46 protein-coding genes and 1 pseudogene (1 of these 47 only partly in view) are annotated in these 57,671 nt (G+C 72.3%); 18 read left to right on the top strand and 29 right to left on the bottom strand.

The genetic code is table 11. From position 1 onward, the window contains the following. A protein-coding gene (gene pyrR / locus CC117_RS08785) for a bifunctional pyr operon transcriptional regulator/uracil phosphoribosyltransferase PyrR (protein WP_071083248.1) crosses the window boundary here: on the bottom strand, positions 1 to 87 show its 5' portion. 618 nt of this gene lie to the left of the window's left edge; only the first 87 of its 705 coding nucleotides appear in the window; it begins with the start codon at positions 85 to 87; the stop codon falls past the left edge of the window. 462 nt (positions 88 to 549) lie between these two features. Here pyrR and bldD point away from each other — a divergent pair, with 462 nt between their 5' ends. Further along, complete coding sequence (bldD, locus tag CC117_RS08780) at positions 550 to 1,047, top strand: transcriptional regulator BldD (protein ID WP_006540108.1); 498 nt, start codon at positions 550 to 552, stop codon at positions 1,045 to 1,047. Positions 1,048 to 1,253: 206 nt separating this feature from the next. Here the strand turns inward: bldD and nusB are convergent, their stop codons facing one another. Both nusB and efp read right to left on the bottom strand, forming a co-directional pair. After that, positions 1,254 to 1,793, bottom strand: coding sequence for a transcription antitermination factor NusB (gene nusB, locus CC117_RS08775; RefSeq protein WP_256385363.1), 540 nt, complete (start codon positions 1,791 to 1,793; stop codon positions 1,254 to 1,256). Continuing rightward, positions 1,790 to 2,353 (bottom strand): elongation factor P, encoded by a 564-nt coding sequence (gene efp / locus CC117_RS08770; RefSeq protein ID WP_071083246.1) that lies wholly within the window; start codon positions 2,351 to 2,353, stop codon positions 1,790 to 1,792. The genes nusB and efp overlap by 4 nt, the downstream gene beginning before the upstream one ends. A gap of 236 nt (positions 2,354 to 2,589) precedes the next feature. Here efp and CC117_RS08765 point away from each other — a divergent pair, with 236 nt between their 5' ends. Continuing rightward, on the top strand, positions 2,590 to 2,877 hold the full coding sequence (locus tag CC117_RS08765; RefSeq protein WP_071083290.1) for a putative quinol monooxygenase: 288 nt from the start codon (positions 2,590 to 2,592) through the stop codon (positions 2,875 to 2,877). Between the two features lie 50 nt (positions 2,878 to 2,927). On the opposite strand, the gene aroB is transcribed toward CC117_RS08765, so the two are convergent. The 12 genes from aroB to CC117_RS39915 all read right to left on the bottom strand — a co-directional run bounded on the left by aroB (position 2,928) and on the right by CC117_RS39915 (position 16,174). Beyond that, the gene (gene aroB / locus CC117_RS08760) at positions 2,928 to 4,043 is read right to left on the bottom strand and encodes a 3-dehydroquinate synthase (protein WP_071083245.1); all 1,116 of its coding nucleotides are present in this window, start codon (positions 4,041 to 4,043) and stop codon (positions 2,928 to 2,930) included. Further along, entirely contained in the window at positions 4,043 to 4,579 is a 537-nt protein-coding gene (locus CC117_RS08755) for a shikimate kinase (protein ID WP_071083289.1), read from the bottom strand. The genes aroB and CC117_RS08755 overlap by 1 nt, the downstream gene beginning before the upstream one ends. Before the next feature lie 92 nt (positions 4,580 to 4,671). Beyond that, positions 4,672 to 5,856 carry a chorismate synthase gene (gene aroC, locus CC117_RS08750; RefSeq protein ID WP_071083244.1) on the bottom strand — a complete coding sequence of 395 codons (1,185 nt, stop codon included), beginning with the start codon at positions 5,854 to 5,856 and terminating at the stop codon, positions 4,672 to 4,674. A gap of 146 nt (positions 5,857 to 6,002) precedes the next feature. After that, on the bottom strand, positions 6,003 to 6,659 hold the full coding sequence (locus CC117_RS08745; protein ID WP_071083243.1) for a prepilin peptidase: 657 nt from the start codon (positions 6,657 to 6,659) through the stop codon (positions 6,003 to 6,005). Between the two features lie 10 nt (positions 6,660 to 6,669). Then, positions 6,670 to 7,632, bottom strand: coding sequence for a shikimate dehydrogenase (locus CC117_RS08740; protein ID WP_071083242.1), 963 nt, complete (start codon positions 7,630 to 7,632; stop codon positions 6,670 to 6,672). Positions 7,633 to 7,635: 3 nt separating this feature from the next. Further along, a complete protein-coding gene (gene mltG / locus CC117_RS08735; protein WP_071083241.1) occupies positions 7,636 to 9,105 on the bottom strand; it encodes an endolytic transglycosylase MltG in 1,470 nt (489 codons plus the stop codon). Next, positions 9,102 to 9,635, bottom strand: coding sequence for a Holliday junction resolvase RuvX (gene ruvX, locus CC117_RS08730; protein WP_071083240.1), 534 nt, complete (start codon positions 9,633 to 9,635; stop codon positions 9,102 to 9,104). The genes mltG and ruvX overlap by 4 nt, the downstream gene beginning before the upstream one ends. Beyond that, the gene (gene alaS / locus CC117_RS08725; RefSeq protein ID WP_071083239.1) at positions 9,632 to 12,274 is read right to left on the bottom strand and encodes an alanine--tRNA ligase; all 2,643 of its coding nucleotides are present in this window, start codon (positions 12,272 to 12,274) and stop codon (positions 9,632 to 9,634) included. Before alaS ends, ruvX begins: the two co-directional genes overlap by 4 nt. 101 nt (positions 12,275 to 12,375) lie before the next feature. Then, on the bottom strand, positions 12,376 to 12,738 hold the full coding sequence (locus CC117_RS08720) for a hypothetical protein (RefSeq protein ID WP_071083238.1): 363 nt from the start codon (positions 12,736 to 12,738) through the stop codon (positions 12,376 to 12,378). After that, positions 12,738 to 13,241: a DUF948 domain-containing protein gene (locus tag CC117_RS08715; RefSeq protein ID WP_071083237.1), complete on the bottom strand. Its 504-nt coding sequence runs from the start codon at positions 13,239 to 13,241 to the stop codon at positions 12,738 to 12,740. The genes CC117_RS08720 and CC117_RS08715 overlap by 1 nt, the downstream gene beginning before the upstream one ends. A 261-nt stretch (positions 13,242 to 13,502) precedes the next feature. Then, positions 13,503 to 14,924, bottom strand: a complete 1,422-nt coding sequence (locus CC117_RS08710; RefSeq protein WP_071083236.1) for a replication-associated recombination protein A — start codon at positions 14,922 to 14,924, stop codon at positions 13,503 to 13,505. A gap of 164 nt (positions 14,925 to 15,088) precedes the next feature. Beyond that, on the bottom strand, positions 15,089 to 16,174 hold the full coding sequence (locus tag CC117_RS39915) for an MHYT domain-containing protein (RefSeq protein ID WP_265338899.1): 1,086 nt from the start codon (positions 16,172 to 16,174) through the stop codon (positions 15,089 to 15,091). 1,182 nt (positions 16,175 to 17,356) lie between these two features. Between CC117_RS39915 and CC117_RS08700 the strand changes: the two genes are divergently transcribed. Further along, the gene (locus tag CC117_RS08700; protein ID WP_241829944.1) at positions 17,357 to 18,307 is read left to right on the top strand and encodes a FadR/GntR family transcriptional regulator; all 951 of its coding nucleotides are present in this window, start codon (positions 17,357 to 17,359) and stop codon (positions 18,305 to 18,307) included. A 761-nt stretch (positions 18,308 to 19,068) separates the two neighbouring features. Then, positions 19,069 to 19,908, top strand: coding sequence for a FadR/GntR family transcriptional regulator (locus CC117_RS08695; protein WP_071083233.1), 840 nt, complete (start codon positions 19,069 to 19,071; stop codon positions 19,906 to 19,908). Positions 19,909 to 20,000: 92 nt separating this feature from the next. On the opposite strand, the gene CC117_RS08690 is transcribed toward CC117_RS08695, so the two are convergent. Continuing rightward, a complete protein-coding gene (locus CC117_RS08690; protein WP_071083232.1) occupies positions 20,001 to 20,912 on the bottom strand; it encodes a PaaX family transcriptional regulator in 912 nt (303 codons plus the stop codon). 205 nt (positions 20,913 to 21,117) lie between these two features. On the opposite strand from CC117_RS08690, the gene gltX reads away from it, so the two are divergent. Both gltX and CC117_RS08680 read left to right on the top strand, forming a co-directional pair. Further along, entirely contained in the window at positions 21,118 to 22,578 is a 1,461-nt protein-coding gene (gene gltX, locus CC117_RS08685; protein ID WP_071083231.1) for a glutamate--tRNA ligase, read from the top strand. A 303-nt stretch (positions 22,579 to 22,881) separates the two neighbouring features. Beyond that, positions 22,882 to 24,141: a LacI family DNA-binding transcriptional regulator gene (locus CC117_RS08680; protein WP_241829943.1), complete on the top strand. Its 1,260-nt coding sequence runs from the start codon at positions 22,882 to 22,884 to the stop codon at positions 24,139 to 24,141. 402 nt (positions 24,142 to 24,543) lie between these two features. Here the strand turns inward: CC117_RS08680 and CC117_RS40075 are convergent. Next, positions 24,544 to 24,858 (bottom strand): annotated as a pseudogene (locus CC117_RS40075) (helix-turn-helix domain-containing protein); the annotation flags it as partial. Between the two features lie 328 nt (positions 24,859 to 25,186). Here CC117_RS40075 and CC117_RS08675 point away from each other — a divergent pair. Next, positions 25,187 to 27,817 carry an MMPL family transporter gene (locus CC117_RS08675; protein ID WP_071083229.1) on the top strand — a complete coding sequence of 877 codons (2,631 nt, stop codon included), beginning with the start codon at positions 25,187 to 25,189 and terminating at the stop codon, positions 27,815 to 27,817. Between the two features lie 21 nt (positions 27,818 to 27,838). On the opposite strand, the gene CC117_RS08670 is transcribed toward CC117_RS08675, so the two are convergent. Further along, positions 27,839 to 30,325 carry a heavy metal translocating P-type ATPase gene (locus tag CC117_RS08670; RefSeq protein ID WP_071083228.1) on the bottom strand — a complete coding sequence of 829 codons (2,487 nt, stop codon included), beginning with the start codon at positions 30,323 to 30,325 and terminating at the stop codon, positions 27,839 to 27,841. A gap of 54 nt (positions 30,326 to 30,379) precedes the next feature. After that, a complete protein-coding gene (locus tag CC117_RS08665; protein ID WP_084131764.1) occupies positions 30,380 to 31,459 on the bottom strand; it encodes a hypothetical protein in 1,080 nt (359 codons plus the stop codon). 561 nt (positions 31,460 to 32,020) lie between these two features. Here CC117_RS08665 and CC117_RS08660 point away from each other — a divergent pair. From CC117_RS08660 to CC117_RS08650, 3 genes are all read left to right on the top strand, one after another. Continuing rightward, on the top strand, positions 32,021 to 32,743 hold the full coding sequence (locus CC117_RS08660; RefSeq protein WP_071083226.1) for a Crp/Fnr family transcriptional regulator: 723 nt from the start codon (positions 32,021 to 32,023) through the stop codon (positions 32,741 to 32,743). Positions 32,744 to 32,906: 163 nt separating this feature from the next. Then, complete coding sequence (locus tag CC117_RS08655; RefSeq protein ID WP_071083225.1) at positions 32,907 to 33,686, top strand: FadR/GntR family transcriptional regulator; 780 nt, start codon at positions 32,907 to 32,909, stop codon at positions 33,684 to 33,686. 66 nt (positions 33,687 to 33,752) lie between these two features. Continuing rightward, complete coding sequence (locus CC117_RS08650) at positions 33,753 to 34,694, top strand: LLM class F420-dependent oxidoreductase (protein ID WP_071083224.1); 942 nt, start codon at positions 33,753 to 33,755, stop codon at positions 34,692 to 34,694. A gap of 94 nt (positions 34,695 to 34,788) precedes the next feature. On the opposite strand, the gene CC117_RS08645 is transcribed toward CC117_RS08650, so the two are convergent. The 3 genes from CC117_RS08645 to CC117_RS08635 form a co-directional block, all read right to left on the bottom strand. Further along, positions 34,789 to 35,763: a UDP-glucuronic acid decarboxylase family protein gene (locus CC117_RS08645; protein WP_071083223.1), complete on the bottom strand. Its 975-nt coding sequence runs from the start codon at positions 35,761 to 35,763 to the stop codon at positions 34,789 to 34,791. A gap of 99 nt (positions 35,764 to 35,862) precedes the next feature. Further along, positions 35,863 to 37,098 (bottom strand): glycosyltransferase family 4 protein, encoded by a 1,236-nt coding sequence (locus CC117_RS08640; protein WP_071083222.1) that lies wholly within the window; start codon positions 37,096 to 37,098, stop codon positions 35,863 to 35,865. A gap of 535 nt (positions 37,099 to 37,633) precedes the next feature. After that, entirely contained in the window at positions 37,634 to 38,320 is a 687-nt protein-coding gene (locus tag CC117_RS08635; RefSeq protein WP_084131760.1) for a class I SAM-dependent methyltransferase, read from the bottom strand. A gap of 138 nt (positions 38,321 to 38,458) precedes the next feature. On the opposite strand from CC117_RS08635, the gene CC117_RS08630 reads away from it, so the two are divergent. Beyond that, positions 38,459 to 39,094, top strand: coding sequence for a helix-turn-helix domain-containing protein (locus tag CC117_RS08630; protein ID WP_071083221.1), 636 nt, complete (start codon positions 38,459 to 38,461; stop codon positions 39,092 to 39,094). On the opposite strand, the gene CC117_RS08625 is transcribed toward CC117_RS08630, so the two are convergent. Both CC117_RS08625 and CC117_RS08620 read right to left on the bottom strand, forming a co-directional pair. Beyond that, the gene (locus CC117_RS08625) at positions 39,058 to 40,944 is read right to left on the bottom strand and encodes an ABC transporter ATP-binding protein (protein WP_241829942.1); all 1,887 of its coding nucleotides are present in this window, start codon (positions 40,942 to 40,944) and stop codon (positions 39,058 to 39,060) included. The two genes, CC117_RS08630 and CC117_RS08625, sit on opposite strands and share 37 nt — an antisense overlap. A 51-nt stretch (positions 40,945 to 40,995) precedes the next feature. After that, complete coding sequence (locus CC117_RS08620; RefSeq protein WP_241829941.1) at positions 40,996 to 43,524, bottom strand: alpha/beta fold hydrolase; 2,529 nt, start codon at positions 43,522 to 43,524, stop codon at positions 40,996 to 40,998. Between the two features lie 295 nt (positions 43,525 to 43,819). On the opposite strand from CC117_RS08620, the gene CC117_RS08615 reads away from it, so the two are divergent. Genes CC117_RS08615 through CC117_RS08605 form a run of 3 tightly spaced genes read left to right on the top strand, consistent with a single transcriptional unit; the run spans position 43,820 to position 46,724 of the window. After that, entirely contained in the window at positions 43,820 to 44,872 is a 1,053-nt protein-coding gene (locus tag CC117_RS08615; RefSeq protein WP_071083219.1) for a 3-dehydroquinate synthase family protein, read from the top strand. Beyond that, a complete protein-coding gene (locus CC117_RS08610) occupies positions 44,869 to 45,708 on the top strand; it encodes a shikimate dehydrogenase family protein (protein WP_084131750.1) in 840 nt (279 codons plus the stop codon). Before CC117_RS08615 ends, CC117_RS08610 begins: the two co-directional genes overlap by 4 nt. After that, entirely contained in the window at positions 45,705 to 46,724 is a 1,020-nt protein-coding gene (locus CC117_RS08605; RefSeq protein WP_071083218.1) for an ROK family protein, read from the top strand. Before CC117_RS08610 ends, CC117_RS08605 begins: the two co-directional genes overlap by 4 nt. A 24-nt stretch (positions 46,725 to 46,748) precedes the next feature. Here CC117_RS08605 and CC117_RS08600 read toward each other — a convergent pair whose 3' ends face one another. The 3 genes from CC117_RS08600 to CC117_RS08590 are packed head-to-tail and all read right to left on the bottom strand — an operon-like array spanning position 46,749 to position 49,797. Beyond that, positions 46,749 to 47,399: an HAD-IA family hydrolase gene (locus CC117_RS08600; RefSeq protein ID WP_071083217.1), complete on the bottom strand. Its 651-nt coding sequence runs from the start codon at positions 47,397 to 47,399 to the stop codon at positions 46,749 to 46,751. Positions 47,400 to 47,443: 44 nt separating this feature from the next. Beyond that, positions 47,444 to 48,586 (bottom strand): Gfo/Idh/MocA family protein, encoded by a 1,143-nt coding sequence (locus CC117_RS08595; RefSeq protein ID WP_071083216.1) that lies wholly within the window; start codon positions 48,584 to 48,586, stop codon positions 47,444 to 47,446. 44 nt (positions 48,587 to 48,630) lie between these two features. After that, positions 48,631 to 49,797 (bottom strand): DegT/DnrJ/EryC1/StrS family aminotransferase, encoded by a 1,167-nt coding sequence (locus CC117_RS08590; protein WP_071083215.1) that lies wholly within the window; start codon positions 49,795 to 49,797, stop codon positions 48,631 to 48,633. A gap of 353 nt (positions 49,798 to 50,150) precedes the next feature. Here CC117_RS08590 and CC117_RS08585 point away from each other — a divergent pair, with 353 nt between their 5' ends. Further along, entirely contained in the window at positions 50,151 to 50,588 is a 438-nt protein-coding gene (locus CC117_RS08585) for a type II 3-dehydroquinate dehydratase (RefSeq protein ID WP_071083214.1), read from the top strand. A gap of 741 nt (positions 50,589 to 51,329) precedes the next feature. Then, the gene (locus CC117_RS08580) at positions 51,330 to 53,123 is read left to right on the top strand and encodes a DUF6461 domain-containing protein (protein ID WP_241829940.1); all 1,794 of its coding nucleotides are present in this window, start codon (positions 51,330 to 51,332) and stop codon (positions 53,121 to 53,123) included. Between the two features lie 91 nt (positions 53,124 to 53,214). Here CC117_RS08580 and CC117_RS08575 read toward each other — a convergent pair whose 3' ends face one another. Further along, a complete protein-coding gene (locus CC117_RS08575) occupies positions 53,215 to 55,023 on the bottom strand; it encodes an MFS transporter (protein WP_071083213.1) in 1,809 nt (602 codons plus the stop codon). Then, positions 55,023 to 55,433: a MarR family winged helix-turn-helix transcriptional regulator gene (locus CC117_RS08570; protein WP_071083284.1), complete on the bottom strand. Its 411-nt coding sequence runs from the start codon at positions 55,431 to 55,433 to the stop codon at positions 55,023 to 55,025. The genes CC117_RS08575 and CC117_RS08570 overlap by 1 nt, the downstream gene beginning before the upstream one ends. A gap of 217 nt (positions 55,434 to 55,650) precedes the next feature. On the opposite strand from CC117_RS08570, the gene CC117_RS08565 reads away from it, so the two are divergent. Beyond that, positions 55,651 to 56,904, top strand: coding sequence for a PP2C family protein-serine/threonine phosphatase (locus CC117_RS08565; protein WP_241829938.1), 1,254 nt, complete (start codon positions 55,651 to 55,653; stop codon positions 56,902 to 56,904). An 82-nt stretch (positions 56,905 to 56,986) separates the two neighbouring features. Then, a complete protein-coding gene (locus tag CC117_RS08560) occupies positions 56,987 to 57,661 on the top strand; it encodes an alpha/beta fold hydrolase (protein ID WP_071083211.1) in 675 nt (224 codons plus the stop codon). Positions 57,662 to 57,671 lie beyond the last annotated feature (10 nt).

Raw genomic sequence — 57,671 nt, 5'->3', positions numbered from 1 at the left:
GTGGACCTGATCCCGGGGGCGGGTTGCCTTCCCCGTCGGTCGCCCGGACGTGTTCCGGGCAGGGTCGCCTTGCGCAGCCGCAGCCACGAGGTGTCCCTCCTTCCCCGCCTCACGGGACGGTCCTTAAAGGAGCGGTCAACGCGACGGTACCAGCCAGGTCAGGGGCCGCGAAGCGGGTCAGGAAGGCCTGAGGGCCGCGGCACCGGCGGACGTCGTCCCAATACGGACGGGTTCGTCCTCGACATCTGTCGGTCACCGACAACCGTCGCCGAGAGTGACTCGAATCACGATGCTCCGCACACCGAGGACGCCAATCGTCACTACACGTCACCGTAGTTAGACGGCGCGCGCCCGTTCGCTCTTCAGCCAGGAAGTGCCGACGGCGCTAATGCCAGCCGCAACCGGGAGGCTACAGAAAGTGGTACAAAGAAAGAGGCGACACGACCCCCCGGGTGTCGAGTCGCAACCTGGCGGGCACTACTATCGGTAACCGCCGGCGGCACGAGCCCCGGTTCCAAGTGATCGACCACGACAGGAGTGGGCACTTCGATGTCCGACTATGCGAAGGCGCTCGGTGCTCGGCTGCGCGCGATACGCACCCAGCAGGGGCTCTCGCTCCATGGCGTCGAGGAGAAGTCGCACGGTCGGTGGAAGGCCGTCGTGGTGGGCTCCTACGAGCGGGGTGACCGCGCCGTCACCGTCCAGCGGCTCTCCGAGCTGGCCGAGTTCTACGGCGTACCGGTCGGTGAGCTCCTTCCCGAAGGCTCGACCGTCGCTCCTCTCGAGCAGTCGCCGCGCATCGTGCTCGACCTCGAGCGCCTCGCGCAGGTCCCGAAGGAGCAGGGCGGCCCGCTTGCGCGGTACGCGGCCACGATCCAGAGCCAGCGCGGCGACTACAACGGGCGCGTGCTCTCCATCCGCTACGAGGACCTGCGGTCCCTCGCGGTGATCTACGACACGTCCCCGAGCAAGCTCACCGAGCAGCTCGTGTCCTGGGGTGTGCTCTCGCCCGAGCAGGGCAGCGAGCCCGCCGCCTCGGACGCCTAGGCCCGCGCCCGACGCACCAGGAGCAGCCGGCCCACCGGGACAGCTCCGCTGCGCAGCACCACTGCCCAACCAGCACAGCACCGCCGTACCAGCACAGCACAGCTCTTCTGGGGGGACCCCGGTACGTCACCGCAGTGACGTACCGGGACACCGCGCGACAGGCAGGCCCCGCCTACAGAGCGCCGCCTGTCAGGGCCCCCCGCCGATCAGCCCTCGGCAGTCTCCGCCCGCAGCACCGCACCGCCGGGCGCATCCCGGTCGTCGCCGGCCGCGGCGTCATCGTCGTCAACCGGATCGGCAGCGGCGGGARCAGGGGCGCTTCCGTTCCCGGTCGCCGGGCCGCCCGCCGCCGGCTTCTCCTGCAACAGGCTGGCCAGCAGGCCGTTCACGAACGCCGGTGAACGGTCGGTCGAGATGGTCTTGGCCAGCCGCACCGCTTCGTCGATCACGACGCCATCCGGTACGTCACCACGCCAGAACAGTTCCAGGACCGCGATCCGCAGGATGTTGCGATCGACCGGAGGCATCCGGTCCAGCGACCAGCCCTGAGCGAAACGGGCGATATGGCTGTCGATCTCCGCGAGGTGCGAGACCACACCCTCGACCAGGTCGGATGCGTAGTCCGGCACTGGAGGATCCGACTGCGCCCGCCGGGCGGCCAGGGTCTCCATCGGCCGCACCGAACGCAGATCCGCCTCATACAGAATGTCAAGAGCGCGTTTCCGCGCCTTGGACCTGGCGCTCAGCTCGTCACCCGACCGAGATAACGCCCGTCGCGGGTGTCCACCTTGACCTTCTCGCCGGTCGTGATGAACAGCGGCACCTGGATGCTGGCGCCCGTCTCGAGGGTCGCCGRCTTCGTCCCGCCGGTCGACCGGTCGCCCTGGACGCCGGGCTCGGTCTCGGAGATCGTCAGCTCGACGCTGGCCGGGAGCTCCACGTAGAGCGGCGCGTCGTCGTGCAGCGCCACGGTCGCGATCGTGTTCTCCAGCATGTAGTCGGCGACGCCGCCCACCACGCCCGGCGGAACCGGGATCTGGTCGTAGGACTCACTGTCCATGAACACGAAGTCGACGCCGTCCCGGTACAGATAGGTCATCTCGCGGCGGTCGACGGTCGCGACGTCCACCTTGATCCCGGCGTTGAAGGTCCGGTCGACGACTTTGCCGGTCAGCACGTTCTTCAGCGTCGTCCGGACGAACGCCCCGCCCTTGCCCGGCTTGACGTGCTGGAATCCGACGACGTTCCACAACACCCCGTCGATATCGAGCGTCATGCCGTTCTTCAGGTCGTTCGTTGTCGCCACTGCGCGTGTCTCTCCGTTCCGGTCGCCGCCCGGCAGATCGATCCGTACTCGACTGCCAGCCGTCGCTCGTCACCGTTTCAGGCCGCGGCAAAGTCTACAGATCCCGTCCGCGACCGCTCGACAGCCCGGGCAGTCGCGCCCCGGGCCCACCGCCGTCCCTGCCAGGGATGAGTTCCGGCACGGTGGGGAGTCTGCACTCACAGGTCGTCGACCTTCACAACCAGGAGGGTGAAATCATGATCATTGTGGCCGGGCAGCTCCTCGTCGACCCCGCCCAGCGAGAGCACTATCTCGCCGGCTGTACCGAGATCGTGCGGCAGGCGCGCGGTGCCTCGGGGTGCCTCGACTTCGCCATCTCCCCTGACCTCACCGACCCGGGGCGCATCAACGTCTTCGAACGCTGGGAGACGCGGGAGGCGGTCGAGGCCTTCCGCGGCAGCGGGCCCGCCGAGGAGCAGAGCACGGCGATGATCTCCGCATCGGTGGCCGAGTACGACGCCGAGCAGGCCCGCTCCCTCACCTGAGCCACCCGCCGCATCCACCGCCGGGTGGCGGGCAGGTGAGGGCAGGAAGGTCAGGCGCCAGCCGTGTGTACGCCGCCGCCGGGTGCCACGGCGGCGTCGTACACGGCGAGCAGCAGGTCCGGCTCCGCGCCGTCGAAGGCGCGGGTCTGCCCCAGCGACTCCAGGACGACGAAACGCAGGCGCCGCCCGCGCGTCTTCTTGTCCACCCGCATGGCGTCGAGCAGCTGTGGCCAGCGGTCCTCGCGGTACTCCACGGGAAGGCCGATCGCCCGCAGGATGTCGCGGTGCCGGGCGGCGGTGGCGTTGTCCAGGCCCGCGACCCGGCGGGAGAGCTCGGCCGCGAACACCAGGCCGACCGACACCGCGGCGCCGTGCCGCCAGGTGAACTTCTCGACCTTCTCGATCGCGTGGGCCAGCGTGTGACCGTAGTTGAGGATCTCGCGACGGCCCGCCTCGCGCGGATCGCCGGAGACGACCTCCGCCTTGACCCTGATCGAGCGCTCCACCAGTTCCGGCAGGTGCGCCGCCCCGGTGGGATCGGCCTCCAGCAGGTCAAGGATGCGCGGATCGGCGATGAACCCGGCCTTCACGACCTCGGCGAGACCGGCCTGGACCTCCACCGCGGGCAACGAGCCCAGCACGGCCAGGTCGCAGAGCACAGCCAGCGGCTGGTGGAACGCACCGACCAGGTTCTTGCCGGCGTCGATGTCGATGCCGGTCTTGCCGCCGACGGCGGCATCGACCATCCCGAGCAGCGTTGTCGGCACCTGGATGACGTCGACGCCTCGCAGCCAGCTGGCGGCGACGTAGCCGGCGAGGTCGGTGGTGGTGCCGCCGCCCAGGCCGATGACCAGGTCGTCCCGGGTGAAGCCGAGCCGGCCGAGCGTGTCCCAGCAGGTGCCCGCGACCCGCAGCTGCTTGGCTTCCTCGCCGTCGGGGACCTCGATCACGTGGGCCTCGACGCCGGCGTCGCCCCGCAGCTCGGCGACGACCGAGGCAGCGGTGGTGCGCAGCGCCCGCGGATGGATGACCGCCACGCGGGTCCGCCCCGCAGCCAGGGGCCGCAGCTCGCCGAGCACGCCCTCACCCAGCGCAACCTCGTACGGGCGGTCGCCGGCCGGGGCGACCCGGATCCGGACCACGTCGGAAACCTTCGTCGCCGACATCAGCGGCTCGCCCTTCCCGCACGTTCGACCAGGATCTCGGCGACGACGTCCTCGACGCCGAGGGCGCCGGTGTCGACCGTGATCGCGGCAACCTCTTCGTAGAGCGGGCGGCGGGCCTTCAGCAGGGCGGCGAGCCGCGTGCGTGGGCCCTCCACCAGGAGCGGCCGGTCACGGGCCAGCCCGACCCGCCGAGCGGCGTCGGACGCGCTGACATCGAGATAGACGACCCAGTGCCGGGCCAGGGCCGCACGCACCTCGGCGTCGAGCACCGCGCCACCGCCGAGAGCGAGCACTCCCGCGTGCTCGCCGAGGGCGACCAGCACCGCGGTGCGCTCAGCCGCGCGGAAGTACTCCTCGCCGTGTTCGAGGAAGACGTCGGAGACGCTCATCCCGAGGGTCGCCTCGACGTCCGCGTCGGTGTCGCGGAACGCCACCCCGAGGCGCTGCGCGAGGGCCATGCCGACCGTGCTCTTGCCCGCGCCGGGCGCGCCGACCAGCACAGCGGCCGGGCCGGATCCCGCCTCGGGCGGCGGCATCCGCGGCTCCGCGTCGGCCGAACGTGACGAGTCGGCCGCCGGGTGCAGCACCTCGCCCGGTGCGTGCGGCGCGTTGTTTCCGGCCCGCATGGTCAGCGCACCGCCAACGACTTGAGGTAGGCCTCGCAGTTGCGCCTGGACTCCTCGACCGAATCGCCGCCGAACTTCTCCAGCGCCGAGCCGGCAAGCACCAGGGCGACCATTGCCTCGGCCACGACGCCGGCCGCGGGCACGGCGCAGACGTCGGACCGCTGGGCGATTGCCACAGCCGGGTCGCCGGTGGCCACGTCGATCGTCGCGAGCGGCCGCGACAGGGTGGAGATCGGCTTCATCGCGGCGCGGACGCGCAGCGGCTCACCGGTCGTCATGCCGCCCTCGACCCCGCCGGCGCGGTCGCTGGACCGCCGCACCCGCATGCCCGGCCCCTCGAGGGGCTCGATCTCGTCGTGCGCGACCGATCCACGCCGCCGGGCGGTGAGGAAGCCGTCGCCGAACTCGACGCCCTTGATCGCCTGGATACCCATGAGCTCGGCCGCGATCCGCGCATCGAGCCGGCGGTCGCCGTGGACGTAGCTCCCCAGCCCCGGCGGGCAGCCGTAGGCGAGCACCTCGACGATGCCGCCGAGCGTGTCCGCGTCGCGGTGGGCGGCGTCGATCTCGGCGATCATGCGTGCGCTCGCGGCCGGGTCGGCACAGCGCACCGGATCGGCGTCGACCGCGGCCAGCGACACCGGCGGAGGCGTGCCCGGGGGCACCTCGGCCGCGCCGATCGCGACGACATGCGAGACGATCTCGATGCCGTACGCCTGCTGCAGCAGGGCCTTGGCGACCGTGCCGAGCGCCACCCGGGCGGCGGTCTCCCGTGCGCTCGCGCGCTCCAGGACCGGCCGCGCGTCGTCGAAGCCGTACTTCTGCATGCCGGCCAGGTCGGCGTGGCCGGGCCGGGGGCGGGTCAGCGGCGCGTTGCGGCCGAGCCCCGCCAGCTCCTCGGCGTCGACCGGATCAGGTGACATGACCCGATCCCACTTGGGCCACTCGGTGTTGCGGACGACGATGCTGACCGGGCCGCCGATGGTCACGCCGTGGCGCATTCCACCGAGCAGCTCGATCTCGTCACGCTCGAACTTCATCCGCGCGCCGCGGCCGTGGCCGAGACGGCGACGGGCCAGCTCGGCACCGATCTCCGCCCGGGTCACCGCGATGCCCGCGGGCAGCCCCTCGACCGTCGCGACCAGAGCGGGGCCATGCGACTCCCCCGCCGTCAACCAGCGCACCATGTCGCCCAGTCTTTCACGGCGGGCAGCCCCCGCACGACTGCCGGACCTCGCACCGAAGCGGATCGACCGGCCAGGTCAGCCCAAACCGGCCCAGGTCCACCCACAGCAGGCCAGCGGCGGTCGTGGTCATCCCGGTGATCCCTCGCTCATCCCGTGCACAGCACCGCGATCAGAGCACCGGTGAGCAGAAACGGGCCGTAGGCGATCGGATCACGCCGGGACACCCGGCGCAGGAGCAGCAGCGCCATCGCCACCAGCCCCGAGAGCATGGTCGTCGCGACGAACCAGATCGCGACAGCCGGCCATCCCAGCCAGCCCACCGCCATGCCGAGCAGCCCGGCGAGCTTCACGTCCCCGCGCCCGAGACCTGCACCCGGCAGGAGCCGCAGCCCCCCGTACAACAGCCAGGCCACCGCTCCGGCGACCACCGCCCGCGACCAGCGGCCCGGTGCCTCCTCCCCCACCGTGGGCAGCGCGAGCAGGACGGCCAGCACGGCGTAGGAGGGCAGCACGATCCGGTCGGGCAACCGGTGTACCCGCAGGTCGACGGTCGCGAGCAGAACACCGACGACGGTCAGGTACAGGTAGGCGGGCAGCCGGCCGGTATGCGGGTAGATCACCGCGGCCACGGCCACGAGCAGGCCCAGGGCGATCGCGGTCAGCGCGGGACCGGAGGGCACCGCCCGCCGGGGCGGCCGGTCGTCCGCCGGTTCGAAGGAACCGACGACCCCGGGCAGCGCCGCGACCGGCAGCGCCGCACAGCCGACGGCCAGGGCAGTCACCGCGGCCGTCACCAGGCTCATCCGCCGGCGCTCATCCGCCGGGTCCCGTCACCACGGGATCCACCGCCGGCCCCGCCGAGGCCGGGCCGCTCACGAGCTCCACGCGGCCGGTGCGGCGCGACGACAGTGCAGCCAGCCCCGCAGCGAGCAGCGTGCCCTCGTCCACCGCGCGCCCGGTGAAGTGGTGGACCTGCCCGACCGCCTGCCCCACCAGAACCTCCAGGCCACCGACCACCCGGGCGCCGGACCGGTAGGCGCCGGCGGCCAGGGCCGTCGGCCAGGGGTGGTAGAGCAGTTCCAGCAGCGGACAGGTGACCGGCCACGGATGCCGGGCCAGGATGTCCGTCGCCCCCGCCGGCGTGGTGGAGATCACCAGGTCGGGACCGGCGGGCATCCCACCGGCGAGGATCCCCCACGGCAGGGCGGTGACCGAGACGCCGAGCCGGGCGCCGATTCCCACCAGCTCGGAGACCGAGCCTGGGCGGCGGGCGACGATCGCGACCCGCCCGGCACCCGCCCGGGCGAGGGCCGCGACCGCCGCCCGTGCCGTCCCGCCCGCCCCGAGCACCAGCGGCTGGACGGGCACGGCGCGGCCGAGCAGCCGTTGCAGCGCGTATCCGACGCCGTCTACGTCGGTGTTGAAGCCGGCCAGCCGGCCGCCCGGCCGGACGACCACCGTGTTCACCGCGCCGAGCAGCGCCGCCGTCGGATCGGTCTCGTCGAGCAGGTCGACGACGGCCGTCTTGAGCGGCATGGTCAGCGAGACGCCGGCCCAGCCGGGCTCGGTCCGCAACCGGTTCAGCATGGCCGGCAGCCCGGCCTCGTCGCACTCGATCGCGGTGTAGCTCCAGTCGTCCAACCCCAGGCGCGCGTAGGCGGACATGTGCAGCACCGGGGAGAGGGAGTGCACCACCGGTGCGCCCAGCACCGCCGCACGCCGGACGAGCGGACCCGGCCCGGCCGGCTCCGTCTGGTCGCCTGAGCTGATCGCCACGCCCTACTCCGATCCTCCCTGGCGGTGGTACTCCGCCATCGCCACGTCGAACTCCGCCTGGTTGGCGGCGAAGACGGTCTCCCGGGTCTGCGGCATGGAGACGAAGTAGAACCAGGGCCCGTCCGCCGGGTTCAACGCCGATTCCAGCGCCCATGGGCTCGGGCTCGCGATCGCGCCGGGCGGCAGGCCCGGGACGGCGCGGGTGTTGTACGGATCGTCGTTGTCCAGCTGCTCCCGGGTGAGTGGCCCCTCGTGCTCGTTCGCGGCGTAGCGGGTGGTCGAGTCCATGTCGAGGCGACGGAACCGGCCGCTGTCGTCCGCCAGCCGGTTGTAGATGACCCGGGCCACCTTGGGCCCCTCGCTCTCGTTCGCGACCTCCTTCTCGATGATGGAGGCCACGATCACGATGGCGCCCGGCTCCCGGCCCAGTGCCCGGGCGCGGCCCGCGATGTCGTGCTCGTCGGCGTAGGCGCTGAAGCGGGCCACGGCCTCCTTCAGGACGTCGACCGGGTCGGTGTCCGGCGCCACGTCGTACGTCGACGGAAACAGGTAGCCCTCGAGCTTGCCGCCGGCGTAGTCGGGCAGGCCCAGCGAGCTCGGGTCCCGGACCAGCGCCTCGAGCTCCGCCAACGGAGTGCCGGTCCGCGCGGACAACGCCTGCAGCACCCTGCGGACCGTGTCCCCGGGGCTGATGGTGTATCGGAACAGCGCGGAGGACGCGTCGTCAAGCAGCGCGTCCAGCGCCGACGCCGCGCTCATCTTCGAGCGCAGCCGGTAGGTCCCGGGTTGGATCGACAGCGCTCGGCTGTCCCGGGTCGCGACGTTCACGAACGCCCGGCCGCTGGCAACGACGTCCGCCTTCGCCAGCGCGGTGCCGATGTCGGAGGACGTGGCGCCGGCGGGGATCTGGACGACGACGATGCCCTCGCCGATGCCCGAGTAGTCGGCCGCGGGCTCCCCGCCGACGCGGCCGATGACCTTGCCGATGCCGAAAATGCCGGCGCCCAGGAGCGCGGCGACCACCACGAGGACACCGATCAGCTTCGGCAGCGCCCGCGCCGGCCGGCGCCCACCGGACGCCTCCGGATGCCCGCGGCCTCCCCGGCGGCCCGCGCCGCCGTCGTCCCCGTACCCGCCGCCGCCGTAACCGCCGTCGTCGGCGTAGGCGGAATCCCCGTCATAGCCGGCATCATCGGCGTAGACCGGGTCGTAGCCGGCCGGAGCCGGATCATAGCCGTCCGAGTCGGGATCGTCGGAGGCGTGACTGCTCGCGCCATACCCGGCCTCGCCGTAAGCGGCCTCGTCATAGCCGGGATCGGCATAGCCGGCGCGGTCCTGGCGGCGCCGGCCGGGGCCGGATGTCGCCGCGGTCCGGTGGCGCTCGGCACGCCCGCCCACCCGGCGGTCGTCGCGGTCGTCGTCGTAGCCGGCGCCACCGAAAAGGTCGTCGAATCCGCCCCCGTTCCGGCTCACGCCGGATCCAGAGGCCGCGGAGTACCGCCCCCGGCGGCGCCGCCGGTTCCCCCTCGTGCCCGACGGATGTCCAGGTGGTGCTGGAGGATCTGCACTGCTGCCTCCTGATCCACAAGATCACGGCGGGCCCGCGACCGCAGTCCGCGCTCAGCCATTCTGCGATGAGCGACGACCGTGGTGAGCCGCTCGTCGACGAGACGGACCGGTACGGGCGCGACACGCGCGGAAAGGACCTCGGCGTACTCCCGCGCGTGACGGACCGCATCACCTTCCCGGCCGGAAAGGTGGYGCGGCAGACCGACGACAACCTCGACAGCGTGCCTCTCCCGGACGATGTCGGCAAGCTCGTCGACGTCCGTGTGACGACGACCGGAGCCGGACCGGCGCAGCGTGGTGACCGGAACGGCCAGCAGCCCGTCCGGATCGCTGGCCGCGACCCCGACCCGCACCGAGCCGACATCCACCCCGATCCGGACCCCGCGGCCGGCGTCACGGCCGCTGTCAGGGCTGGGCGCCCCGGTGTCGCTCACGCGCTCTGGTCGGCGACCAGCTCGCGGATCCGGGCGAACACCTTCGGGATCATCGAGGCGTCGCCCCGGCCGCCCTGCGCGACGTCCGGCTTCCCGCCGCCCTTGCCGCCGAGCGCGGCCCAGGACTGGCGGACCAGGTCGCCGGCCCGCAGCCCGCGCCCGCGGGCGGCGTCGTCGGTCGCGATGACGATCGACGCCCCCGCCGCCTCGACGACGGCCACGACCGCGGGGCGGCCGGCGAGCCGGCCGCGCACGTCCAGAGCCAGCAGCCGCACATCGTCCGCGGGGGTTCCCGCCGGCACCTGGGCGGCGACGAGGGCGACCCCGCCGACCTCCTCGGCGCCGGCCGCGAGGGCGGCCGCACCGGCCAGTACCGCCTGCGCCCGCACCCGCTCCAGCTCCCGCTCCGCGTCGCGAAGCCGGGTGACGATGTCCGCGACCCGGTCCGCGAGCTCGTCGGGACGGGCCTTCAGCGCACCGGACAACTGGGAGACGAGCAGGTGCTCGCGGGCCAGGAAGCGGAAGGCGTCCATCCCGACCAGCGCTTCGACCCGACGCGTTCCGGCCGAGATGGACGACTCGGACAGGAGCTTGATCGCGCCGAGCTGCGCCGAACTGGACACATGCGTGCCACCGCAGAGCTCGCGGGCGTAGTCCCCGACGTCCACGACCCGGACCTCGTCGCCGTACTTCTCGCCGAACAGCGCCATCGCGCCGAGGCTGCGCGCCTCCTGCTGTGAGGTGACGTACCAGCGGACCTCGAGATCGCGCAGCGCGACCTCGTTGACCTCGTCCTCGACGTCGGCGAGAACCGAGTCGGGGATCGCGCCGACCGCATGGAAGTCGAAGCGCAGCCGCCCCGGCGAGTTCAGCGACCCCGCCTGCGTGGCCGACTCGCCCAGCGCCCGGCGGAACGCGGTGTGCACGAGATGGGTGGCCGTGTGCGAGCGGGACACCGCCCGCCGGCGCTGGGCGTCGACCTCGGCGGCGACGTCCGCGCCGACCCGCAGCTCGCCGCGCAGCACCTTCACCCGGTGCATGACCAGCTCGGGCACGGGGCGCTGGACGTCGAGGACCTCGCACTCGCCGCCGTCGAAAAGAATCCGGCCGAGGTCCGCCTCCTGGCCACCGCCCTCGGCGTAGAAGGGCGTCGTGTCCAGGATGATGCCGACCTCGTCGCCCTCGCCGACCGTGGTCAGGCTGCTGCCGTCACCGATGCCGACGATGCCGACCACGCCGGACTCGCGAGCCAGCTCGGAGTAGCCGGTGAAGGCGGTGGGACCGGCGGTGGCGAGGATCGGCCGGAAGGCCGACAGGTCGAGGTTGCCGATCCGCCGCGACGCCCGGTCCGCCTTCGCCGTCTGGCGCTGGCGCTCCATCAGGCGGCGGAAACCGGCCTCGTCCACCGTCAGGCCCGCGTCGGCGGCCATGTCGATCGTCAGATCGATGGGGAACCCGTAGGTGTCGTGCAGCCGGAACGCGGACTCGCCGCTGAGCTGCGCGGACCCGGTGGAACGCGCCTGGGTGGCCGCGGTGTCGAACAGCGTGGTGCCCGTCCGCAGCGTCTCCAGGAACGCGGCCTCCTCCGCGACCGCCACCGCGGTGATCGCCTCCGCCTGATCGACCAGCTCCGGGTAGATCGGGCCCATCGCCTGGCGGACCTCGGTGAACAGCTCCGCCATCACCGGCTCGCGGGCGCCGAGCAGCCGGGCGTCGCGGACCGCGCGCCGCAGCATCCGCCGCAGGACGTAGCCACGCCCCTCGTTGGACGGGGAGACCCCGTCCGAGATCAGCATCGCCGCGGTCCGGGTGTGGTCCGCGACGACGCGCAGCCGGACGTCGGCCGCCGGGTCCGTGCCGTACCGGGCGCCGGTGAGCCTGCCGGCGGCGTCCAGCACCGGCCGGGAGATGTCGATCTCGTAGAGGTTCTCGACCCCCTGCAGGAGGGTGGCCATGCGTTCGAGGCCCATCCCGGTGTCGATGTTGCGGGCGGGCAGGTCCCCGACGATCTCGTAGCCGTACTCGCTGCCCTCGCCCCGCGCGTACTGCATGAAGACGAGGTTCCAGATCTCCAGATAGCGGTTCTCGTCCGCCTCCGGGCCGCCGTCACGCCCGTACTCGGGCCCGCGGTCGAAGTAGATCTCGCTGCACGGCCCGCACGGGCCCGGCACGCCCATCGACCAGAAGTTGTCCTCCTTGCCGCGCCGCTGGATGCGCGACGGCGGCAGCAGCGTGCGCCAGATCTCCTCGGCCTCGTCGTCGTCGAGGTAGACGGTGGCCCACAGGTCGTCCGGCCGGAAGCCGTAGCCCTCGGTGATCAGCTCGAAGGCGAACGGGATCGCCTCGGCCTTGAAGTAGTCGCCGAAGGAGAAGTTCCCGCACATCTGGAAGAAGGAGGCGTGCCGGGCGGTGCGGCCGACGTTGTCGATGTCCACGGTCCGCACGCATTTCTGCACGCTGGTCGCCCGGCTCCACGGCGGCGTGAGGTCACCGACGAAGTAGGGCTTGAACGGCACCATGCCGGCGTTCACCAGCAGCAGGGTCGGGTCCTGCGCCACCAGGGACGCACTGGGGACCACGGTGTGACCCCGCTCGGAGAAGTGGTTCAGAAAGCGGCGGCGGATCTCGGCCGTGTCCATCGGTTCACGTCGTCCAGGGTCGTCGGGATGGGTCGGCCGACCAGCGGGAAGCCGGCCGGCGCCGGATCCGCGGCCTGGGTCGGCCGTCACCGGCTGGGAGATCAGGGCCGGCGTGCCCCCGGCACCAGGCGCATCGTCTGCTCCGGGTCGAACACCGCGGGCCCCGGGGAACCCTGTGGCGCACCTCGCAGGACGTCACCACCGGCAGGGTCACCGGGCCGGCCGCCGACGAGGTCATCCGGACCGCCGGCGGCATCCGGCTCGTCCAGGCCGAGCGCGGAGCGTATCTCCTCCTCCCGCTCGGCCATGGCCTCAGCCACATCGGCGGCGAACTCCCGCATCGACTGTACGAGAGACCCCGCGACGCTGGTCGGCGAGAGTGCCGACACGGCCCTGGCCACCTGCCGCACCGCCAGCACGCCCGTCGCCGCGCCGAGCGCGACGTAGAACACCCGGGTCACCATCAGCGGCCACCGCCCCGGCCGTCGCTGCCGGCGCCGACCGCGCTGCCCGCGGGCGCGCGCCTGGCAGCCCGCCGCTGCGACTTCTCCGCCTTCATCTGGGCGGACACCCGGGCCGTGAGGTCAGCCTTCGAGCGCTTCGCGACCGCCTGGCGCACCCCGTAGCTGAACGCCGCGACCCGCACCACCGGGCCGCCGAGCGTCGCGGCGAACAGCGACGTCAGGGACGAGACGTTGGTCGTCACCGTCTCCACGTTCGCCGTGATCGCGTCGATCCGGCCCAGCTCCTTGTTCACGTGCGCGAGGGCGACGTTCACCTCGTCGACGGTCGTGCCCGCCTGGCGGACGCGCGCGGTGCCCTCGTCGATCGCGATTCCGGTCTGCCGCACCCGGGCAGCCGTCTCGTCGAAGATCTTGCCGAGCTTGAACAGGACATAGCAGGCGAAGAGCACGAGCACCGCGAACGCCCCCGAGGCGATCAGGCCCGCGACCGCACCACCGGACATGTGCTTCGCCTCCATCGTTGTCGGTAACGCTGGTCTGGATGACGCCTGCTTCTGGATGACGCCTGGCCGTGCCGGACCCGGATCGCACCGCTCGCGGGCGAAGCCCCGCGCGGGCGAGTCGTCAGGCCCGTCGTGCCGGCCACGGCGCAGAGACCACCGGAGCCGTTCGCCAGTGACCTTACCGACCAGTGCGCGCACACCACCGGTAACCCCCGGGCCGTCCGTGTCCGTCCCGGGCCGGGCACAGCCGGGAACAGGCCCTCAGCCCTCGTCGCCCGCCGGGGGTGCGGAGGGCGACGAGGGCTGTCCGCGCAGGACGCCGCGCAGGAACCGCACCCGGTCGCCCGCCCGGCGCTCGAACCCGTGCCCGGACGGACGGTAGTAGTCCGACCGGGCGAGGACGTCCGGTGCGTACTGCTGACGGACCACCCCTTCCGGGTGATCGTGTGGGTACTGGTAGCCAGCACCGTGGCCCAGCCGTGTGGCGCCCCGGTAGTGGGCGTCACGCAGGTGCGACGGCACCGGGCCCAGCCGGCCGGCGCGCACGTCCGCCGCCGCGGCGTCCATCGCCGTGATCACCGCGTTCGACTTCGGCGCGAGCGTCAGATGGATCACCGCCTGGCCGAGGGCGAGGCGCGCCTCGGGCAGGCCGACCAGCTCCAGTGCCTGCGCCGCCGACACCGCGACGCCGAGCGCACCCGGGTCGGCCATGCCGATGTCCTCACTGGCGAGGATGACCATGCGGCGGGCGACGAACCGCGGGTCCTCCCCCGCCTCGAGCATCCGGGTCAGGTAGTGCAGAGCGGCGTCGACGTCGCCGCCGCGCATCGACTTGATGAAGGCGCTCACCACGTCGTAGTGCTGGTCGCCCTCGCGGTCGTAGCGGACCGCGGACCGGTCGACCGCGCGCTCCAGCAGATCCAGCCCGAGCGGGACGGGGCCGGGGACGTCTCCGGTCCCGTCGCCGTCCCCGTGGCTGCCGGTCGCGGCGGCAGATCTCTTCGCCCCCTCCAGCGCCGCCTCGGCACCAGCCTCCAGCGCGGTCAGCGCCCGYCGGGCATCCCCGCCGGCGAGCCGCACGAGATGCTCCCGTGCCTCCCCGGTCAGCTCCACCGCGCCGCCGTAGCCGCGCGGATCACGAACCGCGCGCTCGATCAGCTCGCCGATGTCGGCGTCGGTCAGCGGCTCGAGTGTGAGCAGCAACGACCGGGAGAGCAACGGAGAGACGACGGAGAAGAAGGGGTTCTCGGTGGTCGCGGCGACCAGGGTGACCCACCCCTTCTCCACCGAGGGCAGCAGAGCGTCCTGCTGCGTCCGGGTGAAGCGGTGCACCTCGTCGATGAACAGGACAGTGCGCACGCCCGACATGGACAGTGTGTCCCTGGCCTCGTCCACGACCGCGCGGACGTCCTTCACACCCGCGGTGACCGCCGACAGCTCGCGGAACCGGCGGCGACCGGCCCGCGACACGATGTGGGCCAGCGTCGTCTTGCCGGTTCCGGGAGGCCCCCAGAGCACGACCGAGGTCATGCCCCCGCCCTCGACCAGCCGGCGCAGCGGGCTCCCCGCAGCCAGCAGGTGACGCTGGCCGACCAGTTCGTCCAGATTTCGCGGGCGAAGCCTGGCCGCGAGCGGGCCGGACGAGTCCGGCAGCCCCGGCACGTCGGCGTCGAAGAGGCTCACCCGCCCACCGTACGGCGGGTGGACCGAGTGACCGCACGGCCCGGGGCTCTGCATCACGCGGCCGGCGGCCGGCGGCCGGGCACGGCACCGGTGCCGGTGCCGGTGCTGGTGCCGGTGCCGGTGCCGGTGCCGGTGCCGGTGCCGGTGCCGGTGCCGGTGGCCGACTACACGCCGTCGGGCCGGCCGGTCCAGGTGGACGGCTGGGCTCCCGCGCCGGGCTGCATCCAGTACTCCCCTTCCGGCTGCTCCGGYAGCTGGGCCCAGCCGGCGGGCGCGGGTCGCTCCGGCTGGTGGGACCACCCGGCCGGTTCCTCCCACGGCTGGTCGGCTGGCCCGGGCCCCCCCGTCCACTCGCGGTCTGCCGGCCGCGCGGTGCCCGCCGGCCCTGCCGCGACGATCCGACCTCCCGCACGGGAAGGACCCACGGCACGGGAACGGACCGCCTCATGGCGGCCGGCCTCGCGCGAGCGGCCGACCTGGTCGACCTGGTCGGGACGGTCGGGACGGTCGGGACGGTCCAGCGGGTCGGGCGACTCGGCACGCTGCCGCGGCCGGGCGGGAACCGCTGTCGGCTCGGGAAGGCCGTGGGGGTGGCCGTGCACGCGTGCGGAGGAGAAGGGGTCCGCATAGGCGATCCCACCCAGCGCCGCGAAGATGACGACCGCGAGCACCGAGAACGCCAGCACACAGACGAGAAGCGCGAGAGTGATCGGATCGGCGCCGGTGACCGGTTCGGGGGTCGCGCTCGCCTCGACCCTGGTGGCGGCCATGGCCGTGTAGTGCATGCCGCAGACCGCGATGGCCATGACGACCGAGGCGACCGCCACGTGCCAGCCTGTCACCACCCGGAAGGCGATCCACATGGCGGCCAGCGCCGCGCCGATGGCGATGGCGACGGACAGCACGACGATCGGGCGCCGGTAGGTGATGTCACTGCCCGCATGCATCGCGGCCATACCCGTGTAATGCATCGCCGCAACCCCCAGCCCGGCGATCACACCGCCGGCGGTGAGCCGTGCGCGGCTCTCCCGGCGGCGGGCGACGAGAGACAGACCCACCGCGGACACCACGATCGCAATGAGCAGCGACAACCCGGTCAACGGGAGGCTGTAGCGCAGGTCCCGGTCGGCGACCTGGTAGCCGATCATCCCGATGAAGTGCATCGACCAGACCGCCCCACCCCCCAGCGAGACGGCGGCGAGCGTCGTCCAGAGGTACCGCGACCGACCCACCGCAAAAGGTATGCGCATTGAGCAGACCAACGCGGCGAACGACCCGATCATCGCCAGCAGGACGGACACCGCGACAAACAGAAGATCCTGACTCGCGTGCTGATGGGCAGCCTGCGCCGTGATCAATGTTCCCCCCGGGAGCGAAAAGACGCCCATTCCTAACACAAGTTCTCAGATATCGACAATAAGTCCACTAATTTATACGTTAAGAGATCACTTCGACGCGCTACGTGACAAAAACGGCCGTCTCGGGACTTCAGTCCCTGACGTGGCGACCCGGAAGACCCTTGCTCCCCCAGCCGATCTACCTCATCGAGGACCAGGTTCGTCACGGTGAGCGACCACCAGCAGCCGCGAGCCCCAGGCCCGGCCCCGGGCCACGCGGGCTTTCCCCCGGCCCTGCCCAGCCATTCACCGACACCTCGACCAAGCCTCCCGGGAGGCTCCTCCGTACTCCCGGTAACCAGCAACGAAATGGCGTCGAAATATCAGCGAAGCAAAGCGGACACGGGGACCGCCGGCCGCTGTCGATTCGGGCCGGGGGCAGCGACGGCGCATCGCGTATTGGCGGCCCGGGGGGAACGTCTGTTTGCGACATGAAGCGACGCGCGGGATGCCCTGGCTCGAAAGTGCCACTGCCGGTCGAAGGCGTGGATGGGATGCGACACGGCCGCCGGATGACGCGCACGGCGGACCGGTCCGGTGGGGCCCGGAGGAGCGGCTGGTGGGCCGGAGCGGGAGGAGCCGCTTCGCAGTCGAAACTGCCAGCGCAGGAGCATTCCCAGACGCATGTGCATCCTCCGATGACGCTTCTGTGCCACCCGGGCCCCGACCTCCGGACCTGCACAGATGCCAAACCACCGGTGGTGGGGCACCTATGGGTAGCCGCAATCGGTTGACTGGAGACCCTTATCTGGAACACGCTTCCGGGTGCCGGGGGGGCAAACGTCAGTGCCGTCCACGGGGAACACTCCGGTGCCGGCGCGGAACACATCCGGAAAGGAAACTCATCACACTGCGGGTGTCGTCCCCGCCGCCGGCGTTCGCGAGCTGGTGCGAGGGTGGCAACCGCCGTCGGAGCAGTCATGGCTGCGTTGGAAAGACCGACGAAGGCCAACGAGTACATCCGGAGGAAGACCAGTGTCTGACGGGCTCACGCCAACCGGCCGGAATGCAGTACCCGGCGCCCTCCACAGCCCGGTGCGCAGTTCCCCCCGCAGCGCCGCGCCGACAGGCGGCACACCCCTCGGTGGGCACTCCGGCGGTGGACATGCCGCCGGTGGCCACACCACGAACCGACGTCCCAAGACAGGGCATGTCCACGCCGGCCATCTACACGGCGGCCCTCTCGACAACGGCTCTCTCGACAGCGGCGCGGTCAGCCTCGCTGTCGGCCCGCCGCAGGAGTTCACCTCCCGGCTCGGCCAGCGCACCCTCGCCTCCAGACTGGCCCGCACCATCGAGCTGGAGATCATCCGTCGCGGCTGGCCCGTCGGCGAGGGCCTCGGCTCCGAGGCCCAGCTCATGGAGCGCTACCAGGTCGGCAGATCCGTGCTGCGCGAGGCGGTCCGGCTGCTGGAGAGCCGCTGGGTCGCGCGACCTCGGCCGGGGCCCGGGGGTGGGCTCGTCGTGACCRCCCCCGACCACGATGGCGTCCGCGACGTCGCCCGGGTCTACCTCGACTTCGCACGAGCCCGGCCGGAGCACCTGTGTGAGACCTGGTCAGCGCTGGAGGCAGTGGCCGTACGGCGGCTCGCCGAGCAGATCGACACCGCCGGCCTCGCCCGGCTGCGCGGTGCACTGGAGCCCATCGCGCCCGGCGCCCGGGCCGCCGGCGGGCGGTCGCGGAACCGGCCGGGCGGCTCACGCTCGGGGCCCGTCGCGGCCGGCACGGCCGGTGAGGCGTCCGTGCTGCTGCACCTGGAGATCGCGCGCCTGGCCGGCAATCCGGCCGCCGAACTGTTCATCCGGGTACTCGCGGATCTCGCGCATCCGCACGACGAGGGTGACCGGCTGGGGCAGTGGTGGCAGCATCCACTGCATGCCGAGATCGTCGACGCGATCACCCGGGGCGAGGCCGCACTGGCGGAGCATCTCGCCCGGTCCTGCATCCGGCGGCACGTCGAGGAGGCCATCGCCCACCGGCACTGATTATCCGCCCACCCGCATCTGACCCGGCGGCCGGCGCCGCTCGCATCGCCTGCCGGCAGCCTTGCGGGCTCGACTGTCGCATACCTGGCTGCATTTGCGCCCGGGACGCATTGTCGTCCCGGGCGCAGTGCATGCCGGCCCTATTGCGGTGCCGGCCTCATTGCGACGCGCACGTATTGCCGGGTGGGGCACGGTGTACGGACCTGGTCCGCAGCGCGGCGTGATTGGGAACACCGGTGGCCGGGCACGCCGACGGACGTTTCCGGGTGGTGCAGGAGCGGGGTGCTGCAGGAGCGGGACGCCGCTGCCGGGACCGCACCCACCAGCCTTCAGTCGTTGGGCTCGCACAGTAACCCGGTTACCCCAGCCACCACCGGTGTCTCAATGGGGAAAAGCCGCCCGTGGCGCCGCCGGCAGGGGCCTGTGACGCCGGAAGACAAAGCCACGGGCACAGGCACAGGACTATCCGCAGCGCGGGTTTGATTGCACCGGCAACAGGAACGGAAGCGAGACGGAGAGCCTCGGCGACACACGGCCGGCGGTCGAACCGAAGCACATGAGGACCACATACCCGGCAGCACACTGGGCACTCCCTCGATTCCGAACCGTGTATCGTTCTTTCTGCCAGACGGAGAAACCGGCCTCGGCGGCAGCACCGTGCCCGGGTTGGTGTCAAAATCGACCCCATTCATCGGTACCGGCGGTGCGCCGGAATGCCCACGGCGCCATGCGCTGCGACCGTTCTCGAGAGGCACGGAAGAATGAYGGTATCCGCGCAGCAGCATGACGGTCGGAACGCACCCGGTACGAGCGGTCCGTCAGCGGCCCGGACTGAGCCCCGCAGCGGCCTGGCTCGCCAGCAGATCCGGGTGCCGAAGACCGCGGAACTCGTCGCAGCCCAGCTCCGCCGCCAGATCGTCCGCGGYGAACTCGTCGAAGGYGACGCCCTGCCCCCCGAAGCCGTCCTCATGGAACAGTTCGGCGTCTCCCGCCCCACCCTGCGCGAAGCCTTCCGCGTCCTCGAATCCGAAGCCCTCATCTCCGTCCGCCGCGGCGCCCACGGCGGAGCCCGCGTCCACACCCCCGACGGCCAGGTCGCAGCCCGCTACGCCGGCCTCGTCCTCGAACACCGCCACACCACCGTCGCCGACGTCCACACCGCCCACACCCTGCTCGARCCCGCCGCCGTCCGCCTCCTCGCCACCCACCACACCGACACCACCCTCACCGCCCTGCACACCGCCCTCACCCACCCCGACCCCAACCACTTCCACCACCAGCTCCTCGAACACGCCGGCAACCAGACCCTCACCATGATCGCCGRCATGCTCCGCCACATCCTCGACACCCACACCCCACCCCCCCACCCYGCCCCCCACAACCACCACGACCACACCCACCTCCTCGACCTCATCACCCACCACGAACCCGACGCCGCCGAAACACACTGGCGCACCCACATCGCCACCACACCCACCCAGCCCCCGAGCGCGGTCCTGGACCTGCTCGGGCTGCCACCGGAGATCGTCGGTCGCGCAGGGCAGGGCAGGGCGGCGGTCGCCAGGTCATCGGTGCCCCTGCCGCGGGGCGCGTCAGGCTGAGCGCACCGCCACCGGCGCGCGGAGAAGGGTCTCGGCGATGCGGTCATCGGCGGCCGGCGCACCGGCCGGGGCGGCCCCTGCCGGTCACGGCACTAGCCGACAGTGGTGTGGAGCCGGACGAGATCGGCAAGGTCCGGCGAGACGACGGCGAGCAGGTCCCGGACCCGCGTCACCGCCGGCGCAGCCAGTCCGTCATAGATCTCGGCGAAGACGGTCCGGGCCTCCCTACGAGGCCAGCGGCCGGGAAGAAGATCGATCGGCAGGTCCGGGTCGAGGCTCGGGAAACGCGCCCAGGACTCGAGCACCGCGGTCCGCGCGGCCAGCGCCTCCGCTCCCTGGACGTCCCCATGACGCACCCGTTCCAGCAACGGGGCGTAGGTGCTGACGAAATCCTCGTAGGTGCGCTGCAGCTCGCTGAGGTCCCATGCGGCCATCGGCGGGCGCGGGTCGGTACGCCTCGCCTCGGAGGTGGTGATCAGCACCGTGGAAGCACTCACACCCAGCTCGGCGAAGACCCGCCGGSCCGCCTCCCCGACCAGGCGGGGCGTCACCCACATCCCGTCGTAGAGCGGGGCGAAGCCCAACCAGCGCAGYCGCGCCCGCACCGCGTGGCGGACGTCGCGCTGCCCTTCCGGGATGGAGAAGGCCGCCACGGTCCAGCGCCCGTCCCACGGTTCGTGCCGGAGACCGAAGCCGAAGGTGCGGTTCAGGGACTCCCGGACGGCGAGCGAGGCCTCGGCCGTCAGCCCGTAGTAGGTGTTCCGGCCGATCCGGGACGGCTCCAGAAGGCCACGCCGGGAAAGCCGGCTCAGTGCGGCCCGCGCACCCACGGTGCTGACGTCGAAGTCCGCGAGGAGGCTGACCAGCACGACGGATGGGATGTGCTCGCGGCACCCGGCCCAGTAGTCACCGAGCAGGGTCGTCAGCAGATGCTGCGGCTGGGCACCGACCTRCACCCGGGGCAGGTCGACGACATCGGCAGGCGCCGGGAGCGCCGAATTCACCCCCGGAGCCCGAGGTCTCGACTCACGGACAGTGGAGCGACGGCCACGACCGGGATCACGGTCGCGACCGGCCAGCCGAGCGGGCGCTGTCACGCCATCTGATTTTACGAGCCGTCGGCGCCGTTCCACGCCACTGGTCCGGATCTCCTGTAGTCCCGGTGACGTCGGTCGGCCCGGACCCGGTCGACCTGTACGCTCGGCGACCATGAGCTCTGGACGGGTGCGGGTGCGATTCGCACCGTCGCCGACCGGCATGTTCCATGTGGGCGGCGCACGGTCGGCGCTGTTCAACTGGCTGGTGGCCCGCGGCTCCGGCGGCGACTTCGTACTCCGCGTCGAGGACACCGACGCGTCCCGTAACCGCCCGGAGTGGACCGCCGGCATCATCAGCGCGTTGGACTGGCTGGGTATCAGCCCGGGCGGCTACGAGGGCCCGCTGTTCCAGTCGGAGCGGGCCGAACGGCACCGCGAGGCCGCCGCCGGTCTGTTCACCGCGGGGCAGGCCTACCACTGTGACTGCACCCGTGACCTGCTCGCCGAGCGGACCRGGAACGCGCAGCGCGGCTACGACGGCTTCTGCCGGGACCGCGGGCTCGGCCCGGGCCCGGGCCGGGCGCTGCGCTTCCGCACACCCGACGAGGGCACGACCGTGGTCGTCGACGTGATCCGCGGCACGCCGGAGTTCCCGAACGACACCATCGAGGACTTCGTCATCGCCCGCGCGGACGGATCCGCGGTCTTCCTGCTCGCCAACGTGGTCGACGATCTCGACATGGGCATCACCCACGTCATCCGTGGCGAGGAGCACCTGCCCAACACGCCGAAGCAGCAGTTGCTGTGGGCAGCGCTCGGCGCCACCTCGCCGGTGTGGGCGCACGTCCCGGTCATCGTCAACGAGAAGCGGCAGAAGCTGTCGAAGCGGCGCGACAAGGTCGCGTTGGAGTCCTACCGCGCCGAGGGGTACCTCTCGGCGGCAATGAAGAACTACCTGATGCTCCTCGGCTGGGCGCCGCCCGGCGACGAGGAGATCGTGCCCTTCGCCACGATCGAGAGCACGTTCCGGCTCGAGGACGTGAAGCCCTCCCCTGCGTTCTTCGACGAGAAGAAGCTCCGGGCCTTCAACGGCGAGTACATCAGGGCGATGAGCGTCGAGGAGTTCATGGCCGCCTGCGAGCCCTGGCTGACGCCGACGGCGGGCATGGGCCCGGGCGGGGGCGAGCACGAGATCGCGCCGCCGCCGTGGCCGGCCGAGGCCTTCTCCCGGGAGGTCTTCGCCGCTCTCGCGCCACTGGCGCAGACCCGGGTGTCGGTGCTGTCAGAGATCGTCCCCATGGTCGACTTCGCCTTTCTTCCCGCGGTGTCGATCGACGAGGCCTCGTGGACGAAGGCGATGAAGGGCCCGGCCCGGGAGCTGCTGCGCGACGTCGCCGCCGGCTACGAGAGCGTGGCCTGGGACGAGGACTCGCTGCGCGAGGCGCTCGTCAGGATCGGCGAGGGCTACGGCCTCAAGCTCGGCAAGGCGCAGGCGCCTGTCCGGGTTGCCGTCACCGGCCGTGGTGTCGGCCTGCCGCTGTTCGAGTCGATGACCGTTCTCGGCCGGGAGAAGACCCTCGCCCGGCTGCGTCAGGCCGTCGACCGGCTCGGAACGGCCGTGAGCACGGCCTGATCGACAGCGCCCGCGGCAGCTGCCACGCGGGCGCGGGCCTGGGCCTGTGGCCCGGGCCGTGGTTGGGACGGACCACGACCCGGGCCGGGAACCCGTCGGAGGATGGGGGTTACCTCCGACGGGTGGACTGGGGCTCTCTCGCGCTGCGGCCTTTCCACCCCATCAACGCAGGCCTAAGCGATCCTTAAGAGCACGTCAAAAGTCCCTTGGAGTCCCCGACAGTCACCCCTCGCGTTCCTTGCGGGTGAGCAGCGTGACCGACGCGACCTCCCGGACGGGCGACATCGACCTTTAATGGAGGTGATGTCTACCGACCGCTACATCGAGCGCGTTACGTCCCGGGAAGCGGCGGTGAAGCGGCCCGCCACGATCCGCGAGGTCGCGGCACTTGCCGGCGTCAGCGTCTCCACGGTCAGCAACGCCCTGGCCGGTCGGCGGTCGGTCAGCGGCGAGTCCAGCGCCCGGGTACGGGCCGCGGCCCACCGGCTCGGCTACCGGCCGGGCAGCGGGGCTCACACGCCCCGCACACCGACCCGCCACGCGGTCGGGCTGGTCGTCCCGGACGCGCAGAACCCGTTCTTCGCCCAGATCGCCCACGGCGTCGAGACGGTGGCGCAGTCCCTGGGGTGGGCCGTCTTCCTGGCCAGCGCCAACCTGGACGACGCTCGCGAGGCCGACTACCTCGACCGCATGGCGGGCGCCGCCGACGGCGTGCTCGTCTGTTCGACATCCGGCCACACCGACCAGGTCCAGCACATGATCGACAGTGGGATAGCGGTCGTCGCATGTGACGAGCGGCTGGCCGTGACCGGCGCCGGCGGGGTCTTCTCGGACGACCTCGCCGCCGGTCGGCTCGCCGCGGCGCACCTCCTCGCCCGCGGGGCGCGCCGCATCGCGATGATCTGCGGCCCGGAGCACCTGACGACCGCCCGCGCCCGGCGCACCGGTTTCCGCGCCGAACTGCAGGCCAGTGGACGCTCGATGCCTCCCTGGCGGTCCCTCGCCAGCGACTACACGCTCGACGGAGGTCGCTGGGCGACGGATCAGATCCTCGCCTCCGACCCGCGGGTCGACGCGATCTTCTGCACCAACGATCTCCAGGCGGTCGGTGCCGCGCAGGCGCTGCGCCAGGCCGGGCGGGATGTGCCCGGGGGGGTGATGCTGATCGGCATCGACGGCATCGCCTGGGGCGAGCTCAYCGAACCGTCGCTCACGTCGGTGGCGCGCCACCCGCACCGGCTGGGCGCCGAGGCGGCCCGCCTGCTGATCCAGATGGTGAGCGGCGAGGCGGACGCCCGGGAGATGGTGCTACCCGTCTCGCTCGTCGAGCGGGACAGCACTCGCGGCGGCGTCCTCGCCGGCGGCACCGAAACCGGGGACGGCGCCGGGAACCGTGGCGGGAACCGTGGCAGCGGCGGTGAGGGAGGCGGAGGGAGTCCGGGAGACGACGGTGGGACCAACGGTGGGACCAGCAGAGACCGGAGTGACGTCCAGGGCGCGGGCGGCGTCGGAAGCCTGCGCGTGCCGGGGTGCGATGCCAGGGTGACGCGGGGACCGGCCTGAGCCCGCCGACGGCCGCCGGGCGCGGATGAGCCGCTGGGAGCAGTCCACGAGATGGCGGCGGAACTGCTCGTCGTCCAGCGCTGTCACCCGCGGATCGATCCCCGCKCCGCGTAATCCGGTCAGCAGCATGCCGGCCGCCATCACCGACCCCACGTCAGGTGTGGGGCCGGCGAGCACGGCGACGAGGCGCTCGGCCAGGACGGGGTACCCGGAGCGTTCCCGCAGGATCGCGGCACAGGTCGGGTCCCCGTGCATGAGCCCGTAGAGGCGCCGGTTGCCGATCACCAGGTCGGCCAGGCCGCGGATCACCGCGTCGACCTGGGCGGACCGTGACCGCTTGCTCTCCGCGAGTGCAGCGACCTCGGTGAGGTGGTCGAGCGCGGGCCGGACCACGGCGAGCACGATCTCGTCCTTGCTCTTGAAGTGGTGATAGACAGCCGCCTTGGTGACACCCGCCGCGTCCGCGATCATCTGCAGTGAGGTGGCGCTCACGCCCCGCTGCGCGAACAGGTCCAGCGCCGTGGCGCTCAGCTTGAGCCTGCCGGCGCCTGTGCCCACCCGGCGGTCCACCAGTTCGACCGTCACGATCTTCTTCTCCCGTCCCGGCCCGCGAACACCCCACAGCGGCCCGAAATGGCCGTTACGGAGACCGATCCCGCACGTCACGGGCCTGTCAGATCGGGATCGGCGGGCCCATTGTGGCCCAGCACCCACCATTTCGGGGCCACTCCGGGCGACAGCTGCCCTCGCCGGACCAGTCATGGTCCGGGCCGGGCGTTGTCCCGCTGGGACGAGTTGGTCCCACGCCGGGACGAGAACCACCCGTGGAGCCCCGGCAGTGACGGACGAACCATCCCATACCAGATGAAAGCGGGCGGCGGGGCGCAGGGYGGCGCATCGTGGGCGGGTGATCGCAGTACGGTCCTGCGAAGTCACCATCGGGCACCGCCGAACGGTCAGGGAACGGGCCGACTCCGAGGGGCTGGGCGCACGTCCGCGTGAAATCCGCGACGACGGCGGGCAACACCCCGCAAGGAGACAGCTTGTGCGCACCGTTCTGTACCGCCTCGGCCGGTCCTGCCACCGGCACGGCCGGGCCGTCCTGGGGCTGTGGCTGGCCTTCCTCGTGCTGGCCGGCACGGGTGCCGTGTGGATGTCCGGGTCGGTCGACGGCGTCCTCCGCCTTCGTCCCGGCCACTCCGCGGGCGCCGCGCTCGCCGGGCCCGCCCTGCCCGGAACGGGGTCGGCGCAGGCCGCGGATCTCATCCGCCAACGCCGGTCGGCTTCCGATGCCGCCGCCCAGGCCGGGGACGCGGCGACCGCGTCGTTCGTCCTGCGCCTGGGTGCCCGGGTCGGCGGCGGGGCGACCCTCGCCGACCCGCGGTACCGGGCCGCGATGGACCGCACTCTGGCCTCGTTGCGCGAGGTCCCACAGGTCGCGCGGGTGGGCGACCCCCTCGGTGACGCCGTCCCCGGCGACACCCGCCAGGCCGCCAGGAGCGGGCTGGCCGGCGAGAGCGGGCTGGCCGGCGAGAGCGGGCTGGCCGGCGAGAGCGGGCTGGCCGGCGACGGCCGGTCCGCGTACGCGCTGGTCACGTTCAGTGTGACGAGCCCGGATCTGGCCGCCGGAACGCGTGATGCGCTGATCGCGGCGGCCCGGCCGGCACGTGATGCCGGGATCACCGTCGACATCACGGGGCCGGCGGCCGAGCAGTGGTCCCAGCCGCCCAGTGCCGTGCTCACCGGGCTCCTCGCCCTGGCCCTCGTTCTCGCCGTCGTTCTCGCCGTCGCGGCCGCGTCGGCAGCCACCTCCGGTTCGACGGCCGTCCTCGCCTTGCTCCCGGCCGTGGGGGCCGCCCTGGTCGCAGGCCTGGTCAGCGTCGTTGTCGGCGGCTTCGCCGCGCGGCAGGCGGTCGTCCGGGCGGGTTTCGACATCGCCACCGTGGCACCGGCGCTGGCGGTCGGGCTCGTCACCACGCTCGGGTTCACGGTGCTCGTCACCGCCAGGTTCCGGCAGGAGGTCGCTTCCGGACACCGGGGTGCGGAGGCGGCCGGACGCACGCTGCGGACCACCGGGGCGGATGTTGCCGTCGCCGGCCTGATCATGATGATCACGCCCGTCACGCTGGCCGTCACCCGCGTGCCGATGCTGACAGTGCTGGGTCTGGTGACAGCCGGGAGCGTCGCCCTCTCCGTCTGCGTCGCTCTCACACTGCCGGTCGCCGCGCTCGGCGCGGTCCGGGCGAACGACACAGGCGGGGAGCCCGCGGCTGCCCCGAGCGGTACGCGAGGCGAACGAGAGACACGACGACCACAGGGCACACGACGACCACAGGGGGCACGAAGGCCACAGGGGGCACGGACGGTCACGTGGCGGCCGGTCCGGGCGTTGCTCCTCGGTCTGGCTGTGCTCGGCGCGGTCGCCCTGCCGGTGACCGATCTGCGGCCGGGGCCCCTCGACCACAGCGTCACCGCCGCCTCGGACGGGATCCTCCGAGGCACTCATGATCAGCTGAGCGTGGTCTTCGGCCCCGGGTTCACCGGCCCGCTCCTCCTGGTGATCGACACGGCCGGCCTACCGAACCCTGAGCACGCGGTCCAGCAGATCCGCGGGACGGTCGGAGGCATGCGCAACGTCGCGCTGACGACCGAACCCCGCCTCGGGGACGGCCTGGCGACGATCACCGTGGTCCCGCTCTCCGGGCCGCGTGATCCGGCGACGGCGGAGCTGCTGCACGACATCCGCGGCCGCGCCGCGGGCCTCGCGGTCACCACGGGGGCCCGGCTCACGGTCGGCGGCCGGACGGCGATCGACATCGACGTCGCCCAGCGCCTGACCGACACACTGCCGCTCTGTCTCGCCCTCGCCGTCGGGCTGACGGCCGCCGCGCTCGCCCTGGCGCTGCGCGGCCTGCCGGCCGCCCTGGCGGTCACGCTCGGCTCCCTGTTCAGTCTCGTCGGGACTTTCGGCGCCGCCGTTGCGCTGCTCCAGTGGGGCTGGCTCGCCGGCCCGCTCGGGATCGGGCGGCAGGAACCGGTCGCCGCGGTCCTCCCGGTGGTGGCGGTCGGGCTTCTGGTCGGCCTCACGGCCGGGCACGGTGTCTTCATGGTGTCCCGGATGCGGGAGACGTTCGCCCGGGCGGCGGACCCCCGCACGGCGGTCACCACCGGCTACCGGGAGGGCGCGCCGACCGCCGCCGCCGTCACGGCGGTCGCGGTCGTCGTCCTCACCGCGCTGGCCCTGCCGGCCGATCCGCTGCTGCGTCCGGTCGGCATCCTGTTGGCGTTCGGGCTGCTGCTGGATGTCGGTGTGGTCCGCCTGGTGCTCCTGCCGGCCGCGTTGCGGCTGCTCGGGAGGTCCGCCTGGTGGCTGCCGACCGCCGCCGCGATGCAGGCCCGCACCGGTCGGGCCGGTCGGGCCGGTCGGGCCGGTCGGGCCGGAACATCACCACCCGTCGCCGCGCAGCTTCCGCAGGCGCCGCCCCTCGCCGCGCCGCCCCTCGCCGCGCAGCCTCTCCCGGCACCGGACATCGCGGCACCGGACGTCGCCTCGCCCGCCAGCAGTGAGGGCAGCCCCGAGCCCGCGCCGGACGAGTTCCACGCAGGCGGCTCCGGGACGGCGTCAGGCCCGCCGGCGGCGTCCGAAGAGCACCCGGGTGAGCTCGTCCGCCACTGATCGGTGCCGCCGGCGCGGCGGTCAGGCGTCCCGGCGTGAGGTGAAGCGGCGCAGACGCAGGCTGTTCCCGACGACGAACAGCGAGCTGGCCGCCATCGCGGCACCGGCCAGCATCGGATTCAGCAGGCCGGCGGCGGCGAGGGGAAGTGCCGCGACGTTGTAGGCGAACGCCCAGAACAGGTTGCCCTGGATGGTGCCGAGGGTCCGCCGGGCGAGCCGGATGGCGTCGACGGCGGCCATCAGGTCACCGCTGACCAGCGTCAGGTCGCTGGCCTCGATCGCGACGTCCGTCCCCGTGCCCATCGCGAGCCCCAGGTCGGCCTGGGCGAGCGCGGCGGCGTCGTTCACCCCGTCGCCGACCATCGCGACGACCCGGTTGGCGGCCTGCAGCTGCCGCACGACCTCGATCTTGCCTTCGGGCAGCACCTCGGCGATCACATCATCGGGGGCGATCCCGACCTCGGCGGCGACGTTCGCCGCCACGGTCGCGTTGTCGCCGGTCAGCAGGACCGGACGCAGCCCCAGCCCACGGAGCTCGCGGATGGCGGCGGCGGACGTCGGCTTCACCACGTCGGCGATGGTCAGCACTCCCCGGGCCCGCCCGTCCCAGGACACCGCGACGGCGGTGCGCCCGGCGGCCTCGGCTTCCCGGGCGACCTCGGCCAGTGCGGTCGGCAGCGGCTGCGAGCAGCTGCTGAGCAGCCTCGGGCGGCCGACCAGCACCGCGTGCCCGTCCACGACCCCGCGGACCCCCAGCCCCTCCCTGTTCGCGAACTGCGCGACGGTGGGCAGCTCCTCGGCGGAACGGGCGGCGGCCCCCGCGGCGGCCCGGCTGATCGCACGCGCGACCGGATGTTCGGAGGCGCTCTCCAGCGCGCCGGCGAGCCGCAGCACCTCGTCGCGGTCCTCGCCCGGGGCGGCGGCGACGTCCTGCAGCGTCATCTCGCCGGTGGTGACCGTTCCGGTCTTGTCCAGGACGATCGTGTCGGCCCGCAGCGTGGATTCCAGCACCTCCGGCCCGCGGATGAGCACCCCCAGCTGGGCGCCCCGCCCGGTGCCGACCATGAGCGCGGTGGGAGTCGCCAGGCCGAGCGCGCAGGGGCAGGCGATGATCAGCACCGCGACCGCGGCGGTGAACGCGAAGGTGAGCCCCTCTCCCCTGCCCAGCCAGTAGCCGAAGGCGGCGATCGCGATGGCGATCACGACCGGGACGAAGACCCCGGCGACCCGGTCGGCGAGCCGCTGCACCGGCGCCTTGCCGGTCTGCGCCTCCTCGACGAGCCGGCCGATCCGGGCGAGCTGCGTGTCGGCCCCGACCCGGGTCGCCCGGACGACGAGCCGCCCGCCCGCGTTCAGCGTGGCACCCGTCACCGCGTCCCCGGGACCGACCTCCACCGGCACGGACTCGCCGGTCAGCATCGAGGCGTCGACCGCCGAGGCGCCTTCGACGACCACACCATCGGTGGCGATTTTCTCGCCAGGACGGACCACGAACAGATCACCGACGTCGAGCTGGTCGACGTCCACCCGTATCTCTCTGCCATCGGAGAGAACCGCGACGTCACGCGCGCCGAGGGTGAGCAGCGCACGCAGGGCCGAGCCGGCTCGCCGCTTCGCCCGCGCCTCCAGATACCGTCCGGCCAGAATGAAGGTGGTGACCCCGGCCGCCACCTCCAGGTAGATGTTGTCGCCCCCTCCCCCGCGGGTCACGGCGAGACTGAACCCGTGGGTCATTCCGGGCTCGCCCGCGTCACCGAGGAACAGCGCGTACAACGACCAGCCGAACGCGGCGAGCGTGCCGGTCGAGACGAGCGTGTCCATGGTCGCGGCGCCGTGCCGCAGGTTCATCCAGGCCGCGCGGTGGAACGGCCAGGCGCCCCAGAGCACCACCGGCGCGGCCAGCGCGAGCGAGAGCCACTGCCAGTAGTCGAACTGCAGGGCCGGGACCATCGCCAGCAGGACGACCGGAACGGTCAGCGTGGCGACCGCCACCAGCCTGTCCCGCAGTGCCCGCACCCGGGCCGCGCCGGCGCTGTCCCCGTCGTCCGGCTCGGGAGCGGAAGCCGGCACCAGCTCCGGCCAGGGCATCGGCGGCGGGGCCGTGGCCGGGCCTGCTGCTGCCGGGCCACGGCCCTCGCCGGGGCTGCCGGTCACGCCCGACGGCTCGCGGTCGCCATGGACGGCGCGGTCGGCGGCGGAGCTCGCGGCACCGGGCGGCGGAACCTGCATGGCGGGTACGGCTGGCGAGGCTGGGCGCACGGCCGCCCGCGGGACGGCGGGCGGCGGTACGGCAGCCGTGTAGCCCGCGGCCCTGACCTGGGCGACCAGGTGCTCGGTCGGCAGCGTGACAGGGAAGCTGATCTTCGCTTTCTCGGTCGCGTAGTTGACCGTCGCGGTCACACCGTTGATCTTGTTCAGCGTCCGTTCGACGCGAGCCGCACAGGATGCACAGGTCATCCCACCGATCACCAGGTCGACCTCACGTCGTTCGGTGGCCGTTGGGCTCATCGGATCTCCCACGGGGACATGGTTGGCGGGACGGGAACGGTCAGCGGGACACGATCAGTGCGTGTGTTGCGGCGGGCGCGTCCCGGCAGGGCCGGGAGTGGAGACGCCGCCGCCCTCGGCCACCGTCATGGTGAACTCGGCCGTGCGTACCTGCCCCGCGTGCCTGAAGTCGAGGAACAGCCGGTAGGAACCGGCGGACGGAAAGCGCGTCGCGAACGACAGGGCGGAGTCRCCGTCCTCGTCGCCATCGCCGGTGGCGGCACTTGTCGCCGCGGCCCCCGCAGGCCCCGCGCCCGCGGTAGCGCTCGCGGTGGCGGTGGCGGTGGGCGGGCGGGTCCGGGTGAGCGGGTGAGAGTGCAGGTAGGCCAGGTCGCCCTCGCGGAGCACCACCAGGTGGCCGAGCGCCCCGAGGTACTCCTCCAGGTCGGTGACGGGCCGTCCGTTGCGGGCCACGACGAAGGCCAGCTCGCTCCCCTCCCGCCGGTCGGCTTCCCCACTCATGGTCACGGTGTATCCGCCGGCCACGGTGGCGGTGGTCGACGGCGCGGGAAGCGCCGTGGGTGCCAGGTTGCCTCCCACGGTCACGTCGGCGCCGAGAGTCATGGATGCCGGCGCGCCGTCAGGGGTGTCGGAGGCGTGGCCGCCGGCACCGGACACCGCCGGGGCGAAGTCCGCGAAGACCCGGTACACCCCCGGGGCGGCCAGCCGGAGCGGGACGCTCCAGGTTCCGGCGGCGTCCCGGGTCGGGTGCAGGTGCTGGTAGCCGGTCAGGTCACGCCGGACGACGATCAGATGCAGGTCCGCTTCGTGGGCGCGGGTGTAGGCGGTGAGCGGCCGTCCGTCCGGGCCGATGATGCGGAACGTGTACGCACGGGAGCGCCCGGCGGGCCAGGTCAGCTCGTCGGGGTCGAAGGTGTAGCCGCCCTCCGAGATCGCCAGTCCGCCTGGCCTGAGGGCGTCGAGCATGTCGTCCGCCCCGCCGCCCGCCGCCCCGCCGGCTGCGGCGGAGATCTCGTGGCCGTCCGTGCCGCCCGAGCGGTCCCCGTCCTGGGACGGTCCGATCGTCGTCCCGACGACGTAGGAGACACCGAAGAGCACAGCCAGCGCGAGACCGAATCCACCGATTCGGGTCATAGCGTTCATCGTCCGTCCCTTCGCGCGGGCTAGCGAACAACTCGTCCGTACCGTGCGTACCCCTGGGGGGTATCAGTCCACGATACGGCACCGACGGCGTCTCCCCTCTCCCACCTTCGGACGGCGTCACCCGGGCGTGCCTGCGCCGCGGCGCTCTCCCCGCGGCGCGCTCCACCGACAGCTCCGGACAGTGGCCCTCCGACAGCTCCGGACAGAGCCAGTCCCAGGCCGAGAGCACTCTCGACGCCGGTCCGACACGACGTCCGCGGGAAGCCCGGACGGTGTTCCCGCACAGGTCAGACGCAGGTCAGACGCAGTCCGGAGGGAGGTCCGGAGGCAGGCCGGACGAGGGAGCGACGCAGGTCGGCGGGGATCCGCGCATGGCCGGCGACCCTTCGGCACACCTCCGGAGCGGGCCGTACCCGGACCCCGAACCAGGGGAAACCGACCGGGYGGCTGTCCAACTCGGTACTAACACAGGACGGTCAGCCGGCTGCGAACCACAATAGGAACCTCGAACCTTCCGGGTACGGATGCCCGGGGTGAAAGGAGGGCATTCCTTTGGTTGAGGATTCTCGGCCCTTTCCGCCGGGCAGCCTGCCTGCTCGCCTGAACCCGGCGTTGCGCCAGCAACTGCTCTCCCTCGGGGGGATACGGCACTACCCGCACGGCGAGATGCTGATGCGGGAGGCCGAGCCGTACGGAGAGGTCATCCTGATTCTGGACGGCTTCGTGAAGATCACCGCGAACGGCGAGGAGAACAGGCTCGCCTTCCTCGTCATCCGGTCCCGGGGGGACGTGCTCGGCGAGATCAGTGCGATGGAGCAGGACACCCACACCGGGACCGCCACGGCGGCCGGGCCCGTCATCGGCCGGGCGATGAGCGCGGCGGCCTTCCGCGGCTTCCTCGAGCAGAACCCGCCGGCTGCCTTCGCTGTCGCGGAGATGGTCGCGAACAAGCTGCGCAACTCGATCCGTCGCCGGGTCGAGCACGTCGACGGCTCGGTCCGCGGCCGGCTCGCCCGGGTCCTCATCGAGCTGGCCACGCTGTGGGGGCGCCCGGCCGCCCGCGGTGTGCAGCTGGCGGTGGGGCTGAGCCAGCCCGAGCTCGCCGCCCTGGTCGCCGCGGACGAGCGATCGGTGAACCGGGCACTGGCCGAACTGCGGAACATGCAGGTGGTTGATGTCGGATACCGGCGGGTCATCGTTCTGGACCTCGAAGGTCTGGAGCGGGTCGCATTCGGCAACCAGGACAGGCCGGACGGATCCGGCGGTCGACCCTGAGGTGAACATTCAGTGCACAGCAGCGCTGATATCTTGTGGAACCGGCTGCGGACCCGCAGCCGGTGGGGGGAAACCGACGACATGCCCGCGCGACCAGGCATCAACACACTGGCGGCGACGGCCGCCATCGCCGTCCCTGGCATGACCCGGCTCGCCGGCTGACATGACGCGTCACGCCGGTGAGCGAAACGCACGGACGTCCGAGGTTGTCGCGGAATCGATCCGCGCGCGGGTCGCCAGCGGTGAGTTGAAGGCCGGCGACCGTTTCCCGACCGAGGACGAGCTCATGGCCGTCTTCGGAATCGCCCGTGCGACCCTGCGCGAGGCCCTGCGCATCCTGGAGACCGAGGGGCTGGTCACCGTGCTGCGGGGGCGGCACGGCGGGCCGCAGGTCACCAGCCCCTCCCTGGACCACCTGGCCAGGATGTTCGCCCTGCACCTGCAGATGGACGGTGTGAGCACGCGGGACCTTCACGCCGCCCGCGAGATCGTGGAACAACCGCTGGTGGCCGCCTTCACCCGAACCAGATCCGCGCCGGCACTGGCCGAGCTCCACACCGCCGTCGAGGCCGCCGCGGCCGCCGCCAAGGCGGGTGACGGCCCCGGGTTCGGCCGGGCGTCCGCTGCGCTGTACTCGACTGTCACCACGGAGAGCCCGAACCGATCGCTGGGCGTCCTCGCCCGGCTCCTACACCAGGTCGCCGCCTGCTGTCAGCAGACGGCCGGGCGGTCGCTCGACGCGCCGGAGCAGCGGCACGCCGTGGGGTACTACCGCCGTTTCCACCAGCTCGCCGAGGCCGGCGACGTCGCGGGAGCATGCGCACACTGGCAGTCGTGGATGATCCACACCGGTGGCACCTCGCCCTCCCGCGCCACCGACCGGGAAGTGCCCGTGACCAGGTGCGGTGCGGCACACGGCCCGGTCGCGGCCGGGTGCCGCTGATCGCCGCCGATCGCTGATCGCCGCTGTCCGGTCGACCAAGGAGCCGGGCTTTGCCAGGGTGGCGGTATGGATCTGCGCATCTTCGTCGAGCCCCAGCAGGGTGCGTCCTACGCGCACCAGCTCGCCGTCGCCCAGGCGGCCGAACGCCTGGGCTTCGGTGCCTTCTTCCGGTCGGACCACTACCTGCGGATCGGCTCGGGCAGTCCGCTCCCGGGCCCGACCGACGCCTGGACCACCCTCGCGGCGATCGGCCGGGAAACCACGACGATCCGGCTGGGCACGCTGGTGACGAGCGCGACGTTCCGCCTCCCCGGGCCGCTGGCGCTCACCGTGGCGCAGGCCGACGAGATGAGCGGCGGCCGGGTGGAGCTGGGAATCGGCGCCGGCTGGTACGCGCCCGAGCACGAGGCCTACGGCATCCCGTTCCCGCCGGTACGCGAACGCTTCGACCGGCTGGCCGAACAGCTGGCGATCATCGAGGGGCTGTGGCGGACGCCCGTCGGCGACACCTTCACCCACCACGGCCAGCACTACACGCTGACAGACAGCCCGGGGCTGCCGAAGCCGGTACAGGACCCGCATCCGCCGATCATCATCGGCGGCTCCGGACGACGGCGTACGCCGGAGCTCGCCGCGCGCCACGCCGCCGAGTTCAACCTGCCCTTCGCCCCGCCGGCGCAGGCCGCGGCCCAGTTCGAGGTGGTACGGGAGGCCGCTGCCGCCGCCGGGCGCGATCCCGCCGGCCTGATCTGCTCGGTGGCGCTCACTCTCTGCTGCGGCCGGGACGAGGCGGAGGTCAGACGGCGCGCCGAACGCGGCGGAGACATGAGCAAGCTCGACACACTGCGGGAGCGGGGCCTGGCCGGCTCCCCCGCCGAGGTGCTGGACCGGCTCGCTGCCTACGGACCGGACGGCGCCGGCGCCAGCCGGGTCTACCTGCAGATCCTCGACATGACGGATCTCGACCACCTGGCCCTCGTCGCCGAGGAGGTGCTTCCGCACCTGTGAGTCGGCGCCGGCCCGGTCCGCGCCTCTGACCATCACAGCCGGTCAGGGGCGCGGAGCGGGCTCAGGGCCCGGACTCAGGGCCCGGGCTTCGGGCTCAGGCCCCGGGTGTGGCTGTCCCGGCCCCGGCCACCGGCCTGGCGGCGAGTTCGGCCGCGAACCATTCGATGGTGCGGAGCAGCCCGTCGCGCACCTCGATCGTCGGCTCCCAGTCGAGCTGCTGCCGGGCGCGCGTGATGTCCGGCCGCCGCACCATCGGGTCGTCGCCGGGCCGCGGCATGAAGGTGATCGGCACCTCGGCACCCACCAGCTCGACCACGAGCCTCGCGGTGTCGATGATCGTCATCTCGTGCGGGTTGCCGAGGTTCACCGGGCCGGGCAGCCCGCTGCGCAGCATCCGCAGGATGCCCTCGACGAGGTCGTCGACGTAGCAGACGGACCGGGTCTGCATCCCGTCGCCGGCCACGGTGACCGGCTCACCGCGCAGTGCCTGCGAGACGAAGGCGGGAATGGCCCGCCCGTCGTCAGTACGCATCCGCGGGCCGTAGGTGTTGAAGATCCGGATGATGGCGGTGTCGATGCCATGCCGGTTCCGGTAGGCGGTCGTCAACGCCTCGGCGTAACGCTTGGCCTCGTCGTACATGCTGCGCGGGCCGATCGGGTTCACGTGCCCCCAGTACGACTCCTCCTGGGGGTGTACCAGGGGGTCGCCGTAGACCTCCGAGGTCGACGCGAGCAGGAAACGCGCACCCTTGCTCCGCGCAAGATCGAGGGTGTTGAGGGTGCCGTGCGCGCCGGCCTTCAACGTCTCGATGGGGTATCTCGCGTAGTCGAGCGGCGATGCCGGCGACGCGAACTGGAGGATCGCATCCACCGCCCCCGGCACCGCGACCTGCTCGGATACGTCCTGCTCGATCAGATCGAATCCGGGCCGGTCGAGGAGATGCTCGACATTGCTCCTCCGCCCGGTGAGGAAGTTGTCGACACAGACGACCTCCTCGCCCTCGCCGAGCAGCCGATCACACAGATGGCTACCGAGAAAGCCCGCGCCTCCAGCGACGACGACACGCATAGCTGAAACCTCCAGCACTGTCAGCTCAACACATTCCGAATGGCGCGACCATCTGCCACCGGCCCCGGTCAGGCGCGGCTAACAGGGTAAACGAGTCGGCTAGCGCCGCCCCTTGCCGGCGCCGTGGATCTGATGCCGCGCGATCGCTTTGAGGTAGACCTCCTCACGGCGCGCGGCGATCAGAGCCGGGTCGAGTTCCGCGGTTCCTCCCCGACCCCGGAGCCCCACCGTGGCCGCGTGTGCCGGATCCGTCAGAAACGGTTCCAGCGCATCGGCCATCGCGTCCGGGTTCTCCGGCGGAACGACGACCCCGCCCTTCCACCGGTCGACCCAGGTGGCGACCCCGGTCGTTGCGGTGGCGACGACCGGCCGCGCGGCCGCCATTCCTTCCAGGCCGGCGATCGAGAAGCTTTCGAAGCGGCTCGGTACCACCACCGCCCGGGCCTCCCCGTAGCGGCCGGGAAGCTCGGTCCGCGACACGTGCCCGTCGAACCGTACCGGGACCCCGAGGTCGGCGGCCCGGCGTTCCAGCCAGGTCCCGGTCTCGATGCCGTCGACCCGCCCGGACGACTGCCCGACGAAGATCAGCTTTGCGTCCACGCCTCGTGTCTGCAGCCTGGCCGCGGCGTCGATCAGCACGTCGAGGCCCTTGCGCCACTCCAGCCGGCCGACGACCACCAGATCCCGGCCCGTGTGCTCCGCCGTGGGCACATCCGCGAAGGGCCTGTTGTCGAACGGATAGGGAATCACGTCCACGTCGGTGTCCGGCCGCAGCCAGTCGAGTTCGCGCAACGTGTCGACAAGCAGCTGGGACGGCGAGGTCCGCACGTCGGCCCGCAGCGCCGAGAACCGGTCGACCCGATCGGCGAACTCACCCTTGCGGGTCAGTTCGGGATCACGCAGCCGCACGTCCATCATCGTGGGGGTGTGAAGATGGATCACGAGTGGAGTACGGCGCCCGAGCGCGGTGAACAGGCCCCGTGTCTCACCGTCCTGGGTCTCGATGACATCCGGCCTGATCCCGAGCCGGCGCAGCCAGAAGCCGTAGGACAGGGCCAGTGACGCCCGCAGGGTCAGCGAATCCCGCGGATGGTCACGCCCGGTGATCAGCTTTCCCGCCGGCCCCAGGTAACGGCTGAGCGGGGCCCGCAACAGCGGACGGCGGTAAACGTGGACGCCCTCGAACACCTCGTCGCGCACGCCTCGGCCCTGCGTGCACAGCACATGGACCTCGTGCCCGCGCCGTGCCAGCGCGTGCGCAATGTCATGGGTGTACACGCCAGCACCGTCCCAGATGATCGGCGGGTACTGCTCGCACAGGAAAGCGATCCGCATGCACAACTCCAGGCGACCGTCAGCCTTCTAACTCCGGGCGGCTCATAGTAGTACCGATGCCCGCACCACGAACCACAGACCCAGCCAATGACGCACACACAGAACCCTTACGTCAGGGCACAATTCTGCTACTCCGCTGTAGAAGCTTGTAAGACGTTCTCAAGAATTTGCTGCGCTCATTCCGCCGACCCACGGGAACGCACCCTTAGCAACGCCCCGGGCAGGCCCTGGGATCCCGCAGAACGTCCTTGACCGTCGAATGATCTGCCTCCGCGCCGCCGACTCACCGCGGCTCCGCCCGACCCGGGTCATACCCGGGAGTGACCTCCGGCCGCGACCGGGCCCGTCCACTGTCGCCATCGCGACACCCCGGCACCACCGGCACAGCGCCCCGCACCTTCGGGTCGGGCACGACCGCTCGACACCGGCGCACCGCCGAGCCGCCGCAGCCGGCGACTCGGCGGGGGCGACTCGGCGGCGGCACCCGCGGGCCGGCTGGGCGTGCCGGCCGGGGCGGGCCCTGTCGGTCCCGGCACTAGTGCCGGGACCGGCCGGAGTAGACGGCGAAGCGCCAGACCTTGACGGCGCAGTCGACGGAGGCGAAACCGACCTCCCGCAACCAGCTCAGCTGGTCGTCCAGCGGAGAGCACTGGTCATGGGCCATGCGCACGAGCGCCCCGGCCCACTCCTCGTCGTCCGAGCCAGCCTGCCGCGCCCACTGCTCGTGCATCCGTTCGTACCTCGCGGTCGCGTGATCGTCCGGACCAGCCACCTGCTCAAGATTCACGAACAGACCGCCGGGGACGAGCGCGAGCCGGATGCGGCGGAACAGGTCACGCTTGGCGCTGTCACCAAGATGGTGGATCGCCAGCGCTGACACCACGGCGTCGAACGGCCCGACCGGCAACGGATCGGTGAGGTCCGCGACCGTGACTGATGCCACGCTCTCGCCGAGCCGCGCCACCGCACCGTCGACCATCGGGCGCGCGCCGTCCATCAGGTGCAGCCGCGCGCCGGGAACCGCCCTGCGCACGGCGGCCGACAGCAGGCCCGTACCCGCCCCCAGATCAAGGATCTCCGGGTGGGGCACGCCGAGCTCGCCGACCAGATCAGCCGCAGCCCCGTAGAGCAGATCGAAGGCGGGAACCAGCCGCCGACGCGGAGCGTCGTAGGTTTCCGGATCCCAGATCGTCTCACCATATGAGACCGTCATCTCACCCATTGGTCCAGCATAGGACGAACCGATCGCCCGGTACAGCGGGTGCGCCCACCGGGCCCCTGATCCCGCCTGCGTCAGGCGGGCAGGCGGCCCGCGCCTCGCGGACTTGACAGCCAGTTCGGTTGGACCGGAAATGGAGGTGTGACCGATGATCGACAGGAAGGGGACGTCGACCTGGTCCTCGCGACCGTGGGYCCACGACTGCGCGCGCTGCGGAAGGGCCGCGGCACCACGCTCCCGGAGCTGTCGCAGGCGACCGGGATCTCGGTCAGCACCCTGTCCCGGATGGAGTCCGGCCAGCGCCGCGTCACTCTCGAGATGCTGGTGAAACTCGCGCGGGTCTACCGGCTTCCGATAGATGATCTCGTGGGGATGCCGCAGCACGCGGCTCCTCGGGCTCTGCCGCGCCCGATCGAACGCGCCGGGATGGCGTTCATCCCCCTTGCCCGGCGTCCGGGCGGGCTGCAGGCGTTCAAGATGATCGTTCCCGCCCGGCGGCCGGTGTGCACAGCGGAGCAGCGGTCCCACGAGGGATACGCGTGGATCTATGTGCTGTCCGGGCGCCTCCGGCTGGTGCTGGGTGAGCACGATATGACGCTGGCCGCCGGCGAGGTCGCCGAGTTCGACACCCATGTTCCGCATGCGYTCACCAACACCGGGTCGGTGCCGACGGAGGYGATCAGCATTTTCGGACCGCAGGGTGAGCGGCTCCAGGTACGCGCCCGTCCGGCGGGTGCGGGTTATCCGGTCGTGACCGGTCCATACAGCTGCGCGTAGGTACCGCCGTCGGCGAGCAGATCATTGTGGGTGCCGTTCTCGATGATCCGGCCGCGATCCATCACATAGATCCGGTCGGCATCGATGACGGTGGAAAGCCGGTGCGCGATCACCAGGCAGGTCCGGCCGACGGAAAGCCGGTCCAACGCAGCACGGACGGCGGCTTCGGAGATGCTGTCGAGTGCCGAGGTCGCCTCGTCCAGGACGAGAACCTGCGGTGACTGGAGGAGAACGCGGGCGATGGYGAGGCGCTGGCGTTCACCCCCGGACAATCGGTAGCCGCGGGCGCCGACACGGGTCTCGAGACCTTCCGGCAGGCGGTCGAGCAGCGCGGAGAGATGGGCGGCGTCGAGTGCTTCCCGCAGCTCGTCGTCGGTGGYGTCGAGTCGGCCGTACCGAAGGTTGGCCGCAATGGTGTCGTGAAACAGATGGGGATCCTGCGGAACGACGCCGACCGCCGTATGCAGCTCGGACGAGGCTATGTCGTCGAGGGCCAGACCACTGAGACGAATCGTGCCGCGCTGGGGCCGGTGCACGCCGCTGGCAAGGTAGGCGAGGGTCGTCTTGCCCGCACCACTCGCCCCGACGACCGCGGTGGTCGTGCCCGGGGCGGCGCGCAGGGTGATCCCGCGCAGATCCCAGCTGTCGTCGGTCGTCGCGCGGTCAGTCACGCGGTCAGTCACGCGATCATGGTCGCCGGTCGCCGCGCGGTCGTAGGAGAACCAGACGTCCTCGAAGACGAGGTCGAGGGCCTGGCCCGCGGGCAGACCGCCGCCCGGCGGCACGCGTTCGCGCACCCGGGCGTACGCCTCGTCAACCGGCAGATCAAGCAGGGCGAAGACCCGGCGGAAGGACGCACCGGCGGAGGAGAGCTCTGACTTGAGCTCGACCGCGGAGGCCAGCGGCCCGAAGGACACCAGCAGGGCGCCACCGAGCGCGGCGACGGTCCCGAGCGTGGTGCGTTCGGTGGAGACCAGCCACGCACCGACGGTGACGACGACGATCATCGTCAGGACGACGCCGAGGTTCACCACCAGGCGCACGCGGGATGTCAGCCCTGCCTGCTCACGGGCGGCGGCCAGCAGGCCGGCGCCGGCGGCGTCGAACCGGGTGCACTCGTGGTCCGCCCGGTCGAACAGCCGGACATGCAGGGCGCCCGACACGGAGGAGGTGTCAGCCACCTGGGCCATGAGCTGCCCGTCGAGTTCGCGTTGGCGCTGGGACAGTCCGGCGAGGCGCCGCCGGCCAACCTTCATGATCACAAGGGTGATCGGGGCGAGGAGCAGCACCACGAGGCTCAGCCGCCAGTCGAGGACGAAGACGACGGTCAGACCGACCGCGATGTCCGCGACGCGGCAGATCACGGCCTGGACGATCGCCGAGATCGCGTACTGCGCCGTGATCACGTCGGTGGACATCACCGTCATGACCTCGCCCTGTTGGCTCCGTGGGAAGAAGCCGAACGGGAGCCGCTGGATGCGTGCGTTCGCGGCCTGCCGCATGCGCACGGCGATCACGGCGCCGAGCCGGGCGATGAGCGCCATGYGGGTCGACAGCACTGCCGCTTCGAACACCAGCAGGGCGCCGAGCAACGCGACCGGAAGGACGAGATCGCGGAGCCGGCCGGTCGGGAGGGAGTCGTCGATGAGGTGGCGCAGCAGGAACGGGCCCGCGGCGACCGCCACGGATCCGACGATCGACAGGCCGACCAGGGCGGCGACGGACCGTCCCTGGTCGGCGAAGAACTGCAGGCTACGTGCCRCCTCGTCGACACCGGTCAGCTTCGCGACCGCCCGGGCGTGYAGGCGGGTCACCCGGGAGGACAGGACGGACCCACGCGACGAGACCACGGCGGAAGACACTATGCGGCCGGTCGGACCGCGGCGCACCGCCCCTGGACGTCACCGGGTCATCACCTCGTCCAGCCGGGCACGCAGGTCCGCAGCGAGGGCACCGACATGAGGCTCGTTGAGCATCGAGTGGTGCTCGCCGGGCACGGTGACGACGGTCGCCTCGCCGGTCAGGATGTCGGTCCAGCCGTCCCGGGCCGGGTCGGAGTTGTCCTCGGCCAGGTAGAGCAGCGACCGGCCGGCGTAGGGGCGTACCCGATAGGACTGCGCGATGAGCCGGGACTGGTCGAAGAAGGTGTCGAACTGGGTCATGCCCGGGTAGCGGACCAGTCCGGCCAGTGGCAGCCGCGCCGCCTTGCGCAGTTTGGTCAGGTTGGGCACCGGGAGACGTCGCTCCACCGCTCGCGCCGGGACGTCGGCGGGCCCCGCCTGCGCGGATCGGGGCAGCTTGCTGTCGAGCAGGGTCAGCAGTGCCACCTCCTCCCCGGAATCGACGAGCAGATGCGCCATCTCCAGGGCGACCAGACCACCGAAGGAGAACCCGGCGATGTGATACGGCCCGGTGGGCTGGATCAGGCGCAGCACCGTCAGGTGGCGGCGGGCGTGACGCTCGACGCTCCAGTCGGGGAGCGCCCGGTTCTCCAGGCCCTGTGCCTGGAAGCCGTAGCAGGGCAGGTCGGAGCCGAGCAGACGGGAGAGCGCGACAAAGTTGATGGCCAGTCCGCCGGCCCCCGCGACGCAGAAGAGCGGCGGCCTCGTGCCGTCGGTCGCGAGGGGGACGCAGGTCGGGTGGGTAGGGATGTCACGGTGAGCTCGTGCCACCCGGACGGCGAGCGTCGCGATGGTCGGCGCCTCCACCAGCACCGACGTCGGCAGGCGTACGCCGAGGCGGGCGGCGATCTCGCCGAGCAGCTGCTGGGCGAGGAGCGAGTCGCCGCCGAGTTCGACGAAGTCGTCGTCGAGGAAGACCTCGTCGACCTTGAGCACCTGCGCGAACAGGTCCCGAACCACAAGCTCCCAGTGACTGCGACCCGTCGGGAGCCGGCCGGGCGCCCGCGGGGGCACCGGCGGCAGCGCGGTGCGGTCCACCTTGCCGCGCTCGTTGCGAGGGAGCTGCTCGAGCAGCACCACCGAGGAGGGAACCATGTAGGCAGGCAGCTTCGCCCGCAGCAGCGCCCGGACGGTCACGGCCGCCGACGTGACGGCGCTCGTGCAGACAACGTAGGCGATCAGCTGCGCGGGCCGGTCCTCCGGTCGCTCCGCGACGACGACGGCCTCGACGATGTCCGGCGAGGTGAGCAGGACGGTCTCGATCTCCGCCGGCTCCACCAGATATCCGCGGATCTTGACGGCGGCGTCAGCGCGCCCGAGCAGTTCGATGCATCCGTCGGGACGTCGGCGAGCCAGATCGCCGGCGCGGTACGTCACCCCGGTATCGGGGTCACCTGAATTCGGATTACCCGCCGCCGGGCGAAAACGCAGTGCAGTCATCTGCGCGGCGTTCCAGTACCCGCCGGAAAGGTACTCCGACGTCACTGCCATCTCGCCGGTGACACCGTCAGGAACAGGATTGCCATGGTCGTCGACGATGGCAATGGTCTTGCCACGGACGGCCCACCCGGCCGGAAGCGGGCCGGCGGGAAGAGGGTCGTCGGCGCGCACCGGGAAGAAGGCGAGAGACGCTGTCTCGGTGGACCCCGACCAGTTGTAGAACGTACAGGTTCTCGGGAGAATCGTGCGAAGGGCGGTCACGTCACGGCCGTAGACCGCTTCGCCGGAGCTGGTGACCGCCCGCAGGCTGGTCGGCGCCTGGCCGGGCGGCACGGCGCCGACGAGCGCCCGGATGAGGGCCGGTGTCAGATGCAGGGTGGTGATCCCGCGCTCGGCGAGCCAGCCGGGGACAACCCCGATCCCGCGTGCGCGCGGGTCGAGGACATGCAGCGTCGCTCCGGAGAGCAGCCCCCAGAACATCACCGTGATACCGGCGGCGAAGGCGACCGGCAGGATCAGGGCCATCTGGTCGGTGGCGTTGACACCAACCTGGTCGAGGCCCGATTCGAGCTCGTGGACGACGGTCTGGTTACGCCAGATCACGCCCTTGGGGACGCCGGTGGACCCAGAGCTGAACACCACGAAGGCAGGGTCGGCGGGCAGGGTGTGCCAGCCGGGCAGCGCGTCGTCCGGTACCCGGTCGTCGGCCACCGGGGGGTCGCCGGCCCGGCCCGCGGCATCGATGATCACAGCGTGGATCCGGGTGGGGCGCGCCGGGTCGTCGGCGGCGGCGAGCAGTTCTCGGTGCAGCTCGTCCGTCACACAGACCGCGACGTCCGCCAGCTGCAGGATCTGGCCCAGTCGGGCGGCCGGCAGCATCGGGTCGAGCGGGACGAACGGTCGGCCGGCCTTGAGCGCGCCGAGCATGGCGATGATCGCGGTGGCGCCCTGGTCCAGCAGGATGCCGACGTTTCCCTTTCCGCCGCCGGCGGCGGAAAGGGAGCGGGCCAACGCGGAAGAACGCCAGTCCAGTTCAGCATAGGTCAGCACCAGCATTTCATCGCGCACCGCGATACTACTGGCACGCATGGTGACAATTCTCGAGAACTGATCCACGATCGTGCGACCGCGCTGCGCGAGATCTGTCGCCGGCAGGACCAACGGTTGCGTACCAACCATGTTTTTGACCCCAGACCCCTCTGCTCCGTTCACGGTAATTCGGAGCCGTTGCCGATAGTACGGCCTGGATACACCCGCGCCCGCCCACCCGTGCCATCCACGATCCGAGCCGTGCACCCTATTCCTGAATAGTCATCAGGGGTGCGCACGGTTACCGGACGCCAGGATCACCATCCACCACGAGACGCACACCGGAAGGACAACAATGACGGAGTCAGTCAYGGCGCACCGGGTATGGGTCGACCTCGGTGAGCGCGGTTACCCGGTCGACGTCGGGCCGGGTGTCCGGCACCTGCTGCCGGCGGCGGTCGCGCGGGTCGGTGCGGCACGGGTCGCGATTGTCTCGGCGCGGCCCGAGGAGGGCGCGGTGCCCGATCCCGGGGTCCCGGCCGTGCGAATCACCGCCCGCGACGGCGAGCGCGACAAGACCCTGGCCAACGTGCAGGACCTGTGCGAACAGTTCGCGGCCTTCGGTCTCACCCGGTCGGACGCGGTGGTGTCCTGCGGAGGCGGGACGACCACCGATGTCGTCGGCCTCGCCGCGGCGCTCTACCACCGTGGGATCGCGGTGATCCATCTGCCGACCTCCCTGCTGGCCCAGGTGGACGCCAGCGTCGGCGGCAAGACCGCAGTGAACCTCCCGGCCGGCAAGAACCTGGTGGGCGCCTACTGGCAGCCGAGCACGGTGCTGTGCGACACCGACTACCTGCGGACGTTGCCCGCCCGCGAGTGGATCAACGGCTACGGCGAGATCGCGCGGGCGCACTTCATCGGCACGGGTGACCTGCGCGGCCTGCCCGTCGAGGAGCAGATAGCCCGCAGCGTCGCGCTCAAGGCGTCGGTGGTCGCCCGCGACGAGCGCGACTCCGGTCTCCGCCACATCCTGAACTACGGGCACACCCTCGGCCACGCCCTGGAGATCGCGACCGGCTTCGGGATGCGCCACGGCGAAGGTGTGGCGGTCGGGACGGTGTTCGCGGGCCGGCTCGCGGCACGGCTGGGCCTGATCGACGAGGCGCGGGCCGCCGAGCACCACGAGGTGGTCGCGCACTACGGGCTGCCGACCGCGCTTCCCGCCGGCGTGGACGACGGCGAACTCGTGTCGATCATGCGGCTGGACAAGAAGTCGACGAGCACGTCGACGACCACCGGGCTGGCCTTCGTCCTGGACTCGCCGGACGGGCCCCGGCTGGTGCCGGACGTCCCGGCGGACCTGGTGGCCTCGACGCTCGCCACGATGGACCGGAGCGCGCCGTGACGACATCCGACGCCCTCGGGACGCGGCCGGCGGCGCGACCGCGGGAGATCAGCGGCACGACGCGGCTGTACGTCGTCGTCGGCGACCCGGTCGACCAGGTGCAGGCGCCGCGGCTGGTGAACCCGGTCTTCGCCGAGGCGGGGCTGGACGCGGTGCTCGTCCCGGTGCACGCGCGGCCGGCCGACTTCCCGGCCGTGTTGACGGGGCTGCGTTCCATCGCCAACCTGGACGGGATCCTGATCACGATCCCGCACAAGGTGGCCGCGGCCGACCTGGCCGACCTCCGCTCCCCCGCCGCTGCGATCAGTGGCAGCGCGAACGCGCTGCGGCGGGAGCCCGACGGGCGCTGGCTGGCCGACAACTTCGACGGTGCGGGCTTCGTCCGCGGCATGCTCCGCGCGGGCCATCGGATCGCCGGCAGCGAGATCCGGCTGGTCGGGACGGGCGGCGCCGGCAGCGCCATCGCGGTGGCGCTGCTCGATGCCGGCTGCGCCCGGCTGACCGTGCGCGATCCGGACCAGGCCCGGCTCACCGACCTGCTGCGCCGGTTGGACGCCCACTGGCCCGGAAGGGCCACGCCGCGGGACGGACAGGGCCCGGTCGACGTGGTCGTGAACGCCACCCCGCTCGGGTTGCGCCCCCAGGACCCGCTGCCGTTCGACCCGACGGACCTGCCGGACGGGTGCGTCGTCGCCGACATCATCATGAAACCGGCGCGGACGCGGCTGCTGCAGGCAGCCCAGGGGCGGGGCCTGCGTACCCATCCGGGCATCCACATGCTGGCCGAGCAGGTCGACCTGTACCGGGCGTTCTTCGGCCTGCCGGGTGCGCGGTGACGGCCCCGCGGGTGACCGGCCGACTCGGCATCGACGTGGGCGGCACCAAGGTGGCGCTGCGGCTGGAGACGACGAACCAGGGGACCACGAGCCTGGAAGCGACGAGCCACGAGGCGACGAGCCACGAGGCGGGCGGGCGCTCGCGCGAGGCGGTGTTCCGCTGGTCGGTCGGCGCTCCGGCCGAGACCGATCTGCGTGATCTCGGTGCGGGCGTCCGGGCCCTGTGCGACGGGTGGGACGGGCAGGTGACCGCGATCGGCGTGGCGATGCCCGCGACGGTCGACTCCGACGGGCGGGTCACCACCTGGCCGAGCCGGCCGTCCTGGGCGGGCCTGCAGCTCGGGCAGGCCCTGCGGGATCTCGTGCCGGGAGCGCAGGTGGCGCTGGCCGACGACGGCGACCTCGCCGCGCTGGCCGAGGCGCACCATGCCGGTGCCGCGAACCTGGTCTACCTGGGTGTCGGCACCGGCATCGGCGGCGGGATCGTCCTCGACGGCCGGCTCTGCCCGGGGCCGGCGCGCGGCTCCTGCGAGATCGGCCATCTGGTCATCGCCCTGGACGGGCCACTGTGCCGGTGCGGACGCCGCGGCTGCCTGCAGGCCCTCGCGTCCGGACCCGCCACCCTGCACCGGGCGACCCGCCTGCGCGCGCACCCCGCGGGCGCTGCGGATGCGGAGGTGACCTACCCGCAGCTGCAGGCCGGCTGGGAGGGCGGTGAAAGCTGGGCCCAGGAGGCCGTCGAGGCCACAGCGCAGGCACTGGCGGGCGCGATCACCGGCCTGACCGAGCTGGTGCGGCCCGATCTGGCGGTGATCGGCGGCGGCTTCGCGGACGGGCTGGCCGGTTTCGTCGACGCCGTGGCGGCCCGGACGGAGGCGATGGCCCGGCCGGGCCATCCCGCGGTGCCCGTCCGGGCGGCGCGGGGTGGCCTGTCGTCGCTGACGGGCGCGGTGCTGCTCGCCCGCGACCTGGAAAGGCCGGACAGGCCGGACAGGCCGGACGAACCGGGCCGCTGACCGGCGGCGGACCCGTTTCGGCGGTCAGACTGTCAGGTACGGCTGCTCCGCGAGGAGGCCGAGGAGCTGCATCGGGGACCAGATCACCCAGTCGGGTGCCGCTGCCAGCAACTCGGACTCGTCGACCTGCCCCCACACGGCGGCGACGGCCCGCACACCGGCCCCGCGGGCGCTCTGGATGTCGGTGACGGCGTCGCCGATCATCATCGCGTCCGCGGGACCCGCGCCCAGGGTTTCCAGCGCGAGCTGGATGATGTCCGGTGYCGGTTTGGGCCGGGCGACCTCRTCGGAGCCGATGACCCGTTCGAAGCAGTCGAGGATGCCCAGCTGGGCCAGCAGGTCACGGGCCCGCGGTCCGCTCTTGCCGGTCGCGACGGCGAGCCGGATCCCCCGGTCGAGGAGGCCGGTCAGCAGCTCGCGGACCCCGTCGAACAACAGGACCTGGGGAGCGAGCCGGTAGCTCTCCCGGACGAAGGGGCCTTCCATCTCCAGCGGGAGGCCCATGATCCGCATGATGTCCGGGAAGTACCGGCCGAGGTGCCGGTTGTACTCCTCGAACGGAGCGGGGCCCGGGCCCACGACCTCCGCGTAGGCACGCGTGAAGGCCTCCCGCATCACGGCGTGACTGTCGACGATCACACCGTCGAGGTCGAAAACGATTGCTGTGGTGCCCATCGGCTCCCCCCATGCTTGGCGTGGCAGCGCTGCCCACCGGTGTGTCAGGACGCGGCGGGCAGCAGCGCCGACGTGGCGGTATGTGCCGGAACGGCGGACTGCGCCAGCCCGGCGGACTCGTAGATCTTTTCGATGGCGGCGATGGTCGACCTCGCCTGCGCGACCGCGGCACCGCGCCGGGTCGGGTCGGCGAGCTGTGCCGGAAGCTCGTCGAGCTGGCGGCGGTACTCGGCGCCGATCGGTTCGGTGGGGACGTCCACGCTGGTGGTGGTGCCGTTCTTCGTCCAGGTCAGCGTCGACCGTGGGTGGCGGTTGGGGCTGAAGCCGAAGGTGCAGCGCAGCTCGGCGGAGCCGGCGCTGCCCTCGACCCGCACCACCGTGCCGTCGAGCGGCTCGTGGGATGCCCAGCTGGCCCGCAGCGCCACGGACACCCCGGTGCCACTGACGAGGAACGCCCGGACCGTGTCCTCGACGTTGCCGCCGGGCCGGGAGCCGGCCGCGTCGTCGGGATGGCGCCAGGAGGCGCTCCACGCGGCGTCGGCGACGAAGTCGCCGGAGACCGTGCCCACCGCGTGGACGAATCCGTCGGTCCCCACGAGGGGGGCGGCGGCGTCGAGCAGGTGCCAGCCGAGGTCGAGAAGCGCCCCCCCGCCGGCGAGGTCGCGCCGGGTGAACCAGCCGCCGGCGTCGGGCACACCACGGGCGCGCACCCAGGAGACGTCGACGTGCCGGATGGTGCCGAGCTGCTCGGCGATGCCGTACAACGCGCGGACGTCGGCCCGGAAGCGGGCGGCGCTGCCGGCCAGGAGCACCGCTCCCCCGGCCAGCTCGGCGGCGGCCAGGGTCTCCGCCTCGGCGGTACGCAGGCAGACCGGCTTCTCGACGAACACCGGCACCCCGGCCGCGAGCAGGCCGACGGCGACCGGGCTGTGCAGGTGGTTCGGGACGGCGACGACGGCGAGGTCGACCGCCGAGCGGGTCAGCTCCGCGGGATGGGCGAGCACGTCGACGCCAACGCCGGCGCCAACGCCGGCCGCGAGCTCGGCGGCCACCTCGGCCCGGGTGCCCGGGTCGGGGTCGACCAGGGCCACCACCTCGAACGCGGGATGGTCGCGCAGCCGGGGCAGCCAGATCGACCGCCCGGCCCACCCGAGCCCGACCACCGCGACCCGGACCGTGCCGTCCACTGCGGACGTCCCGGCCACAGACGTCCCGGCTACGGACGTGCCGCTCACACGCCGGCCAGGGTCTCGGCCAGGATCTCGGCGATGGTGTGCATCTGCGCCTCGGTGCCGAGCAGGGTGCGGTGGTGCAGCCAGATGCCGTCCGCGCTGAGCGCCTCGACGTTCGGGCAGCGGGCGGCGAGCTGGTCGACGGTCGCGTCCGGCGCGCCGGTCTCCCAGAAGCCGTCCGACCGGTAGATGGCGCGGAACGCGGCGAAGGCCGGCAGACCGCGTTCGATCAGGGCGTCCACGAGGGCGTTGCGCCGCTCCTCGCCGACGCCGGGCAGCCGGAACATCGCCATGTAGTGCGAGTTGCGGTCGCAGCGCGGGTCGCGGCCCTGCGGCACGACCCCGGGGATCTGCGCGAGCAGCTCGGCGAGCACCGGCCAGCGCTGCTCGCGGGTGTCGATCTGCCCGCCGAGCCGGGCGAGCTGGGCGCGCAGCACCGACGCGGTGAACTCGTTCATCCGGAAGTTCGAGCCGGACGTCTGGTGCAGGTAGCGGCGGTCGGTGCGCGGGCGGCCGCAGCTGTGCCGCAGGAACGCCTGCTCGTACTGCTCCGCGTCGGGGAAGGTGACCGCGCCGCCCTCACCGGCGGTCATCAGCTTGCCGTTCTGGAAGCTGAACGCCGCGATACTGCCGTGCTCACCAACCCGGCGGCCTGCCCAGCTGGTGCCATGGGCGTGGGCGGCGTCCTGGATGAGCGGGACGCCGGCGTTCGCGGCGATCTTGCCGAGGGCGTCCATGTCGGAGAAGTGGCCGGCCATGTGCACCGGCATGATCGCCCTGGTCCGGGGGGTGATCGCAGCCTCGACGGCCGCCGGGTCGATGCAGTAGGTCTCCAGATCCACGTCGACGGGCACCGCGACCGCGCCGAGCCGCTGCGCGGCCTGGGACGACGAGATGAAGGTGAAGCCGGGAACGATCACCTCGGTGCCGGGGCCGACGCCGAGCACCTGCAGGGCGAGCTCCAGGGCGTGCGTACCGTTCGTCACCGCCAGCGCGTGAGCCGCTCCGTGGTACTCCGCGAACTCCCGCTCGAACGAGTCGACCTCGGTGCCACCCATCCGCCACCACTGGCCCTGGTCGAGCGCACGGATGAGCCCGGCCCGCTCCGCGTCGTCGAACTGGGGCCAGGCCGGGAACTCGGGTGCCGTCCGCCGACTGTCACTCATACAGATCACCTCTCAGAGATGTGTACGGAAGGCCGGGCGTGGCCAGCGAGATGCCGCAGGCCCGCCGGCCGTGCCCGGCAGGTGCAAATCACGGGCACGACAGGCAGGGAATCTATACAAGAACCACGGACAAGCGAACAGGTGCACCAGGAGACGTAATACTCCCGGGGTGGCGCATCACCGGCGCTGTCACGATGCCGACACCACGGATGGCGACCACCATCGGGGGTTAGGACCGACTGCGACCAGGTGGATACGATCGGCCGGCACCGGGCCCGCCGCCTGGAGAACCCATGGGCCTTGCTATAAACACCGTGCCCAGACAACATGCCACACACTTGTAGAGGTTCACTGTGAGCAGCCTGCTTCTCCTGAACGGACCGAACCTGGGGATTCTCGGCCGGCGCCAGCCCGAGATCTACGGGACGGCGACTCTCGCCGACATCGAGGCGGCGGTCGCGAAGCGGGTCGCTGACCGGGGCTGGCAGGTCGTGGCGGTCCAGCGCGAGTCCGAGGGCGAGCTGATCCACGCCATTCAGGACAACTACGACACGGTCGGCGCGATCGTGAACCCGGGGGCGTTGATGATCGCCGGCTGGAGCCTGCGGGACGCCCTGGCGAACTACCCGCACCCGTGGATCGAGGTCCACCTGTCGAACGTGTGGGCCAGAGAGGCGTTCCGGCACGAGTCGGTGGTCTCACCGCTGGCGGCCGGGGTGATTGCCGGCCTCGGCCCGCTCGGGTACGAGCTGGCCGCCGAGGCCCTGTTGCGAACCGTGCCCACTTCCTGACCGCACGGCGCCACCTCGGCCGCGGTCGCTTCCCGTCATGCCGGTCAGGCCTACCCTGACCGGCCCGAACGTGTCGCCGGGCGTGCACTGGGCACCGGCGGGGGCTCACTGCGTCGGACGTCCGGCGGCCCGCGTCCGACGCAGGCCCGGCACGGCGCTCACCCAGGAGGACCGGGCCGGCGTGTGACGGGCGGTAGGCCGCGGACTGCGGGCCGCGGGAGCGGGGCGGGCGGCGGCGCGGGCGGCAGGGCGGCGGCGCCAGAGCCCCGCCGTCAGAGCACCACTGCCCGAGACGCCCGGCGGCTGCCGCGTGAGGGGCGGGCGGCACGATGGTGACACGGCTCTGCAGGCGTCGCCTCGGGGCCACCCGCCGGGTCGGTCACCGCCCGGTGCCGCGGTGGCCGGACACAACCGGCCAGATCGTCATCTCCTCCTCCCGACGGTCCGCCGGTGAAACAGCGGCCGCCTCCCGGGATAGCATTGCCGTACCGCGGCCGCCGCTGTCAGAAAATCCGGCCGCACCACCGCGGGGGTTCCGTCCGCACGAATGTGTGTTGACGGATCGTCACACCGTCGAAGAGTGGATCGCGGCCAAATCACAGGCCCTTCAGTACAGTTTCGCAAGTGTTTCGATCGGACCTGGAAAGCCGTCAGATTTCCCTCCCTGAGCCGACCGTCGAACTGCCGGCGGGCCTCCTGGATCCGCTCGCGAACGTCGTCGCGGAGGTATTTTCACAGCTGGTGGCGCGCATTCCGCCGACCCCCGCCGCCGAGCTCGGCCGGATCAGCGCGGCGGAGCGGCCGGCGGTCCGTCCGGGCGCGCCGGTCCTCACCGCCCTGCGGTCGGTCGGCCCACGTCTGCCGGAGCGGGTGCTCGGCGCACTCGAGCTGGTCGTCGACGAGATCCCGCTGCACGCGCCGCGTGGCCTCACCCGCAGCCTCACGGACCCGCCGGCGTCCGGGCCGGTGCGGGCGGCCGTGGGTACGTCACGGGTCCTCGCGGCGCCCGCCGACGAGCCCGAGGCGATCGACGCCGTCGCGCGGCTGGACCGGGTCAGCCCCGGTGCCTGTCACCTTGTCCTGGCCTACGTACGCGCGCTGGCCGACCATCCCGTCACCGGCCCGCTGCTGGTCGTGGACGACCGCGTGTTCGAGGTGGACGACACCAGTGGCGCCGAGCCGCCGGACGCGCCTGCTGACGAGGCGACGCTGGCCGCCCGCCACGGCGCCGCCCACCTGGCTCTTGCGGTGGCGGTGGCCACCGCTGTCCTGCGTGAGCTGGACCCGCCGGCGCTGGGCGCCGAGGCGCCGGTCGTCGTCGGTGTCGCGCTGGGCTCCGCCGCGCTCGTCCTGGGCGGCCGCCCGATGCCGGATGCCTACCCGGCCGCCCTGCTGCTGCGCCGCCGCGCGGACTACCGGCTGCCCCGCCACGCCGCCGGCTGCGTGCCCGTCATTGGGCACACCTTCGCCCTCGTCGAGGACACCGGCGCGCCTGACGGCTCCCACGCCTCCGGAGACGGGGCCGGAGCGGGAGCCGGGGCGCCCGACTTCGCCCGCAACGGGCTGGTGGACGTCGGCGCCGGCGGTGTGTTCGTCCGGACCGGCGTGGGGACCGGCCGGGTGGCGGTGTCCCTGAAGGTGCTCGCGGCGCCGCCCGGCCCGCCGCCGCCCGCCGAGGCAGCGGCCTGGGACGAGATCGTCGACGTCAGCTGGACCGCCGCGGCCGGCGCCGCCTCCGTGATCGGCGGCGCGACCAGGCGGGAGGACGCGCCGCCCGACGCCCGTTCCCTGTACCACCAGACACCCCCGTGGCCCGGGGACTACCGGCTGCGGGTGTGCGCCCGCGGCCGCGACGGCGCCGGTGAGGACGAGACCTACGAGCTGGTGGTCTGGGGCGCCGGACCGGAACCGGAGACAGTCCACCGGCGCAGTGACCAGCTGGGGCACCGGCTGCGCGGAGAGGCGCCGCCGCCGGTCGCCTCCCAGCCGGAGGCCCGCTACCGCTGGGTGCGCCGGCGCAGCGAGTTCCGCGAGGCCGCGACGTTCACCGTCGTGGTCGGGGCGGCACCCGCCGACGTCGTGCGGTGCTTCGACGCCGACCCGGACGTCCCCTGCTCACTGGCGCGGTTGCGGGCCGACGGCCGCACCGACCCCTGCCTTCTCGTTCTCCCGCTTGCCGGTGACGACCGGGCGGTACTCGCGGTGGAGGCCGGCGGCAGCCAGGGATCGCGGCACGCTGTGCTCTCGTCCCTGTCCCGGCATGGGCTGGCCGCCAGCATGTTCTGGAATCTGAACGCCCTCACCCGGCTCTCGCTGGCCCAGCACGGCGACGTCCTCGCCGCGTTCGAGCCGGGCCCGGACCCCGTCCCCGACGTGGTTCTCCCGCTCCTGCGCGATCTGGACCTGACCGGCGCGACAGACCGGGTGGCGAAGGGCCTGGTGGTCGTCGAACGGTTCACCGGTCACACCGTGCTGCCCGAGCACCTCGAGCAGATGGTCGCCAACGACGTCGCCTACCTGATCAACGAGCCCTGAGAGACCGGCGCGCACGCCCACCGCACTCACCGCGGCCGCCCCGCGCCCCGGCCCTCGGCCGCAGCGGGGCGGCCGCCGTCAGCATCAGCGGTCACGGCAGGCTGGCCGGCGGGGAGCCGGCGTCGGGCGTGGTGGGCTGGCCGGCCGGCGGCTGGTCGGCCGGTGGGAGGTCGGCGGCGACGGCCCGGGCGGGATGCGGCTGGTGCGCGCCGCGCAGCGCGGAGGCCGCCGCGGCGATCACGGCCAGTGCCGCGGCGACCCCGAACACGACGATCAGACCAGTGTGGAACGGCTCGGAGATCAGGTGCGGGAAGAACTCGCGTCCGGTGATCGCCACGCGGTGCTCGGGGGCGAGGGCGTCCAGTGAGCCGGCGGCGGAGAGCAGGTGCTCCACCGGGTTGAGGCCGAGCACCGCGGCGAACAGCGAAGCCACCGGTGGGATGGCGCCGACCTGGTCGGCGACGGTGTCGGGAACGCCCTCGGCGGCGAGCCCCGTCGCGAAGGCGCCTGGCAGGCTGCCCGCGAGGCCGGCGATCATGAGTGAGAAGAAGACCCCGATCGACAGCGCACTGCCGGCGTTCTGGAACGTCGCCCGCATGCCCGAGCCGACCCCGCGCACGGACGCCGGGACACTGCTCATGATGGACGCCGAGTTCGGCGCCGCGAACATCCCGGCGCCGATGCCGTTGACCGCGATCAGCAGGCCGAACGCCCAGTAGGAGAAGTCGACCGGGAGCAGCATGAGCCCGACGAAGCTGGCCGCGAACACCAGCGATCCGTAGGTGGACAGCCCCCGGGCGCCGAACCGGTCGGAGAGGAAGCCTGACAGCGGACCGGCGACGAGCACACCGGCGGTCAGGGGAAGCAGGTAGATCCCGGCCCAGAACGGGGTGTCCTCGAAGTCGTAGCCGTGCAGCGGCAGCCAGATGCCCTGCAGCCAGATGATCAGCACGAACTGCAGCCCGCCGCGGGCGATCGAGACGGCCAGCCCGGCGATGTTCCCGGCGGTGAACGCCCGGATCCGGAACAGGGCGAGCTCGAACATCGGCGACTCGGCCCGTCTCTCGACGACGACGAACGCGACGAGCAGCAACGTGCCGCCGGTGAGCAGGGCGATCACTGTGGGGTTGGTCCAGCCCATGGTGTGCCCGCGGTAGGGCTGCAGCCCCTCGGTCACGGCGACCAGGACCGCGCCGAGCCCGCCGGCGAAGGTGATGTTGCCCCACCAGTCGAAGCGCCCCGGCTTCGGCCGCTCACGGCGCGGCGGCTCGCGCAGCCGGCGGTAGGCCCAGATGGTGCCGAACACCCCGACCGGGACGTTCACCCAGAACACGGCCCGCCAGTCCCAGACGGCCAGCACGCCACCGGCCACCAGGCCGATGAACTGCCCGGCGAGCGCGGCGACCTGGTTGATGCCGAGCGCGAGGCCGCGCTGGTCGGCGGGGAAGACATCGGTCAGGATCGCGGCGGAGTTGGCCGCGAGCATGGAGCCGCCGAGGGCCTGCAGCACCCGCCAGCCGATCAGCCACATCGCCGCGGCACCGCCGCGGAACGGATCGAAGGACAGCAGGATGGAAGCGACGGTGAAGACCACGAAGCCGGCGTTGTAGATCCGGACCCGGCCGAAGATGTCCCCCAGCCGCCCCAGCGGGACGACGAGGACCGCCTGCACCAGGCGGTATCCCATGATCATCCAGAGCAGATAGCTGACGTTGCCGGGCGCGAGCGGATCCAGGTCGATGCCGAGGAAGATCGGCGGCAGCGCGATCAGGACGATCGACCCGTCAAGTGCGGACATGAACACCGCGGCGGTCGTGTTCGCCAGGACGACCCACTTGTACCTGCCGCCGGCCACCGCCGCCGAGGTGCCCGCAGCGCCGCCGCTTGTCGGCCCCGCCATCAGATGCTGTGCGCCAGTCGTTCGAGCAGGGGCGCCGCCGCTTTCAGGCAGGCCCGCTCGGCATCGCTGAAACTGTCGGCGAGTGCCCGCGCGAGCTGCTCGCTGCGGGCGTTGCGCCGCTCCCGCAGCGCCTCCCGGCCGGCGGCTGCCAGCGACAGGATGACCCGTCGCCCGTCATCCGGGTCAGGCCGGCGCTCGATGAGACCTCGCTCCTCCAGCCCGCCCAGGGTGGCGCCCATCGACTGCGGGCTGATCGCCTCCTGTTTCGCGAGCGCCGCGGCCGTCGCCGGCCCGCCGCGCTCAAGCCGGACGAGAGCCGCCATCTCGCCCACCGTCAGTTCACCGGCCGGCTGGACCAGACGCAGCTTGCGCAACAACAGACTGAGACTCAGCCGCAGCTCCGCGGCGATCTCGAGCGTCTCGCCGACGTCGCCCGACGCCGAGGGGCCGCCGGCCCGGCCGGCGTGCGCACCCGCACCTTCTGTATCCGCCCGCCGCCCCTCAACCCGCTGCCCCTCGATCACATTACCAACATAACCTTATAAGTTTAGGCTGACTAGTACCATGGCCATCACAAGATGGACACCCCTCTGTGACCTGGCGTGATCGGACGGGCGGGGCCCTTCGGTGGCGACTACCATCAGTGGTGTGGTGTCTTCCGGGCCGATCGAACTACGGGAGCTGCTGACAGAGGTCGAGCGTGCCGCCCCCGCCGATGCCGTGCGGGCGGTGGCCGGCGAGCTGGCCCGGACGATCGACGCGCTGGAGGTCTCCTTTCTGATCGCGGACTACGCGGGCGGGTACCTGGCGCGGTTCCCCGACACGCGCCGGCCCGGGGACGAGGACAGGGACGCGATGGACCGCGTGCCGGTGGACTGCACTGTCCAGGGCCGGGCGATGCGGACCCAGCGGGTGCAGGTGGACCGTCGCCCCACCGGCACACACGTATGCGTCCCGGTCACGGCCCGGGGCGAGGCGATCGGGGTGCTGGAGGTCCTGCTGCCCGCCGGTGCCCCCGCCGAAGCCGTCGACACCGTCGCAACCACCGGGCATGCGCTGGCCTACATTGTGATCACAAGCCGGCGGTACACGGATCTGTTCGAGTGGGGCCAGCGCTCCGTCCCGCTGGGCCTGGCCGCGGAGATCCAGCGCCGGCTGCTGCCGGAGTCCTTCACCTGTGAGGGCGCGCAGGTGACGGTGGCCGGCTGGCTGGAGCCRTCGGGTGCCGTCGCCGGGGACACCTTCGACTRCAGCTTCGGGCGTTCCCGGCTGCACGTGTCGCTCACCGACGCGATGGGGCACGGGTTGGCGGCGGCGCTGTTGGCGACTCTGCTGGTAAGCAGTCTGCGTAATGTCCGCCGCGGTGGTGGGGACCTCGCCACGCAGGTCACGCGTGCGAACACGATGATGGCGACGCAGATCGGCTCCGACGAGTTCGTCACCGGCCTGCTGCTGCAGGTCGACCTGCCAACCGGCGCCGTCTCGGTGGTGAACGCCGGGCATGTGCCGTTCTACCGGCTGCGGGACGGTCAGGTGCAGGCGTTTTCCTTCCCCTCCGATCCGCCCTTCGGCATGTTCGAGAGGACGCTCTACGGCATCCACAGCCTTCGGCTGCATCCCGGAGACCGGCTGCTGCTGGTCACCGACGGAATGACGGAACGCAACGCCGCCCAGGTCGATCTTTCCGCCGCGCTCGCCGAGACACGGGATCTGCACCCACGGGAACTCGTGCAGGACCTCACCAGCAGGGTCCTGCAGGTCACCGGGAACAACCTCAGTGATGACGCGACTGTCTTCTGCCTGGACTGGTACGGCAACGACCAGCCCATGCGCAGGGTCGCCAGCGGCGCGGACCCCTCCCTCGCGTCCCCCGCGCTCTGAGCACAGATCACGTGGCCGTGGCCGTGGCCGCTCCCGCGCAATCCAGCGCACGAGTCGTCAGTCCGGGCTTACGGTTCGACGTATGGCTGACACTCCCCCGGTGGTTCTGGTCCACGGTCTCGCCTCGTCGAGCGAGCACGGCTGGCGCTCGTCCGGCTGGGTCGATCTGCTGCAGGAGGCCGGCCGCGAGGTGATCCTCGTCGACCTGCCCGGTCACGGCGGCTCCCGCCGCGACACCGACCCGGCGGCCTACCCTGACGTCGCGGCGGAGGTCGCCGAGGCGTTCGCGGGCCGTGGCCCCGTCGACGCGGTCGGTTTCTCCGCCGGCGCCCATCTGCTGCTGGAGTGCGCGGTGCGCGGGCTGGTGCCCTTCCAGCGGCTGGCCCTGCTCGGCATCGGCCCGCGCCTGCTCGACTACCGCCCGGCGGAACGGCCGACCTTCACCCCGGGTGCGGACGACGGCACCAACATCCTGGTCCGCATGATCAACGGGCTGGCCCGGCGGGCCGGCAACGACATCGACGCCGTGCTGGCGTTCGCCCGGCGGCCGATCCGTCAGCTCACCGCCGCCGACATGGCCGCGGTGACCTGCGAGGTCCTCCTCGTCACCGGTGAGCGCGACGAGGCCGGTTCCCCCGAGGAGCTCGCCGCGCTGCTTCCCAAGGCGACCGGGCGGACGATCGAGGGCGCCGACCACTACTCCGTCCAGGCGAACACCCGGGCGATGAACGCCGTCCTCGACTTCCTCGGCGTCTGACCGCAGCCGG

The organism is Parafrankia colletiae (assembly GCF_001854655.1).
Lineage (GTDB): Bacteria > Actinomycetota > Actinomycetes > Frankiales > Frankiaceae > Parafrankia > Parafrankia colletiae.
Note: the sequence above shows the minus strand (reverse complement) of the source record. Positions and strands in the feature narration are given on the sequence as shown.

Bases quoted from the DNA above. Each gene is read 5' to 3' on its own strand.
- CC117_RS08745 (WP_071083243.1), bottom strand. From the start codon at position 6,659: ATGAGCCTGGTGACGGCCGCGGTGACTGCCCTGGCCGTCGGCTGTGCG.
- CC117_RS08575 (WP_071083213.1), bottom strand. From the start codon at position 55,023: ATGGCGGGGCCGACAAGCGGCGGCGCTGCGGGCACCTCGGCGGCGGTG.
- CC117_RS08715 (WP_071083237.1), bottom strand. From the start codon at position 13,241: ATGTCCGGTGGTGCGGTCGCGGGCCTGATCGCCTCGGGGGCGTTCGCG.
- CC117_RS08560 (WP_071083211.1), top strand. From the start codon at position 56,987: ATGGCTGACACTCCCCCGGTGGTTCTGGTCCACGGTCTCGCCTCGTCG.
- CC117_RS08640 (WP_071083222.1), bottom strand. From the start codon at position 37,098: ATGCGGATCGCTTTCCTGTGCGAGCAGTACCCGCCGATCATCTGGGAC.
- aroB (WP_071083245.1), bottom strand. From the start codon at position 4,043: ATGTCGGCGACGAAGGTTTCCGACGTGGTCCGGATCCGGGTCGCCCCG.
- alaS (WP_071083239.1), bottom strand. From the start codon at position 12,274: ATGGACACGGCCGAGATCCGCCGCCGCTTTCTGAACCACTTCTCCGAG.
- CC117_RS08590 (WP_071083215.1), bottom strand. From the start codon at position 49,797: ATGAGTGACAGTCGGCGGACGGCACCCGAGTTCCCGGCCTGGCCCCAG.
- CC117_RS08635 (WP_084131760.1), bottom strand. From the start codon at position 38,320: ATGGGTGAGATGACGGTCTCATATGGTGAGACGATCTGGGATCCGGAA.
- CC117_RS08720 (WP_071083238.1), bottom strand. From the start codon at position 12,738: ATGGTGACCCGGGTGTTCTACGTCGCGCTCGGCGCGGCGACGGGCGTG.
- CC117_RS08670 (WP_071083228.1), bottom strand. From the start codon at position 30,325: ATGAGCCCAACGGCCACCGAACGACGTGAGGTCGACCTGGTGATCGGT.
- CC117_RS08650 (WP_071083224.1), top strand. From the start codon at position 33,753: ATGGATCTGCGCATCTTCGTCGAGCCCCAGCAGGGTGCGTCCTACGCG.
- CC117_RS08765 (WP_071083290.1), top strand. From the start codon at position 2,590: ATGATCATTGTGGCCGGGCAGCTCCTCGTCGACCCCGCCCAGCGAGAG.
- CC117_RS08655 (WP_071083225.1), top strand. From the start codon at position 32,907: ATGACGCGTCACGCCGGTGAGCGAAACGCACGGACGTCCGAGGTTGTC.
- CC117_RS08645 (WP_071083223.1), bottom strand. From the start codon at position 35,763: ATGCGTGTCGTCGTCGCTGGAGGCGCGGGCTTTCTCGGTAGCCATCTG.
- bldD (WP_006540108.1), top strand. From the start codon at position 550: ATGTCCGACTATGCGAAGGCGCTCGGTGCTCGGCTGCGCGCGATACGC.
- CC117_RS08755 (WP_071083289.1), bottom strand. From the start codon at position 4,579: ATGCCGCCGCCCGAGGCGGGATCCGGCCCGGCCGCTGTGCTGGTCGGC.
- CC117_RS08620 (WP_241829941.1), bottom strand. From the start codon at position 43,524: ATGCGTGCCAGTAGTATCGCGGTGCGCGATGAAATGCTGGTGCTGACC.
- aroC (WP_071083244.1), bottom strand. From the start codon at position 5,856: ATGGTGCGCTGGTTGACGGCGGGGGAGTCGCATGGCCCCGCTCTGGTC.